This window comes from Pseudomonas sp. GW821-FHT12A04 (assembly GCF_058807755.1).
In genome coordinates this window covers 114,856-170,276 of sequence record NZ_JBXAQZ010000007.1, presented here as the reverse complement: position 1 = coordinate 170,276, position 55,421 = coordinate 114,856, and the positions used below count along the sequence as shown (strand labels likewise).

Below are 55,421 nucleotides of genomic sequence, written 5' to 3'. Positions count from 1 at the left end.
CCTCGTGACAGGCAGAAATCGGCCAGAAGCTGTCGTTCGAACACCAAGGTTAAACGGGCTTGTTCAAGCCACCATTGCAACCTTACGGATTACTAATCCTTGCGAGAAAGGGCTAATGACGAAGCATCTAATGATGCCTCGTCTTGAAGCTTAGGCTGGCTTGAAACAGTACGCGGCCAGCTTGTTCCCATCGAGATCCCGCGCGTAAGCCGCATAGGCGTCAGGTGCCCAGCCTCGCGGACCCGGTGCACCTTCGTCGGTGCCGCCACTGGCCAGCGCCGCGGCGTGGAAAGCGTCAATGGCGGCACGATTCGGCGCCTCGAAGCTGATGGTGACACCATTACCCACACTGGCCGGGGCGCCGTTCGCCGGTTTCAGCACGAAGAAGGATGGAGCGCTCTCACCCCAGATCGAACCATTCTCGTCCAGATCAGCGATGCGTTTTTGGCCCAGGGTACCCAGGACATTGTCATAGAAGCTGCGCGCTTTTTGCAGGTCGTTGGTACCGACGGTCACATGAGTGAAAATGGTCATCTTTGTGCTCTCTTTGGTGTAGATATGCTGGGTTGATGTTGCAGGTTTTCGCGCCTTTGACTGGCCCTGACGGGCTTCGCCAATCTGTTGAGTCAGCGATCGAAATGGATAACGGTGCGGATGCTTTCGCCTTTGTGCATCAAGTCGAAGGCTCTGTTGATCTCCTCCAACCCCATGGTGTGGGTAATGAAACTGTCCAGCGGAATGTCGCCCTTTTGCGCGTTCTCGACATAGCTGGGTAGCTCGCTACGTCCTTTCACACCGCCAAATGCCGAGCCGCGCCAGACGCGCCCGGTCACCAGCTGGAAAGGACGGGTACTGATTTCCTGACCGGCGCCAGCGACGCCAATGATCACCGACTCACCCCAGCCCTTGTGGCAGCACTCCAGGGCGGCGCGCATCAGATGGACGTTGCCAATGCATTCGAAGGAATAGTCCACACCGCCCTCGGTCATCTCGATGATCACGTCCTGGATCGGCCTGTCATAATCCTTGGGGTTGATGAAGTCGGTAGCGCCCAGTTGCCTGGCAATCTCGAACTTGGCCGGGTTGATATCAATCGCGATGATCCGGCCGGCCTTGGCCATGGTCGCACCGATAATGGCTGCCAGGCCGATGCCGCCCAGACCGAAGATCGCCACACTGGCTCCCTCCTCCACGTTCGCGGTGTTGAGCACCGCGCCAATGCCGGTGGTCACACCGCAACCGAGCAGGCAGACCTTCTCCAGTGGCGCATCCTTGGGGATTTTGGCCAGGGAAATTTCGGGAAGCACGGTGTATTCGGAGAACGTCGAGGTGCCCATGTAGTGAAAGACAGGCTGCCCTTCGTAAGAGAATCGGCTGGTGCCATCTGGCATCAAACCTTTGCCTTGAGTGGCACGGATTTTCTGACAAAGATTGGTCTTGCCGGAGGTGCAGAATTTGCACTCGCCACATTCCGGGGTGTAGAGCGGGATCACATGGTCGCCCACCGCCAGTGAAGTTACCCCCTCGCCAACCGCTTCGACGATACCGCCACCTTCGTGGCCAAGAATAACGGGGAAGATCCCTTCGGGATCGGCGCCGGATAACGTAAACGCATCGGTATGGCAGACACCTGTCGCAACAATGCGTACCAGCACCTCACCGGCTTGCGGCGGCGCTACATCGACTTCGACAATTTGCAGAGGCTGGTTCGCCGCGAAGGCGACGGCCGCTCGTGATTTGATCATGTTCGTGATTTCCCGGACGCAAAGAGGCGCCGTTCCTGTGTAGAAACAGTCAAGAGATTGTGTTCAGAGGGGTGTTACAGAGGACGGGCGTCCTTGCCCTTGAGACAGATTAGAGCGATGCCTCGATCTTCTTTGCTGCGGCTTCGTCGACCCAGGCATGCCAGATTTCCGGGTGTTCCTTGAGGAACATCCTGGCCAGCTTCGGCGATTCGATGCGTTCCCGGGTCATCCTCGCCAGGTTCTGATTCAACAAGTCGATCGGAATGTTGACCTTCTCCAGTACTGCGACCAGTTCAGGAGCCTGTTCATGAAATGCCTTGGAGAGTCCCACCATGGTGATGACGTCTTTGTTGGCGCCGGTCTTTTCCTCCAGCCTTATCGCATCGATCTGCCCCATCAGCGGCGTCGGTGACCAGTAGTAGAACAGCACCGGCTCACCGCGTTTGTAACTGGACAGGACAGCCGCATCCAATGCCGCACCGGTACCTGGACGAAAGTTTGTGAACGTGTTTTCAAGACCATACTCTTTCAACATCTCGGTATTGTCCTGCTCACAGATCCAACCCGCAGGACAGTTGTAGAAACGGCCTTTGGACGGTTCTTCCGAATCGCGAAAAACACTCGCGTACTTGCTCAGGTCCGCGACTGTCCTGAGGTCGGGCGCCTGCGCTGGCCGGTTACGTTTAGCGTCCCCTTCAACGACGTAACGCGGCACATACCAGCCCTGAGTCGCACCAATGATCGGAGCGCCAACCCCGACAACCTTTCCGGCCGCCACCGCCTTTTTCCAGACTTCGCTGCGCTCCATCCACTCTTCGCCAAACACCTGAATGTCGTTGCCGGCCAGTGCGGTCTCGAGAATGATGGTGTTACCCACCAACTGATCCGTTGTACAGCCATAACCATCCTTGAGCACGATCATCATGATGTCGGTGAGGAGCATCCCGCTCTCCCAGTTCAATCCGGCAAATTTCACCGACTTGCCCGATTCACACCACCCTGAGGCCTGGCTTGAAGCACTACCGACAAGCAAGCCAAGGGTGAGCAAAGAGGCCAACAAACTCTTCCTGTTTTTCATGATCAGACGCTCCGAATCATTATTATTGGGGGCAGCGAACTGTTGTGTGCGACACAGGAGCAAACGAGTCCATCAGATTTAGCATGGACAAGTGCGTGCGCAAACACGTGAAACAAAGGCGTGAATCAATTGCATTTATTGTTATTGGCGAAGCTCAAGCTAATGGATCAACAGAAGTACGCCCGTAGAACAACTGGCGCGCATAGGCACTGAACTCGACATCGGGCTGGTCCACGTACGCAAACACCGCGTTGAGCCTCAGCCTGTCCCCTTCCACCGGCGTGACCCGGTGCAATGAATAGCGGCCGCGGAACAATGTCAGGGTGCCTGGCACTTGAGGCAGAACCTCTACCTGCTGTGTTTGCGAGTCATCGAGGAATTGCCTGACCGCGTCATAGCAATCGTCGCTTTCATTGCGCAGCATCCGCACATACTCGAAATCCCCACCGGCGCTTGCAGCCTGAAGCGACAGCGTGACGCTGAAGTCGGAACGATCAAAGTGCCACCCCAACTCCTGCCCTGCCGTGAAGCCCTGCAAGTTAAGGGCGGCCAATGGATCGGCATGACGATAGAGCGTGTCCAGAGCCAAAACATCTTTGATGAAAGCAAGGACTTCGTCCGATCCATAGATCTGCCGGATCAAATGGTCGGCAGGAATATCGGCATAGGCAACAGTGTCTTTTGCCGTGTTCATCAAGCGTCGTAGCGGGTGTTCCGGATCAACGCTTTCGTCCTGAGGTTTGAAATAAACCGTGTGGCTTTCCCGAAAATGAAACATGCGCGAGTGCAGTGCAAGTGTCTGCTGCGCCATCGCGACAACCGATGGATTGCGAACAAAACCCGGAAAGATCGCAACGCCCTCTTGTGCCAGCAACGACTGACTGTGAGTGACCAGTGCGAGATAAGCGGGGCTGGTGCGATCGGTGATTGGGTAACGCTCGAGATCGACGAGATCGCCCAGGGTTAGCGCAGGTGTGAAAGGCAGGGTAGTCATTGTTGTTGGTCTCCGTTGGCTCTGCTGGATTCAGATTGCATCGGCACCAAAAACAAGTCACGCTCATAATTTTACGCAATTTTGTGAATTATTTTCAGGTCGTATACCCATGAGACTGACGCTGGATCACTTGGTGATGTTGCAAACCTTATCGGAAGTCGATTCGATCACCGCGGTGGCCGAACGTTTATGGCTGACACCTTCAGCCGTCAGTCACCGCATACGCGAAGCGGAGCGGCGGCTAGGCGTGAGCCTGACGGAAAGATCAGGAGGAAAGCTCAGACTCAGCCCTGCCGGCGTGCGCCTGGAACGGGCCGCCAAAGACATCATCGCCATACTCAATGAGGCTGAGTCCGAGGCCCGGTCCATGGCTGGTGGCGTCACAGCGTTTGTCCGTATGGGTGTCACCTCCTACGGCCCATTTCGCTGGATTCCAAAATTCATCAAGCACTACTCAAGTCTTCGGCCGGACATCGAAATCACACTGGTGACCGTGCCCCGTAACGACGTTTACGCGAGCCTGATGCAAGGCAGACTGGATGTGTCCATTATCGATGACGGCATGGTGCCTAGCGGTGTCGCGAAGTTGCCACTTTTTCGGGACGATTTGATTGCAATCATGGCAACCGATCATCCCCTTGCGGGAAGGAAAAATATCTATGCGGAAGACTTCAAGACTTACAACCTGGTGACGTATTCGACCGATCGCGCCAGTGGCTGGGAGTATGACCGCTTCTTCGCCCCCGCCAGCATCTTGCCGCGCCGCATGATCACGGTGGAGTTGATCGAAGCCATCGTTGAACTGGTCCGCTCAGGATACGGAATCAGCATATTGCAACGGGATTTGGTAACCCCCAGCCTGGAGCGTGGGGAGCTTGCGTGGGCGGCCCTGAATGACGGCCTGGATATCGCCTGGAACGCAATCGTTCGCCCCTCGGAACGGGAAGATAGCGAGGTCAGTAAAATGGTTACGGAGCTTGATACCTGGATAAAAAACGCAGGAAAACCTGAACGCAGCTAATCGCTGGTTGATGCGTAAAAATGGTTTTTTGGTCGATGGCAGCCCTTCGCGACGGGCAGCAATCGGCCAGAAGCAGCCCTTCATGATCGGCTGCTAATCGCTTGGTGGCTTGGGGTGTACTCTGCCCCTCGTGATAGGCATCAATTGGCCAAAAGTTGACGATTGAGAACCGGGCGTGCTCGACCAGAAGCTATTACGACGAGGCGAAAATTTTTAGCCTTCATGCTCCTTTATGGACATCTTCCACCGAATGGGCATATCGCTTCGTGGCCTCCATACCCAAGCCCTTTCGCTCGTCACGATTGATGAAACCTTTGATTGAATAGTCCTCGGCAAGCCGAAGTAATTCTTCGTATTGCTCTTGAGCAGTCGCTCGAATTTCGGGCATAGCCAGCATTGATTGCCATGTCTCAAGCGCTTGCGCTTTTCGGTCTTCGTACATGATTACGACTCCCAAAGCCCTTGTTGCGATAGAGCCATGCGAGCAGCGGAATGTTCACCAAGGAAGACGTGTGGCATTTCCCAGTCAGAAGGATTGATGATGACACCCACGAACAACATACAGACCGGCGTGCCACAGCCAGGTCTTTCGGTTGCGCAAATGGGACCTAAGACGGGACGCCCATTCATCAACGGAAAGCATAATGAGGTGAACGTCCACGACAAAAAATGGACATAACGTTGAGGGATTAACGCACAAGTTATGCAAATCCCAGGAACGACAGGACAACCGCGACCACCACTACTAATCCGACAATGTAGATGATGCTGTTCATGATTTTCACCTCTCAACCTGAATGAAATTGCGCGGCGAAGGTGTGCTTTTGTTATCACTAAACCTTGCCCGCTGTTCAATCGACAACAACGAAGCTCAATTTGCTCCTGTGCAAACTTCTCTGAGTGACGAGGTGGCAAAAGATACGACAGGTGGGTAAATGCTCGAAGCAAAGACGCTGAGCTTGCCCACTACACCGTCCTGAGCGAAACGTTCAGAGAATCCGACATTCAAATTCCGGTTTACCCGCACCTTGAGCTTTTGCCTGAACCTGGGCTTCGACCGGTTGAATCCACAGCAAAAAGCAGCCACTCACGAACGACTACTTCCGACCCAATAAAGCCTGTCAGTAGTCTTGGAGGTTCCTTCCTTTAACAGGTTCATCTGCCCACCCCGGCTGCCGCTCGAACGCCTCGAACAGCTCGAAAATGGTCGACTTGACCTTCTGCACGGCATTGCTCTCTACAACCGTGTCATGCCAGCACAGCGAAAGATCCCGCTTGAACAGTCGATGATCGATCCTGGCCAGCTTGAGCCTGTGTTGCACAAGCTCAACATGGGCCGCGGCCCACGGCAGGATCGTGACACCGAGCTGCGCCTTGACGGCTGAGAACAACAGGTCGGTGGAATTGGCTTCGAATTCAACCTCGCATTTCAGGCCGGCCTCCTGCAGTGCAAATTCGACCCGACTGCGAATGGTGTTCGGAGCACAGGGCAGCACCAGCGGCATCTTCGCCAATGCCTCAATCGACACCGGTTCATCCGGTAATGAAAACTCCGGCCACGCCACCAAGTACAGCGTTTCGGTTAACAGCCGCCGGAAAGCCATGCCCCGGGTTTCGACCACATCGACATTCACCGCCAGTGCCACTCGCCCTACCGTGATCAGACGTCCGAGTTCGGCGCTCGGAGAATCAATCAATTCCAACTTGATACCCGGATAACGGCTGCGAATCGTGCGTGCGAGCGGAATTGCCAGCATGCGCGCCGTACTCGACGGCATGCCGACCGAGACTTTGCCTTGCGGGAATTCGGCGTCCTGGCGCAGCAGTTCGTGGGTGCCGTCGGCCTGGCGCAGCAGTTCGATGGCATGCCGATAAAGCGTTTGCCCAGCCGCCGTGGGAACAACGCCATGCACGCTGCGCTCGAGCAGTTGCATGCCCATGTCCTGTTCCAGGTTGCGCATCTGCTGGCTGATGGCTGGCTGCGCGATATGTAGCGTTTCACTGGCGCGGGTGATGTTCCCGCACTCGACCACCTTGATGAAATACCGCAACTGGCGCAGGTCCATGTGTACCTCCCAAGCCATATGATTTTCCGATGAGTTTAGAGGAATATCATATTTGAAGGTTATGAGATACGGCGCCTAGACTCGTCTCACAACACGAAGCGCTAACGGTCGTCACAGGCGAATGGCGCTTCAAAGGCCTTGGTGCAATGGCCGGTATTCAACCCTTCAATGGAGAATCCTATGCAAGCTTTGCAAGGCGTGAAAATCGTCGACCTGAGTCGCGCACTGTCCGGGCCGTTCTGCACCATGGTGCTGGCAGACCTCGGTGCCGATGTGATCAAGATCGAGCCCGGCCCGACTGGCGATATGAGCCGCACCTGGGGCCCCTTCGACCGGGGCGTGAGCACCTACTATTTATCGTGTAACCGCAACAAGCGCGGCATGTGCATTGACTTGCGCACCCCCGAAGGGTTGACCACCATCGAGCAGTTGATCGATGACGCCGACGTCGTCATCGAGAACTTCAAACCTGGCACGCTGGAAAGCATGGGCCTCGGTTATGAGGTGCTCAGCGCCCGCAATCCGCGACTGGTATTGGGCAGCATTAACGCCTTTGGCGCCGACGGGCCGATGAGCAGTTGGCCGGGCTTCGACCAGATCGCCCAAGGCTACTCGGGGCTGATGAGCCTGACCGGTTTCGTCGATGGCGACCCGACACGCACCGGCACCGCCATCGGCGATTTGACTTCGGGCATGTGGCTGGTGACAGCGGTGCTGGCCGCGCTGCTCGAGCGCGAGCGCACCGGGCGTGGCCAACATGTCAGCACGTCGCTGCTGGCCAGTCTGGTCGGGTTGCTGAGTGTGCACGGCCAACGCTACCTCAGCCTGGGGGATGTACCGCGCCGCACCGGTAACGCCCATTCGGTGATTGCACCTTACGGCGTGTTCCAGACAAAGGATGGCCCGCTCAATCTGGCGCCGATCACCTCGGCCATGTGGGGGCGTTTGTGCATACTGCTCGATTTGCCCGAGCTGCCGGACGATTCGCGCTTCGCCACCAATGAAGCGAGGGTCGAACGTCGTGACGAATTGAGAGAGATTCTGGAAAGTCGTTTGAAAACCCGCAGCAAACGCGAGTGGACCTCGCTGTTCGTCGACGCAGGATTGCCCGCCGGCCCGATCAACACACTCGATGAGGTCTTCGACGACCCGCAGGTACTGCACAGCCAACTGACCGAGACACTCACGCACCCGACCCTTGGTGCACTGCGTCAGGTAGTGACCCCGGTGTTCTGCGCCAATGACAGCGTTGTCAGCCGCCCACCGCCGCTGCTTGGCGAACACACCGTCGAAGTATTGCGCGAAGCCGGTTTCGACGCTGCATCAATCAACGCACTGCTCGCCGCTAAAATAGTGTTCCAGAACTCCGATGACATGACCGGCGCGCAATCGACAGGAGCCGCACAATGAATTCAGCCTCTTCCACAACAGTGACCGTCAACCGGGTCGATGAACGCATCGCGCGGCTGGTCTTCAGCAACCCCACACACCGCAATGCACTCAGCGCGCAACTGCTGACGGCGCTCGACGAAAGTCTCATCGCACTGGCGTCACAACGCATCCCGGTGGTGATCCTCGGCAGCGAAGTCGGCCAATCCGTGTGGAGTGCCGGCCACGATATCCGCGAACTGCAACACGACCGCGACCCGATTGCCTATGGCAAACCGCTCGAACAGGTATTGCGCCGCATCCGCGCCTATCCCGGCGTGGTGGTTGCCCTGGTGTCCGGCTCGGTGTGGGGCGGCGCGGTGGATCTGGTAATGAGCTGCGACATGGTCGTCGCGGACCGCAGCGCAAGCTTTGCCATGACTCCGGTGAACATTGGATTGCCCTACACCACCAGTGGATTGCTGCGCTTCTTCAACAATTTGCCGATTCACGTGTTGAAGGAAATGTTTTTCACTGCACAAAAGCTCGATGCGGTGCGGGCGGAACGGTTTGGTCTGGTCAACCGACTGGTCGACACTGATGTGCTGGAAGCGACCGCGCTGGAACTGGCACACGGCATCGCCTGCAAAGCGCCGCTAGCCGTTGCGGCGGTCAAGGAACAGCTGCGTATCCTCGAAGACTTGCAACCGATTCCGGTGCAGGCGATGGAGCAGATTGCCGAACTGCGCCGACAAGCCTGCGAAAGCGCTGACTTTGGCGAAGGACTGGCAGCCTTTGCCGAGCGCCGGCCAGCAGCATTTAATGGCAATTAGCACGACATCGTTGAAAGCTTCTGTGTTTGTACGATCGACTTCGCAGGCAAGCCACGCTTCCTCGTTTCGTCACGCTCGGCCCGACGCGAGTCGATTGCTAAACATCCCGAGACAATAACAACAAGGACGGTACCTGCGGGACCGTCCGAATGCGGGGAGTCAGATTGAAATGAATAATGAAATTCTGTCGATTTTAGTGCTAGTGGTCATTTTCGGCATCGCCAGCGTGTTGCCCATCAATATGGGCGCGCTGGCGTTCGCGGCGGTCTTTATCGTCGGTTCGGTGATAATGGACATGACACCGGCGACCATCTTCGCCGGCTTTCCCAGTGACCTGTTCCTGACTTTGGTCGGTGTCACCTATTTATTCGGCATCGCCCAGAACAACGGCACCATCGACTGGCTGATCGAACGGGCAGTGTTGATGGTGCGTGGCCATGTCGCCTGGATACCCTGGGTGATGTTCGTGGTGGCGGCGCTGCTCACCGGTTTCGGTGCGCTGAGCCCTGCGGTGGCAGCCATCCTCGCGCCTATTGCTCTCAACTTCGCCGTGCAGTACCGCATCAACCCCGTGCTCATGGGACTGATGGTGATTCACGGCGCTCAAGGCGGCAGTTTTTCCCCTGTGAGTATTTTCGGTGGCATAACCAATCAGATCGTTGCGTCCTCCGGGCTGCCTTATGCACCGTTCACTCTGTTCATCGCCAGCCTGCTGTTCAACCTGGGGATTGCCATGGTGGTATTCGTAGTCTTCGGTGGTTTACGTAGCGCTCGCCTGTCATTGGTGGTGGTCCCGTCCGGTCCCGAATTGCATGCTGCCGGCGCATCGCTGGCCATTCTTGGCCACGGTGGTACGCCGGCGTCCCCTGCTTATCATCGTACTGACCTGACGGGTGCCGGTGCGCCGCTACATACCCTCAGCGGCTTGGACGGGGCCAAGCTGTCGACGCTGGTCGGGCTGTTGGCCCTGGCGATCTCGGCATTAGTGTTCAAGTTCAATATCGGGTTGGTGGCCATGACGGTCGCGGTAGTCCTGGCCATGTTCGCACCTAAGGCGCAGAAGGCGGCCATTGACAAGGTCAGTTGGTCGACTGTTCTGCTGATCACCGGGATCATCACCTACATCGGAGTGATGCAGACCATCGGTACCATCGACTATGTCGCCCATGGCATCTCCGGCTTGGGTGAACCGCTGCTGGTCGCTTTGCTGCTGTGCTTCACTGCCGCAATTATCTCGTCCTTCGCTTCGTCCACGGCGTTGCTAGGGGTGATCATTCCCCTGGCCGTGCCATTCTTGAGCCAGGGCCACATCAGTGCGGTCGGCGTGGTCGCGGCTATCGCCATTTCCACCACCATCGTCGACACCAGCCCGTTCTCCACCAATGGTGCGCTGGTGGTTGCCAATACCCCCCCGCTGGAGCGAGAAAAAGTGTTGCGCAGTCTGCTGATCTATAGCGCGGTGGTTGCCCTGGTGGGACCCTGTGTTGCCTGGTTGACCCTGGTGGTGCCCGGGGTGCTCTGAGCTTTCGGGTCAGGCCCTGATCAGCCTGATGGACTCAATTTTTCCGTCACCTGCCACAAGGGGTAAATTCCTGCACGATTTTCGGAAAGGAAGAATCGAAGCCATAAGTGCAGAACCTGCCCGCCCGCAAAAATGAGCCTTTTGAAATGGAAGTCATCTCATGTTCGAACGTAACAAACTGGTTCCGGAGTTAATGGTGAGCAACCTGGATAGCAGCCTGGCTTTTTGGGTTTCTTGCCTGGAGTTCAAAGTAGCTTATCAACGCCCGGAGGATGGATTTGCATACCTTGATTTGAATGGTGCTCAAGTAATGCTTGAACAGATTGATTCGGACGCGGGTCAATGGCTGACTGCGCCGTTGACTAAGCCGTTTGGAAGAGGCATCAACCTGCAGATTGATGTTGAGGCTGTCGCACCCATCATCCAAAAACTTGATCAGGTTGGATTCCCTCTCTATCGAGAATGCAAAGACACCTGGTATCGGGCGGACAATGTAGAAGTAGGCCAGCGCGAATTCATCGTCCAGGATCCCGACGGTTATCTCGTAAGGTTGGTAGAGCGGTTGGGTGAGAGACCGGCTTGCTCAATCTGAATCTGAGCCAAGCCGACCGTCAGCTTTGGGTTGTGGATTCAACCGGTCGGTAGCTGCCCATCGCGTCAGGCAGCTATCGGCCAGTCGGCGCCCCTCCCCCTGCTGCGTACCCTTCACACTCACGCCTGATCCATAGCCTCTTCTTCTACCACGCCCTTATCCTCCCCCAGGAACCCGCCGCTTTGATGCTGCCAAAGCCGCGCATAGACGCCATTCTTCCCGAGCAATTCGGTGTGGGTGCCCTGTTCGATGATGCGTCCGTCATCCATGACGATGAGCCGATCCATGGCTGCAATCGTGGACAGCCGATGGGCGATGGCGATCACCGTCTTGCCCTGCATCATTTCATCGAGGCTTTCCTGAATGGCCACTTCGACTTCCGAGTCCAGCGCGCTGGTGGCCTCGTCAAGAAGCAGGATCGGGGCGTTCTTGAGCATCACCCGGGCAATCGCGACGCGTTGGCGCTGGCCGCCCGACAGCTTGATGCCCCGCTCCCCCACAAGGGTGTCGTAGCCGGTATGGCCTTGCCGGTCGCTCAATTGGCTTATGAATTCATCGGCCTGGGCATTGGCCGCGGCGCTGCGGATTTGCGCATCGGTCGCATCGGGACGGCCGTAGGCGATGTTGTCGCGAATGGAACGGTGCAGCAGGGAGGTATCCTGCGTGACCATACCGATGCAGCCGCGCAGGCTGTCTTGCGTCACTTGCGCGATGTTTTGGCCGTCGATGCGAATCTCCCCGCTGTCGACGTCATAGAAACGCAGCAGCAAGTTGATAAGCGTGGACTTGCCGGCGCCAGAGCGGCCAACCAAGCCGATTTTTTCGCCCGGGCGGATGCTCAGGCTCAGGCCATCGAGCACCTGGCGTTCACCATTGTAATTGAAGCTCACCTTATCGAAGGTTACCGCGCCGCCGGAGGTCACCAGCACGCCGGCACCCGGCGCGTCCTGCACCTTGGTGCCCTGGGTCAGCGTTGCCATGCCATCCTGCACGGTGCCGATGCTCTCGAACAGCGAGGTCATTTGCCACATGATCCAGTTCGACATGCCATTGATACGCAACGCCATGGCGGTGATTGCCGCCACGGCACCTGCGCCGACCTCACCCTGGTGCCATAGCCACAGGGCATAACCACCCGCTGCCATGATCAACGCCACCACCAATGCCTGGTTGACGATTTCGAACTGGCTTACCAGGCGCATCTGGCGAAAGCCGGTGTGCTTGAAGTCCTCCATTGCTGCGCGCGCGAAGTGCGCTTCACGATTGGAGTGGGAGAACAGCTTCACCGTAGTGATGTTCGTGTAGGCGTCAGAGATACGCCCGGTCATCATCGACCGCGCATTAGCCTGTTCCTGCCCGACTTTCCCCAGACGGGGCACGAAGTACAGCATGGCCAGGCCGAACAACACGACCCAGGCAACGAAAGGCAGCATCAGTTTCAAAGCGAAGCCACCGGCCAGTGCGATGATCGCAATGAAATACACCCCGATCCCGGGTGCGATCTCGATAAGGGTGAATAGCACGTCGCGCACCGCTAGCGCAGTCTGCATCACCTTGGTAGTGACTCGGCCGGAAAACTCATCGGAAAAAAAAGAAAGGCTTTGTCGCAGCATCAGGCGATGGAAGTCCCAGCGCAGCCGCAACGGCAAGTTAATCGCCAATATCTGGTGCTGCACCATGGTGCGCAACGCCACCAGCCCGACACTGGTCACCATTACGATGCCCATGCCCCACAACACGCGACTTTCCTGCGCAGCCGCTTCACCGCCTGCCTGCCAGGTCGAGAGCAGGTCCACGACCTGCCCGAGGAAGGAAAACAGCCAGGCTTCGTAAATCGACACACCGGCACTTAGTAGCGCAAGTGCAAGGATGTAACCGCGGGCGCCCCGCGTACAGGCCCACAGAAAGCGAGCCAGGCCATCGGGTGGCGGTGGTACCTCGTCAGGAGGAAAGGGGTCGAGCCTTCGTTCAAACGCACGAAGCATGGTGTTCTCCAAAACGATCAAGTTGAGGGGATTCTGCCATTGAACGGTTGCTTTGAGGGTTTTGCGAAGTTGAGGTGTGGCGCTGTTGGCAGGTCGCTCCCAGGATTGGGTTGCCGGGTGCGGGCTATCAAACGTTGCCAGAGACCCGGTCGGCAGGGATAGATCGGCCGGTATCGAAGGGAACCGGCCAAGACCGGACGTTCATCCAAGGACCGCTTTCGGCCGACTCGGTTGAAAACAGTCGACCATGGTTTCCGCAGCAGAAAACAACCGGGCCTCGCGCTCAGGACAATTCAATGGGACCGAACATATTCTGCAGATGACGTGACGAACTGGATCAAAACTCGGGTTGAAGCTATACCGAAAGGGTTCAGAGTGGGGATGGACCACACGCTCGATTAGCGACTGAGGAGAACTTCGCGGTGTCGAATCAGCTGGCCATACGCAACATGGCCCGTCCCGAGCTGGACGAGCTCGTCGATTGGGCTGCCCGTGAGGGTTGGAATCCCGGTCTTCACGATGCCGAGCTGTTCTGGGCGACGGACCCTGCCGCCTTCATCGCGGCGTCCCGGGGCGGCGAATTGATCGGCGGCGGTGCCATCACCTCCTACGATGGCGAATTCGGTTTCATGGGCTTTTTCATCGTCCGGCCTGAATATCGCGGTCAAGGTCTGGGCAATACCCTCTGGCACGCACGCCGCGAGCGACTCCTCGCCCGCCTGCGCCCAGGCGCGAGCATCGGCATGGACGGCGTCTTCGCGATGCAGGACTACTACGCCAAGGGTGGTTTCGTCTTCTCCCATCGCAACATGCGTTTTCGTGCCGAGATCACCGAACGCCCGGCGACCTCGCAAATAGACGACCAGGACATCGTCCCGCTGGCCACTTTCCCGCTCGATCAGGTTGTCGATTACGACCGCACCTGCTTCCCCGCCGCGCGCGCAACCTTCCTGAGCGGGTGGATAGCCCAAGCCGATGCACTCGCCGTGGGTTGCCGGCGCGACGGCAGGCTAAGCGGCTATGGCGTAGTCAGGCGCTGCCGGGAAGGCTGCAAGATCGGCCCCTTGTTCGCCGATGACGCCCTGGCAGCCAATGCCCTCTACGCGCGCCTGGCGGAATTTGCGCAAGGTGGCCCGCTGTTTCTCGATGCCCCGCAGAATAACCCCGCCGCGATGGCGCTCGTGCACCAACAGGGCATGATCGAAGTTTTCGGCTGCGCACGCATGTACCTCGGCCCTCCTCCGGCGATCGCGCACGAACGTGTGTTCGGCGTCACGACTTTCGAGCTGGGCTGATGTCCGCTCGCGACCTCATCGGTTATGGCGGCTGCCCACCCCACCCGCGCTGGCCCGGTGAGGCGCGCGTCGCGGTCCAGTTCGTACTCAACATCGAAGAGGGCGCGGAGTCATGCATCCTCAATGGCGATGCACAGTCGGAGGCCTGGCTTCACGAGCTACCGGGCCGTCCGCCGCGTGTGGGGGAACCGGACTTGAGCGTAGAGGGCATGTACGAATACGGATCGCGCGCAGGTGTGTGGCGCATTCTGGAGCTGTTCAGCGCCCGAGGCTTGCCGCTGACCGCGTTCGCCGTCGGCCGGGCACTGGAACTCACCCCGGCGATTGGCCATGCGCTCTGCGCTGCCGGACATGAGATTGCCGGGCATGGCTACCGTTGGCTGGACTATCGCGACATGCCTGAAGACCAGGAGCGGCGCCATATCCGCCTCACCCTCGACGTGATCGAGCAGATCTGCGGTAAACGCCCCACAGGTTGGTACACAGGAAGGGTCAGCCAGAACACCCGCCGCCTGTTGCGTGAGGAAGGTGGGTTTCTCTATAGCTCGGACGCTTACAACGATGACCTGCCCTATTGGCTCCCGGGCTCGCCCGCCCACCTGGTGATCCCTTACACGCTGGTCAACAACGACGCCCGCTATCTGCTGGCGAATGGTTTCGCCTGCGGTGAAGACTTCTTCCGGCTGCTCAAGGATGCTTTCGACCTGCTGTGGCAGGAGGGCGCGCACCACCCGAAGATGATGAGCGTCGGCCTGCATGGGCGGATCAGTGGCCATCCTGGTCGTGCGATGGCGCTGGCGCGTTTTCTGGATTACGTGCAAGGCCACGACGCGGTGTGGATCTGTAGGCGTGAAGAGATTGCCAGGCACTGGATTGCCCAATTCCCCGCCTGAGTGATAAGTGGCTCGGGACGGCCTGAGCCACGCTCAATGATGCGGCAATATGTTTCGACCCCCAGTACGCGACCGTGCTGGCTACAAACAAATCGGGTGGGCGCGCTATGCGGTTCAACACCTCAATCCGCTAATCCACAATGAACAACTTCGCTGCGGTGGTGGCGGGATCCACCGGCTGAATCCAGAAGAGATGACTGCTCATGCGAGCTTTATGGTGCCGCCCTGGATATCGTCGCGCGCCATCCGCAAGTCATTGGCATCGCGGTTGAGCTGGTGAATCATGTTGAGCAACCGCTGACGAAGCACCTCGTCCTGGAGCTGTTCTGCTGCGCGCATCACATCAAGCGCCGCTACCTCATTATTGGTTGCGACGGAGTCGAGCAGTTTGCGCATGCTTCTTGATGGCCGATTCATCTCCAACCCCCCAGGTTTCAGTGACGCGAATCATAAGGCTGGAATGTTTCGCCAGTGTTTCAGCTGCACGAACGGGTTCTGAATCGCCGACTCCGGCTGAGTCGACGCTAGCCGGGGGGCGATTACGCTTCAATCCATCAGTGATGAAGCTAAGCGGCCCGCTCCAGGGCATCCAGCAAGCCAACAAACTCCAGCGAAAGCCTGTGGCGAGGAGCCAAATGGACGAGAGGGACTGAAACTTCGTGAGATTCACGCATCTTGACGGAGCTGCTCAGGTAAACCGGTAGCAGAGGTAACCCCTCTGCCAACAGCTCATCAATGAGACCTTGGTGCATGCCAGTGCGCTCAGTGAACTGGTTAACCACCACCCCTTCCACTTCCAGTGATTCGTTGTGATCACAACGTAGATCTTCTACCTGCGCGAGAACGCGATACAGCGCCTGACGAGAAAAGCTGTCGCAATCGAATGGAATCAGTATTCGATCGGCAGCCACCAGTGCACTGAATGTGTAGAAATTCAGCGACGCAGGTGTGTCGATATAGATGCGTTCATAATCCCCGGACAGCTCAACCAATAACTTGCGTAGCTTGTTGATCTTGAACTTGCTCTCAAGTTTTGCCTGAATGTCTGAGAGTTCAGGGCTGGCAGCCACCAGGTGAAGGTTGTCGTAAAGGGTCTCGGTTATGGCCACTCGATTCCTTCTGCCTTCGAAGCCGCTGGACAGTGTCTGTTTGAAGAAATCGGCTATGCCTGCGGGAATGCGCTCGTTGAGTAGTCCCGTGAGGTAGTGAGTCGAGTTTGCCTGGGGATCGAGGTCAACCAGCAGCGTTCGGTAACCTTCGGCAGCACTTACAGCGGCAAGATTGCAGGCAATGCTGGATTTTCCAACACCACCTTTCTGATTGAATACGACACGACGCATCGGGCTTGCTCATCCATGAAAGTGGCCTAAGGCCAACTGAAGGAAAATCTAAGTAGTCATTTCAATTCTATGACCGCAACATTACAGTTTTACGACAGCCCGTCCATCAGGCCAGCTTCAATCACTCGGAGTGCTGATGCACATCAATGACTAATCAGTACAAGGGGGACCGTTAAGCAACTTGCGCAGATACTTCGCCGATGCAGGGCACAAATGCTTGAATTGAACTGTCTGGGTGATAGCCGCAGGCGCCTCGTCCCTGCCAAGCAGTTCGTATCCATTGGCAGAGAAAAAACCAGCAGCGCCTTGAGTCAACAGGTGCAATCGGACTGCGCCTTGAGAGACCGCATAGCGTTCCAGTTCAGACAACACCGCTTTACCCAGCCCCTCTCCACGATGCGTCTCACAAACGACTATTGAGCGAAGCAACAGATCGGAACCCGCACCCTCGAGCCCCCCATAAGCCACCCACTCCCCATCCACTTCGAACCGGTAAAACTGTCGATCTGGTTCACTGACATCACTGAAGGGCAGCCCTGCCTGGCTTAATGACTTACACAAATGATCCAGATCACTCGGCCCTACTTTTCTTGCCTGCATTGTCACCCACCCTTGCTTCTGACTCACTGAGTTTCACGGTAGTAATTACCGGTGTCGACAAGATCACTGCAACGCAAGAGAGCGGTTAATGGCATGCTGACCTCGGTCTGTGATTGAGCACTCTCAAGATCGGTACCCATTTCTCATCCAAGGTCAATAGGACGCAGGGTCGGCAGGAGGCATGCAATGGAACTGAAGTTCAGTCACATCGATGTATTGGTCAAGAATCTCGACGAAGCCTGTGCTTACTACGTACAGATACTGAACGCCAGGATCTCCAAAACGCTCGTCTGGGAGCGAGGTGGTCTGCACGTGCGCTACGCGATTGCGCTGATCGGTCAAGAGCGTTTCATGTTAGTACAGCCGTTGGCCGGGAACCTGAGGGAGCTATTGGACTCCTCGGGTGAAGGGATGATTTATCGCCACTGCTATTCGACGCCGGACATCGAGAAGGCCTATGACGAACTGATGGTCGCCGGTGTTCAGCCAGAAGACGAAAACGGAAAGCCATTGGCCCGCGCGAACCTGCAATCCCCGTCCGGGACACGCATTATCTGGTTGCCCAAGCGCTTCGGGCACTTCTCTATCGAAATCCTGGAAGACAAGGCGCTAGAGGCATTTGTAGAAGCTGCATTTGCCTGAGTGATGCGGCGATAAACGTCTGCTTGCTGTGGATTCAACGGTCATACCCATTTTTCGCATGCCCGAGAAGCACCTGTACTGACAGACAGGGGAACCACTTTTTCAACAGAACCGGTCAGAAGCAGCCTCCCCTCCCACAAAATCCTGAAATAAACAGAAGATGTGCCGCGCCGATCACAAAGGTAGCGGTCTGTCTTGAATGACCCGCTTCATGACCAGGGTCGAGGTGAGCCGTTGCACATTAGGCAATGTCGAGAGGCTCTCATCGTAAAGCCTTTGAAAGGCGGGCAAGTCCTGGGCAATGACGTGCAGCAGGTAGTCCGGCTCCCCAAACAACCTTTGGGCATCGACCACCTGAGGTATTTCAATGAGCGCCGCCTCGAACGCCTCGACGGCTTGCCGGTCACCCTCGCGGAGCGTGGCAAATACCATCGCGGAAAAATTCAGGCCCAGTGCACCGGGATCAAGCTGCGCACGGTAGCCCAGCAATACACCGGAGTCCTCCAGTGCCCGCACTCGCCGATGACAGGGTGAAAGGCTCAAGCCGACGCGTTCGGCAAGTTCAGTGACCGAAAGACGGCCATCCTTTTGCAGCTCGGCAAGAATCTTCCGGTCAGTTCTGTCCACGTAGAATAATCTCCCTCATTGCGACGAAAATACGACCACCTTTGAAAGTTAATTCTAACAATATTTCATTAATCTTCCCCCATCCATTAACAGCCGTACTCCTCTTCAGGAAACAAGAGGGGCGGCCTATGAGAGGCGGGATGATGAATAACGCGATGATTGATAAACGGGCGTGGGTGACGCCATGACCTTCAGTGTCTTTGTTGCCTTCTGGGCGGTGTCGTTTCTGTTCGTCGTTACGCCCGGAGCGGATTGGGCCTACGCGATATCCGCTGGCCTGAAGCATCGCGTCGTCATACCGGCTGTGGGCGGACTGCTGTCCGGCCACCTGATTGCCACATTGGTGGTAGCCGCTGGTGTCGGCACCCTGGTCGCCAACCATCCTGGGGTCATGTCAGTGCTGACGATGGCCGGGGCGGGTTACCTGCTTTGGTTGGGCATCAACATGCTCACCCGTCCCTCCACACCCCACACCGATGAAGTTCAGGCGTCAGGCTCATGGTTGCGCTGGGCGCTCAAGGGGCTTTGCGTCAGCGGCTTGAATCCGAAAGTGTTCCTGCTGTTCCTGGCGCTCTTGCCCCAGTTTGCCGATGCCACTGCCCCCTGGCCTGTACCGACGCAGATGATTGCGCTCGGGCTTGTCCACACCGTCAGTTGTGGCGTTATTTATCTCCTGGTCGGTTTTGGCTCACAGGTTGTTCTAAAGGCACGCCCAGCCGCCGCTCAGTGGGTCAGTCGTTTCTCCGGAGCGATCATGATCATCATCGCCGTGACGCTGTTTACCGAACAGATGCCGGCTTGATTGCCTCATCAGGACAGGTCGTCGCTCTCATCCAGAGGTGATGATTGATGTGCGCATTCTCGTAGCCAGTTCATGAAAACCAGCAATCGCTTGGGGATAGTGCCGAGCGACGGGTGAACCAGATAGTAATCGTAGTGGCCTGAGCGGCTGAACTCAGCGAGCGGCAGGACGAGCTCGCCGCGATCAACCCGCTTCTGCACAAGCTGCTGACGGCCAATCGCAATGCCGGCGTGGTTCATGGATGCGGTCACACATAAATCAGAGCGATCGAAGGTCAAGCTACGTTTGGGAAGTGCCGCGAGCATGTTGTGTTGCTCTGCCCAAAGCGTCCACTCGGCATCATAGGCCGCATGATCCCACGCCAGGGAGTCATGCAAGATTGTGCAGTTCCTTAAGTTGTCCGGGTTCTCCTCCAGGCGGTGGCGTCGCGCATACTCGGGACTACACACCGGGGCCAGCCGCTCGCGCATCAACCGATGGCTCGTCAACCCGGGAAACTCGCCATTGGCGTAGTACAGGGCCAAGTCGATTTTACGGGTTCGAAAGTCGACATTGTCATTGCCTACCCGCAGGTCCAATGACACCAAGGGATATCGCTCGATAAAATCCGCCAGCCTGGGAACCAGCCAGCATTGGGCAATGGAAGGCCTGACATAGAGCGCGATCGAGCCGGCAATTTCCGCCTGTGTCGATTGCTCGAGTGCCTCGGATAATTCTCCCATCGCATTCTGGAGTATTTCGAAGATACGCTCGCCTTCGTCGGTCAGGCTGACCTGCCGGGTCAGGCGCTGGAACAGCTTCATGGATAAGGCGGTTTCCAGACGACTTATACGGTGGCTCACGGCGCTTGCGGTCAAACACAGCTCCTCTGCCGCACGGGCGAAGCTCAGATGACGAGCGGCAACCAAAAAGGTGTGAAGGTTCGCGAACTGGCTGCTGTTGAGCCTGGAGCTGATACGTGGAGGAAGGTTGAGCACGACAGTTTTCCCTCAAACCCAAAAGCCGCCTTGCGTTGTACGCATTTCCAGCGGGCAAACGTAACGGATGTGGCAAGACGTTGATCTTGCCACATTCGGTTTAGGCTTAAATCAGCGAGAACTCTGTCGAGTCCAGGCAATTCGGGTCCATTCAGACCAGATTAACCTTTGGCGAGCAATTCACGGCCCTTGGCCAGATAAGCTTCCATCTCGTCGCAAGGCACCATATTGCCGCCCGTTGCCCAAACCAGATGGGTGGCTTGCACCATGGCCTGACGGTCCAGGCGCGCGCGAGCCAGGTAGCCCTGCTGGTCGGCCTGGACTCTGGCAATGCCGGGCACGCCGGCGAGCGCGGATGGCTCGAGGCGCACACCTTCGCTGCGCTCCATCAGTGCCAGCAAACTGTACATTTCCTCGTCGCTGACCGTGTAGAAACCATCAAGCAAGCGCTGCATGGCCTTGCCGACAAAACCTGAAGCGCGTCCGACGGCCAGGCCGTCCGCAGCCGTCACGTTGTCAATGCCGAAGTCTTGCACGCTCACTTCGTCGTGCAGGCCGGTATAGACGCCCAGCATCATGCATGGCGAGTGTGTGGGCTCGGCGAAGATGCAATGGACAGCGTCGCCGAAGGCTAGCTTCAGGCCGAAGGCCACACCGCCAGGCGCGCCACCCACCCCACAGGGCAGATAAACAAACAATGGATGTTGCGCATCCACGGTGATGCCAGCCGCTGCCAATTGCTTTTTCAGGCGCTCGGCAGCCACCGAGTAGCCCAGGAACAGGTTGACCGAGTTTTCATCGTCCACAAAATGGCAGGCAGGATCGGACTCCGCTTGTTGACGGCCTTGCGAGACGGCCACGCTGTAATCGGAGGAGTACTCAATAACGGTAACGCCGTGTGAACGTAACTTGTCTTTCTTCCATTGCCGCGCATCCGCCGACATATGCACGGTAACCTGGAAACCCAATGCCGCCCCCATGATGCCGATGGACATGCCAAGGTTGCCGGTCGAGCCAACGGCTATTTTGTATTGGCCGAAAAAGGCACGCGCCTTATCGCTGTCCAGCACCGCGTAGTCGTCATCAAGCGTCAGCAGATTCGCGGCCAACGCCAGGTCTTCGGCATGCTTGAGCACTTCATAGATACCACCACGCGCCTTGATGGAGCCCGAAATCGGCAGATGGCTGTCCCGCTTGAGCCACAGCGCCCCTTGCAACGCCTGACCGTAGCGCTCGCCGAGCAATTGCTGCAGGTGTGGTACGGGCAGAGTGTCCGATTCGATAATGCCGCCACTGCACTCCGTCTCCGGAAACGCGCGCCGCAGGTAAGAAGCAAAACGCGTCAGTCGCGCGCTGGCATCGGCGACGTCTGCGGCCGTCAACCCCACATCGCCAATCGATTCCGCGACCGGGGCCACGGCAGAGTTGAACCAAGTGGTTTCTTGCAGCGCGACCAGATCGCGAATCAAAGGATAACTGGCGTACCAGCTTTCAAGTGTCTTGCCCAAAATCATGGCGTGTTCCCTTTAAACAATCAGGCGGAAAATACGGGTTGAATCAAACGAATTGCGACAGCAGCAGGGTCAGCCCCAGCGCGATCAATGAAGCCAGTACGGTGGCCGAGGTGAATTTCTTCAACGCTTCGGCGAGCGAGACTCCCAGGTACTCCTTGACCACCCAGAAGGCCGAGTCCGTCACATGGGTCCAGCCAATGGCGCCGGCACCGATGGCAATGCAGATAATTTCCTTACTCACGGTGGGATGAGCGCTCAGCATCGGCATCACCATGCCGGCGGCGCTGATCATTGCCACCGTCGCTGAACCGACGGCGAAGTGCATCAGCCCTGCCACCAACCACGCCAGGACGATGGGATTCATATTCAATTGCGTCAACGAACCGGACAGCGCGTTACCCACGCCGCTGTCGACCAGGATGCCGTTGAATGCCCCACCGGCACCGATGATCAGCAGAATGCTGGCCAGCGGAGGAAAGCTCTTCTGAGTGTGCGCGAGCAAGTCAGGCATTGATAAGCCGCGGCGCAAACCCAGCGCCCAGTAAGCGAACACCACAGCAATGGACAGTGCTATCAGCGGCGTGCCCAGGAACGAAACGATGCTGAAGAGCCCGGAGTCATGGGGCAGTCCGGCCGCAAAACTTTTACCGACCATCAGCAGCAGTGGCAGCAGGATGGTCAGCAGTGTCAAGCCAAGGCCTGGCAAGTCCCGGGTCGCGCTGTCAACGCAATGTTCGTCCAGAAAAGCTTCTTGAGTGTCGGGCGCTTCACTCTTGCAGACCAGCTTGATCCACAGCGGCCCGGCGATGATGGCGGTAGGCAGCGCGATAATGAGGCCATACACAATGACCTTGCCGACATCGGCGCCCAGCAGCCCGGTGATGGCCATCGCGGCAGGGTGCGGGGGCAACATGCAATGAACCGCCATCAGCGACACGGCCAAGGGCACGCCCAGGTATAGAAGGTTGATCCGGGTCTCTTTGGCGACCACATAGATCAGGGGAATCAGCAGAACGAATCCAACCTCGAAGAACACCGGGATGCCCGCGATAAACCCTACTAGCATCATGGCCCATGAGGCACGCTCTTTACCCAGGGTGCTCAATAGCGTCTGGGCAATGCGCTCCGCGCCACCGGATTCTTCCAGCATCTTGCCGAGTATGCCGCCAAGGCCAATGATCGTTGCCAGGAATCCGAGTGTTCCACCGACACCTTTTTCATAGGAAGAGGCCATTTGCGCCAGTGGCATGCCGGAACCGATGCCCACCACAAAGCTCGCTGCGGTCAAGGCCAGGAATGCGTGGACACGCACTTTGACGATTAGAAAAACGATCAGAATGATGGCGGAAAACAACACCACCAATAGAGTGGGACCACTGTGCATACAATCTCCTGAAAGAGCTTTTATTGTTGAAACAAGTGATCTTGGTCACTCAGCTTTTCGGCATTAGAGAGCGCAACACAGGGACCTGACAAAGGATGGATTTTCAAGGGATGGATGACATGAGGTCATCTATGGTGAGTGCATGGCGTGAAGTGATGAAAGTTCGAGCCATATCTACAAGGGACTGGAGGCTATCAAAGCCTGGAAGCAAGCCTCGCAGGCCAAGTGAACCTGAAGCACGGGGCCAATGAGTTTTTTTATCATGTCAAGGAGCGCAAAATGAGCTGGCTGGCGTTCGAATGATGTGTCGCAGTCGGCTGGAGTGCAGACATCTCGGGCACCATGGGTAAGGACTTTCTCGAGTACGATGAGCGCGCGCTTGCTGTCGACTGCAGGGGCCGGAGGAGGCGTTTTGAAACCATTCGCGCTCAGACCTGGCGCCTCGACGCTGAACATGTTCCTGCAAGGGGGCTTGCCACGCCGTGATGCTGTGCCGCAAACGTTAACGGAAAAAGCGGTCATCCCTGGCATTCCCAATGCTCGCTATTGGTTGGACCACGACCTGACTCTGTTCATTCAGGATGCAACTGAGGGCAACAAACGCGAGAGCGAGGCTCTCGCCAAGGCAGGGAAACCGAACAACATCCTGCCGCTGGCAAATATGCTGGCAGTTTCGGGAGGCGGTGACGCAGGCACATTCGCAGCAGGACTCATTACGGGGTGGACCACGCATGGGACTCGACCCATGTTCAAGGTCGTCACGGGCATTAGCGCGGGCGCCCTGGTCGCCCCGTTCGCTTACCTGGGATCCGGGTACGACGAAGTCATTCGGTATATCGCCAACGCCATCGGTCCAAAAGACGTTTTTCATTCGCGAAACGTGCTGACCCGTCTTGCCAGCGACGGTATAGCGGACAGCAAACCACTGTCGCGGCTCATCACAAAGTACATCACCGCGGAAATTCTTGCGGCGATTGCGTCGGAATACGCCAAAGGGCGAATCCTGCTGATCGGCACAACCGACCTTGATTCAGGGCGGCCAGTCACTTGGAACATGGGCACTATTGCCGCAAGCGAAGCACCGGGAGCGCTCGACCTCTTCCGCAACATCATGATCGCGTCGATGAGTATTCCCGGCGCCGTCTCACCCGTCATGATCGATGTAGACGTTGACGGCAAACAGTTTCAGGAAATGCACGTGGACGGTGGGGTAATCACTCAGGTGTTCCTTTACCCACCTGGCACAAAGATGGCGCTGAACAGAGCCACCGGAGCACCTTTGCGACTCGAACGGCATTTCTATGTCATTCGTAATGGGACACTGGAGCCGCAGTGGTCCGGGACGAAACGCCGTACATTGAGCATCGGCGGTCGAGCCATCAGTGCATTGATTCAAACTCAGGGGATCAGCGACCTGGAGCGAATTTACCGTATGGCGCAGCAGGATGGAGCGGATTTCAATCTTGCGTACATTGGCTCCGACTTTTACTTTCCGCGCAATCAGAAATTCGATGGCGAGTACATGAAGCGTTTATTCGATTACGCCTTTCAACTCAGCGCGAAGGGCTATCCGTGGCATAAATCACCGCCCTCGGAAAACTCTGAACTACGAAACACCCGCTGAAAGATTGAGCCAATCTGTTGCGTCGATCGGTTGAGTCCACAGCCAATGGCCAGAAACCAAAACTCCACCTGGCAGCGCGAATGCCCCTACCGCCGATCTATTCCTTATAGACCCCGACCTTCACATTACAGCCCGCCTTCGTGACCTTTGAATAACAAGGGAATCGACCGGCATTTTCTCAGGAGCCGAGTGGGATGCAAGGTGATTGACCATGGCTTGAAATACCCGTATAGCTCATGTCAGGCCACAGAGGTTTGTCCTATGATCACGATTGGCTTTGTTTTGCCGCACGGCTTCCAAATCATGGGATTGGCAGCAGTTTCCGCGTTCGAACTCGCTAACGGCACGGCGAATGAGCCGTTGTATGGCATCCGACTCCTCTCGGAGAGCGGTGGCGCTGTTCCCAACTCGTTTGGTGCCCCTGTTGAAACGAGTCCGCTGTCGAGCAGCAAGGTTGATACGCTGATCGTCACTGGCTCGATGCATCCGGCACCCTCTCCGTCTGACTTGATAACGCAACTGCGTAAGGCATCCGAGTCCACACGGCGCACTGCATCGGTCTGCACGGGGGCCTTTATACTTGGTGAAGCAGGATTGCTCGATGGTCGACGAGTCACCACGCACTGGTTTCATGCGCGCGATCTTCAGAAACAGTTTCCGAAAGCACATGTAGAGGACGATCGAATTTTCATCATCGACGGACCTATCTGGACCTCCGCCGGGATGAGCGCCAGCATAGACTTGGCGCTTGGCATGATCGAGAAGGATTTTGGCCCGGAACTGTCCCGTAGGGTTGCCCAAGACTTGGTCGTCTATCATCGACGTGCCGGCGGACAGTCTCAGCACTCGGCGCTGTTGGAGTTAGACGCCAAGTCCGATCGCATCCAACGTGCATTGGCACACGCCCGCCAGAACCTGCGCGCCCCACTTACAGTAGAAGAACTGGCAATGGCAGCCCATCTGAGCCCAAGGCAGTTCAGTCGAGCGTTTCGAGCCGAAACCGGACAATCGCCCGCCAAAGCAGTCCAACACCTTCGTTTAGAGGCAGCGAGGGTAATGGTAGAGCAAAGCCGTCATTCAATAGACGAAGTCGCCTCCGAAACCGGTTTTATCGATACAGAGCGAATGCGCCGAGCATTCTTGCGTGCATTCGGGCAGCCCCCGCAGGTTCTGCGACGCAATGCGCGATTGGCGGAAGTTTAGGAATGCTGATCACTATGGGATTGAATTAAATTTTGCGACCCGGACCAGTTAAGTCCGGGCCATGACTAGACGTATCTCCGTTAACCACGGTTACACAATTGATACATGCCCTATCGTTCAGACGGAGCGCGCTACCGCTCCTACTGCCGCCTCCACGCGACGAGCAAGTTCAAGGAGCTTTCGGTCGTCACCATTCTTGCCGTCTATTTCCAGACCGATAGGAAGTCCGTTGCTGGACATTCCCATCGGAATGCTAATGCCCGGCAACCCTGCGATGCTCCCAGCGACGGTATGCCTCGCGAGAGCCAGGTCGTCGACCTCCTGCCCTGCGATGGTGAACTTCGTCTGTTGCTCAATCGTTGGTGCAGGACAGGGTGTAGTTGGCATGATGAGCGCCTGAGCCCCACTGCTGGAAAATGCCATGTTAAATCGGCGCTGGATTTCCGGACGATCATGATCAAGCGCGGTTTGATATGTCTCATGGGAAATGAATCCAGCGCCACTCGGCAATACAAGATGGCCCCAAGCATCTTTCAAGCCAGGCTTCAATTCATTGTAAATATCTTCAAATGAGCTCGGTATCCGATTCTTGCGAAGGAAGCCTGCGACCGACTCCATCGTCTCATGGAAGAAAATACTCCACGTCGACCTTTCGGTCATGGCGAAAAAATCTTCACCAAGGTCTACTTCGACAACTTCCGCACCAGCGTCACACAGCCGACGAATCGTCTCTTTGAAGTGCTCCTCAACTTCATGATTGATACGCTCAAGATGTTGCCGAGGAGCATAGGCTAGCCGGATTCCTCTAAGACCCGTCCAGTCACCATGAACGGTAGATGTGGTCTTCGTGACGACCTGGTCGATCAGTGCGCAATCCTCGACGGTGCGCGCGAATACACCCGCTGTATCGAGCGTATGGGAGATGGGAGCAATCCCATCACCAGACCACCGCCCCGGGCTGGGCTTGAACCCCACTACACCACAGAACGACGCTGGCACGCGGATAGAACCCACGGTGTCACCGCCGAGAGCCGCGGGCACGATCTGAGCGCCTACCGATGCTCCCGCGCCACTCGAAGAGCCTCCGGTCACGTGTTCAGGATTGTGCGGATTTTTCGCCTGGCCGAAGTGGCTGTTATGTCCGGTCAAACCATATGACATTTCCACAAGATTGTTCTTGCCGAACACTATGCCCCCGGCATCCTTGATCGCTCTAACGACCTCTGCATCTCGAGCTGGCACAAAGTTCTCCAAACTGCGGATGCCGAGTGTTGTCCGTAAACCTTGCGTTAGATAACTGTCCTTGACCGCAACCGGAACGCCCAACAACGGGGCGGTAGAACCAGTAGCGCGAGCGGTATCACAGGCTCTCGCCGCGGCAAGTACTGCGGCTTCGTCGATCGTGATAAAGGCGCCCAGGTCAGAGAAAGTGTGAGCTCGCCGAAGTAGCGCCGCAGTATAGGATTCTGATGAAATGTCGCCTCTACGTATGGCGGCAGCCGCAGCAGCAACACCAAGTTCGCTGAACCTGTCAGGTGATATTCCAGTGTCATCGCCCTTAAGCATATAAACCTCACGGTAGGTTGGGTTGAGACGAGGGATGCTCCCGTCATGACTTGAATCTACCCACACCGCGCAAAGTCCGAAATGTCGAATATACCTCGTTTAGGGACATTGCCCGTCCGCCAATGGATCAGAGCGACCTAACGAAGATCCACATCGCGTTGAGATAAGGTCAACATCGTCGGCAGAAACTTGCGGCGGCTGAATTAAATGCAGGCACGGCTGTACACATAAAAAAACGCCCCCGCGTAAAGCGGAGGCGCATGACGATGAAGTGAATGGTTCACTCCTTGGTAGAGAACAGACCATTGGGCAGTTCCTTGCCGTTCTCGTTATAGGCCGCCTTGACGCTCAGGTACGACTCCATTTCATCAATGTAGCCGTCTGTGTTGGTGTCCTTCTTCGCGAATACGGCTTGCCCCTTCGGCTCAACCACGAGGAACTCGGCGCGCGAGATTCGCGCATCATCATCAGTATCGATCGCGTTGAAGATCGCATCACCGCACTGGCCCTCACCGCACTTCCCTTCGGTGGTCTTTGCCTGTGTCTTGGTCTCCGTGCCACCGCACTTACCTTCACCGCACTTCCCTTCAGCTCCGGTGTGCGACGCGGCAAGCATGTAGCCTTGCGGCAATTGTTGTACGGCAAAAGCCGATCCACTCAGTACGATCCCGGCCAGCGCGACACTCATCAGACCAATACTCTTGTTACGGATGGTTTTATCAGACATTACATTTTCTCCAGGTGGGGTGCGGCGAAGCCGCTGGGTAGCACTGCGAAATGCAGTAGCAAGTCAAGATTTGGAAAGCGGCATGTGAACGGAGCCAGGTCTGCGGGAAAAAACCAGCAGGATCGCTGCGATGCCCGCCAACGTTCCTCCCACCCACGGCAACAATAGCGAAACCGTCACCCCCAACGTCAGGAGCACAAGTCCCCAAACGCTCGGACCAGCAGAGCTCTTACTTGCTGAGTCTCGGAGGACTTCGATGAGATGATCGAGGCTTAGTCGACCGGATCCGTTGAGGATGAGAGGCAAAAGCATCACCAGGTAGATCAACGGCAGCTTGTAGTTGCCGTAGCCATCGTTGCTGATTGCGTAGCCTTGCCACAGCTCGCTCAAGCTCGACCAATCTGACGGCCAGTGAATGGTGTAGGTGGCCACTATTGTCAGCACCCACAGTGACAATGCGACAAAACGGGTGCCCAAGCCGAGCAGCAAAGCGAAGCTGCCGACCAGTTCGAACCAAGTTGCCATGGTCCAATTCGTACTCGAGCTCAGCAAAGAGAAGGGCATCGGGAACTTGTCGCCAAGGTCGGCGAACCAGTTCGCCCCTTGCAGCTTCTCAAGTCCGGATTCGAAGAATTCCCATGCGAGCAAAATGCGGAGCCCAAAGGGCGCCAACCAAAGCCCGACAACATCTATACGGGATGTCAGCGACTGCTCGACTTGTTGGTTTCGGTTCGACATCTGGTTTTCCTCGGGCAACGTGTGCCCTATTTCGAAGGGCCGGTCGCGCCGATACCCACATTGTTGACGAGCACGGTGATGTAGGAATCGGTTTGAAGTACGCGCTCAACACGGGCCAGATCGTCAGCGCCAGTGAGATCAGCTGCGATAGTCTCAACTGAGCGGCTAGTGCACGTGGTAATCGCCCGCGCCAGTTCGCGAAGCTTTTCGACGCGGTGCGCAACCAGGATCAGATCGTAGCCAGCACGGGGAAGCCGGTCAGCGTAAACAGCGCCAATACCAGAAGATGCGCCAGTTGCCAGCGCAGTACCTTGGTGGATGCGGGTGTTCATGGCAGTTTCCTTTAACCGGCGGGGTACCGGGTTCAGGAACAAATCTACGCCAACAGGCTTTTGACCTAAATGACGCAGATACCTCCTTTTGCGCCGTCACGTTAGCGAAGCTCACGTCTTTGAGTCTGCCCGTTCGGGCTCGGAATGAAGCTCGCACCCGCAAGCTGAGCTATCCCGCGCCAGACGCTGGCGCGCTGGGTGATTCGGTGCGGTGAACAGCTACTGCCCCTGTTCAACCTCATTCGAGATGAGTTGCTGGATTAGAAGTAGCTTGTTTCTACGGACAAAAAAATTGTCGAACAGCAAGCGGCCTGACTGATCTGACCGGTTTCTGCCGGCTCTCACCGGCAGCTATTGGCTGAAGCGCACTTCTGCTACACGAGTTATGGCTCAAGCCTTTTTCTCCGAGCGCCGTCTATCAAGCTCGTCTCGAATGTCTATCCACTGCCGAGGCCTACGCCGAATCAAGAGTGCAATCTGGATTTCGGTTCCCCGCGAACAACATAGCCAACTCATTCGCGCCCATGAGCAGGGCTGTTGCTTGCATGGCAAATCATTCCGTCCTCCAGCGAGACGTCGGCGAAAGGCTCACCCTACTCCCTCGATCGGCGTGACACACATAAACAATTTTGTGCCATTATGCTTGGCGCATAATTTGATTTTTGTGCCATAACCACCACTGGCGTCACAGAGCCCAACCCCGGGCTGAACCTTCGTCAGTAGCCTTTTCCCAATGACATCACTCCCAAGGAGGCGTCATGAGCAGTGCATTGCTTGGTCCGATCAGCCAGATCGGTTATCTGGTCGAGAGCCTGGAACAGAGCATGGAACGCTGGCGACAGCATCTCGGTGTCGGGCCCTGGACGCTCTTTCGCAACGTCAGCCTCGAAGGCCAGTATCGAGGTGAGCCGGTCACGGTCACGATCGATGTCGGGCTTGCCTACCAAGGGGATATCCAGATCGAACTGATCCAGGTGACCAACGATGCGAAGTCGCCCTATCGCGATGCTGAAGGCCATCCAATCCGGGGCATGCACCATATCGCCTGGGTCGTCGACGACTTCGACCAGACCCTTGTGCGATTGACTGCGACCGGGTTGCAGATGGTTTTTGAAGCCAGCAATCCGACGACCCGCGTGGCCTATCTGGAAAACCATTCGGAGCCTGGAGTGCTTTACGAAATCATCCATGGGATTGGAATGCGCGAGTTGATCCAGCAGGGCATTGAAGCCGCCAGGCACTGGGATGGCACGGATCCGGTTCACATTATTGATGTGGGGGCGTAAGGGACAGCATGTCGAAACGACTTGAAGGTAAAGCGGCATTGGTGCTGGGTGTGGCACCTGGCAACGTCGGCGAAGCCGTGGCTCGACGTTATGTCGAACAAGGGGCGCGCGTGCTGGTTTCAGGGCGCCGCGCTGATGCAGTGGCGGCGGTTGCACAGTCACTTGGGGTGCCTTGGCTGGCGTGCGATATCACCTCGCAGGCCGAGGTCGACGATCTGGTGGCGCAGAGCAAGCAGTGCCTGAACGGCCTGGACATCGGCGTCAATGCCACGGGCTGGGGGCTCTTGAAGCCGTTCCTGGAACACAGCCGCGAAGACCTGGAGAAAATGAACGCGGTGCAATTCACCGGCCCGTTCCAGTACTTTCAGGCGCTGCTGCGTCATATGCCGACGGGGGGATCAATCATCCAGATCTCGTCGGTCACGGCCAGCATCATGTTCGACAACCACGCCGCGTACATGGGCACCAAGGCCGGCATCGACCACGTCATCCGTTGCATCGCTCACGAATTCGGTCAGCACGGGATCCGGGCCAACTCCATTGCCCCCGGTGGTGTTGCCGATGCGCCGATGTCGGGTGGCGGGCTGCTGAGCCCGTCTATCGCTGCCCTCTATCACCGCGAAATCCCCCTCGGGCGCAGTGGTGTATCCGCCGACGTGGCCGATGCGGCACTCTGGCTGGCCAGCAACGAGTCCAGCTTCGTGACCGGTCAGGTCATTCATGTCAGCGGTGGACAGACGCTTCGGCGCAATCCCTCTATTTCCGAGATCTATGCGGCGGCCACTGCACCCGCAGGCCCGGCCCGGCACCTCTGATAAACAGCACGGCCGGCATTGCCGGCCGTGCGACGGTTCAGGGCTTGATGATGACTTTGGCCGACCGCTGTGGGTCAGCCGCCGTTTTATAAGCCTGCGCGACGTCATCGAGCGAGAAACGGTGGCTGATCATGGACTCCGGATCGAATGCGCCGGATGCCAGCAGTTCCAGTGCCTGCGCGAACTCCGTCGGATAACACAGGGTGCCGATCAGTTCGAGTTCCTTGACCTGCAGGATCGAGAAGTCAAAAGCCTGCGGTTGCTTGTAGACACTTGCCACGGTGATGCGGGCGGCATCCCGGGCCCTGGCGATGGCCTCGTGCAGCACGCCACTCACCCCTGAACACTCGAAGATCACCTGGGTCGCGGGCGCTTGCGTCCCCAGGAAAGTCGGCACGCGGCCATGGGCCCGTGCGAGTTCGCTCCACAGGTCGTCTCGTGTCGGATCGAGCGTCAGGTTCGCCCCCAGCCCGGCAGCAATCTCCAGGCGCCCGGCAGACAGGTCAGCCACAGCGATCTGGCTGATGCCCCGGGCCTTCAGGCACGCGACGATTCCCAGGCCAATGGCCCCGGCACCAAGGACCAGCACGGACTCACCGACCGTCACCCGTGAGCGATTGACCGCGTGCAAGGCCACCGCCAGCGGTTCGACGAGGGCGGCCACCTCCAGGGGAAGGTTCGCGGGCAGTTGATGCAGAATCGGGCCGCTGTTTACGTTGCGCACCCGGACCAGGTTCGCCAGCGCCCCCTCATCGCTGCCCACGCCGATCATCGCGCCGTTGGCCATGGGATTGACCACGACCCGCATGCCGGGCCGGTAGTGGACGACCGCCGTGCCCACCTCGCGGATGACCCCGGAGAACTCATGCCCTAATGGCATCGGTGCCCCATCGCGGCGAATGCCCCCGCTCTCATAGAAGCCCAGGTCACTCCCGCAAACACCGCACGCGGCGACTTCGACCAGCACATCTGTCTCACCCGGGGATGGTAAAGGGACTTCGTCTACCCGCAGGTCTCGAGGGCCGTGGAGTCGTACCTGTTTCATCACATGGTTCATTGTTGAGTCCTGTTGGTGGCTGATGCCGATTCGGCGGCGATGTGATCGGCGGCGATGAAGGCGAAGGTCATCGCCGGGCCAATGGTCGAACCGGGGCCGGGATAGGTCTTGCCCATCAGTGCAGCCGAGGTGTTGCCCACCGCATAGCAACCGGCAATGGCCGAGCCGTCCGGGCGCAGCACGCGCGCGCAGGCGTCGGTGCGCAGTCCGCCTTTGGTACCCAGCTCGCCCGGATCGATGCGCAAGGCATAGAACGGCGCGCGATCGATCGGGCCAAGGCAGGGGTTGGGTTTGCAGGTGGTGTCACCGTAGTAGCGGTCGAACAGGTTGCCACCCTTGCCGAACTGCGGATCAACGCCAGCGGCGGCGTATTGGTTCATCTGCACGAGGGTGGCTTCGAGCCCGGCGACGTCGACGCCGATCTTGGTTGCCAGCTCGGCCGGTGTTTCGGCGCGGTAGATCACGTTGTCGAGCCAGCCGGCGGGGATCTTGCTGTCCGGCTGCACACTGCCCGGCAGCAACACACCGCAGGGATAGCGCTTGCGGTACTCGGCATCGAATACCAGCCAGGCCGGTGCATTGGCCTGGGTGCGTTGATGGTCGGCATACATTGCATAGATGATGTCCGTGTAGGGCGCGGCTTCATTGACGAAGCGCTGGCCCAGTCGATTGACCATCACGCAACGGGGCGCCGCACGCTCAACGAACAGGGCGCGCTGGCTCGACTCCCCTGGCACCTTCACTGTCGGAGCGCCCCAGGTGTGTTCCATCAGCGCCACCGCACCGCCGGCCTCCAGCCCGGCGCGAATGCCGTCGCCATGGTTTATCGGCGGCGCCGCCGTCCATTGGGCCTGTGTGGGCCGGGGCAGATACAGTTCGCGCATCGCCTGGTTCGACTCGAAACCGCCGCAGGCAAGCACCACACCGTGCCGCGCCCGCAGGCGTTGAATGCGACCCTCGCGCAGCACATCGATGCCAACCACCCGGCCCTCATCCAGTTGCAATGATTGCATCGAGGTTTGCAGCCACAAGGGAATGCCTCGCTCGGCCAAGGCTGCGCGCAGGCTCGCCACCAAGGCGTTACCTAGGGTCAGGCGGCGATCTCGCCGGCTGCGGCGACGCCAGCGAAAATCACTCAGGTAGCGCAACGCCAGCCCGGCGGTCAGCAGCAACCAGCCGCGCTCCTTGGCAAGGATGGTGTGGGCCTCGACCTGGGTCATGGCGATACGTCCGCCAATCAGGGTCGCCGGCGAAGCTGCCCGCAACAGCTCGAAGTGTTCACCCAGGCGTGCCCCGTCGAACGGGGCCGGCTCCATGGTGCGGTAGCCGGGCTTGCCACCTTTACGGTCCGGGTAGTAGTCGGGGTAGCGCGGCACTGCGCGAAAATTCGTGCGCGCCTGGCGTGCCAGGTACTCAACCATTTTCGGGCCATTGTCGAGATAGGCGTCGATGCGCTGCTGATCAAAATCTTCGCCAACCACCTCGCGCAGATAGCTGATCGCTTCGTCGTATGAATCGCTGCCCCCCAGTGCGGCAATCTGGTCGTTACACGGAATCCAGATCCCTCCCCCGGATACCGCCGTGGTACCGCCATAGACATCGCTCTTTTCAATCGCGAGTACCGACAAGCCGTTGTCGTGCGCTCGCAGTGCTGCAGTCAAGGCGCCGGCGCCCGAACCGACAATCACCACATCAAACTCATCGTCCCGGTTCGAGTCCTGCTGATTACTGGTCATGGCTATGCCTCCTTTTAAATGGCCGACCCTATGTCACACTTATTATTATCTGTGCCAGAGATTGGCACGAAATGGCTTTTTGTGCCATGCCATGTGAAAATCGGACTCAATTGCTTTTCCCAAGGGCCGGGCACGAATGCCCGCCCCGCCCCCCGAGCGTGTGAAGGTGCAAATGAGTCGACAATTACGCTGGGGTGATGCCAGCAGGATGGAAAACGCCAGTGATGGCCGGTCGCTGATCCTGCGTGCCGCCCTCGATGCGATGATTGCCGAGGGCGCCGAAGGTTTTTCGATCGATGACGTGGCCCGCGGTGCCAACATCTCGCGACGCACCCTGTACCGGTATTTTGGTTCCAAGAAGGAGCTGATTCAGGCTGTCGTCAGTGCAGAGAACGCTGCCTTTTTTGAGGAAATGCAACGCTCCCTGAATGAGTTCGAAGATGACTTCGAGGCCTATCTCATAGAGTGCGTGTGTTTCTCCGTACGCTACCTGGATCGTCATAACGGCGGCTTCCACCACAGCTATCTGACGAAGAACTCAACCTTGGAGGTGTTCACCTACATCCTCGAAAACATCGCACCAATGTGGCGTGATTTGCTGGAAGAGCCCTATCGTCGTTATGTCGAACGCAACAACAGGTCTGTCGCGTCGCTTGAGAACATCATCGCGCTGATCAGTCGAATCGGGCTTGCGTACTGTCTTGTTCCTGCCGATGAACATGCAATTCGTGAGCAACTGGCAATGCTTCAGCCGACACTTGTTTGCAGGACTCTTGAGTAAGCGATTAATCCGGTTTTCTGGCCGAAAATTCAGCGAGTCCTGATTGTCTCGATGAAAAATTCGTGACAGGCAACTATCAGCGGTCACTCAAACACAGTCACCCTCGCCCACCGCCCTATCGATTAACGCAGTCTAAAGAGTTCGCCGATCCGCCTTAGCCAACGCCGATACTTCTTGCGAAGGCCCACGATTTTTTCAGAAAACGGAGTCACCTACATGGACGTCATCAATCAGTTGCAGCCCGAAGAGTGTGCAGGAATGGAGGATATTCGACGTGAAATCGATGCCCTTGATCAGGTTGTTATCAAACTGTTGGGCAAGCGTTTTCACTACGTACTGGCTGCCTCGAAGTACAAGACCTCAGTGACTTCGGTGCGTGCTCCGGAGCGATTCAAGGCCATGTTGGCGACAAGACGCGAGTGGGCCGAGGCTGAGGGCCTGAGTCCGGATGCAATCGAGAGGATGTACAGTGACCTGGTGAACCACTTCATTGCAGAAGAGATGAAACACTGGGCGGCTCATCAATCCAACACCGGACTCTAGTGTCCGGACTGTCCGCCATGGGGTGACAGGAATGGGATACCTTGTTGACCCAGTTACTCACCGCTCAGGGAGAGCACCATGTCTGTAGAAATCCAACTTTCTGAAAATGCTACTGAAGCAGAGCGGCTGGGAATTTTGACCCCGTTGCTGGCCCATAACCAGGTCAACGGTGGAGACGACGCACATGAAACATTTGCTCTGTTGCTACGAGACCCAGACAGTAACGAAGTCATTGGCGGACTGTACGGCAAGGTCTCTTATCGATGGCTGCTCATCGATCTTGTCAGCGTTCCCGAGTCGATGCGTGGCCAGGGTATCGGAGAACGGCTAATGCGCATGGCTGAAGAAGTCGCGCAGAAAAAGCACTGTATTGGTATCTGGCTGGAGACTTTCAGCTTTCAGGCACCCGGGTTTTATCGAAAACTTGGTTACTCCGAATTCGGCCGCCTGGCAGACTATCCACCGGGACATACCCGGTTCTATTACCAGAAGTCGTTGTGCTGATCGCGTTTTGGATCTTGGGCCGATAGCTGCGCCTTGTAGCAGGCAGCAATCGGCCAAGAGCGGCCTTTCGGCAGGCTACGGGACAAGACAATGACGGCTACCACTAAAGCCTTCAATTGATCTAAAGTACTTCCATGAATACACTTATTGAATTAACTAAATCTCTGCACTTAACTGATATTGCCATCAATGCCGTCGGCGGGTTCCTCGGCGGCGCTATACTGCTGTGGCTAGCAATGGGATGGCAAGGTATAAGAACCTTGAGATCCAGATTTGCACGGCCCACCGTTATGTTGAAGGCCCGAAAAACACCAGAAAATATCTTTACGGGGATCGAATTGGGAGCCCCTGCGGAATGGATCAAGGAACAACTAGGGCCTCCGAATAGGATCGCCGAAAATTGGTGGGGCTACCGATTTTCCGACTCCCTGGTTTCTCTTACATTCAACGCAAGCCATTCTCTATTAACGCTTGCTGTAGCACTCACAGATAAAACAACGACCTTCGAGTTTCCCGCAATTCATTTCGATTGCCCGCCACTGGGGAAGATGGTCCTGTCTGACCTTGAGATGGATCATCTTTCATTAGAGTTCAATGATTCGACCCGACACAGTGAGCTACTCATCAGCGGCCGCGAGGGTCCGCGAGGGGCTTGGCACTACATTGCTTTCGGAGTGCTAAGTCCGCACATCCCGGGGCCTCTGTTGGAAAGTGATTTTCACTGGGACAAGGACGAAGCCGTGCTTATAAGCCCCACCGATCAAGTGAAGATCAATTGGGCTGCGGTGTCGGCAACTTCAGAAATTAGCACATTCCCCTGGGATTTTGGTCTGAGGTTGGAATGAACTGCCCAGTCTTCCGTAGACATTGACTGTCCGCAACGGGTCGGTTTCTGCCTGTCGTGACGGGCACCAATCGGCCAGAAGCGACCCTTCGAGGGTGTCTACGGTATTGGGGGTAGTCCAACCAAAGCACCTATCTTCCTTAGCTTTTCTTCGTTGCTGGTGCCTGCGTCTTTTACCAAGCCTTTTACCTCATGTAGTGCCTTCTGCTGTTCCTCAAGATTAACAAGTAACCCACGAATTATTGGGATGATGTCAGCTTTATCAAAGCACACCGTACAAACGGCTTTGCGCTCCGTGCCATCCTTGTTGATATCAAACCCAATACCGGTGCCATTGGCTATGGAAGCTTCTAGCTCCTCAGAGTCGATGGTGGAGACCAACTCGTGGGTGCTGTGCCAGAACGGCTTGCTGCTAGGCCCGCGATAAATCCTCATGAGTGTGTTCTCCGCAATATAGCAACGACGTGGCTAGATCAGCATGCAGCCAATGTGGAAAGCAATGGGCGGATCGAGGTGCAACCTTCGACATGGCCCGGAGCTTCATGTGCGCTCAACTACTATTAGGCGACATGCCATGTCGCATTTCTTGTCGCGATGGCGGGTCGTATAACATTACTAGTCGCCCTATAAGTCTTCGTCTAGCTTAGACGTAGTCGAGGCAAATGCGACATTGCTCAGGGAGAAGCACAACATGGATGACGGCAAGCCCAGCGGTCCTCTTGAGACGAAAGCAGCATCAGTGACGCTACCCATTTGCCATCTCCATGTTCACCGTCCCCTGTTGGCTGATGGCTGCCCTTGGTGAGAGGCAGCTTCTGGCCGTTTTCTGCCTGTCGCGAAGGGCAGTTACCGACCCGAAGCGGACGGTGAAATTTTCCGGAGGAACGTACTGCAAAAAAGAAAGGGCCTGATCACATGTAAATAGCTAACAAGAGCTAGTCCCAGTCCATTTTGATGTTTTCTTGTTTTCGGAACTCATCCAGCACGCTGTGATAATTCGACCTTTCAAAAATCACGCTGGGCATCGCGTCGAACCAGTCAACATCGGTGTTTTCCAACGCAATTGAATCCTTTAGCAAGCCAAATCGGCCCCACTGAACTTGATGCTCATGGGCGCACTGCTCTGCGACAATAACTGTGCAGGTCAAGTCTAGGTCATCAGAGCAGACAAGCAGGGGAACCAGAGTCTTCCAACCAGGCGCAGTGGAATATATCCGATCCCATATCAACAAGTTATCTTCATCGCTGTACAAGCCTGAGTGAGCAGCTACGAGGTCGAACTCAGCAGCCGGGTTCTGCCTAGGCAGCCAAACCTCCAGAGGCACTCCGTCAATGGCAAAGGTCGGGTAGAAGCCGCTGCTGTATTTGGATTTATGGCTGGCAATTGATAGCAGGTTGATCATTCCATTCCTCGCTTTTCCTGAAATCTGTACAGACTAATTCTCCCAGCTGTAAATGTCTGCTTCTGGCCGATCTCTGTCAGTCGCGACGGGCCGCAATCGGCCAAAAACAGACGAACAGCCCTAACGTCGTTAGTGATGGACGTCCCTTCCACCAGCGAAAAGTATGCCAAGGATCCGGTCTATTACTTGCCATATAAGCGATTCACGAGCGCCCCTAGCCCCTGAGCCAAAAAGAATCTGGTGCGAGTGGACAGAATGGTGGCTATTTACTAGTGTCTCTATTGTTACCCAGAGGGAACATGAAAATGGCCATCGAAAAAGTTCTTTGGGTTGTAAATTACAATAGTATTTCCGATTTCCTAAGAAGCGCCATAGAAATCAATGCAACAGCGGTAGCTATTAGAACCGATAACGATGTAGAAAAGGCATTGACTGAGTTTCACAAGGAAGGAATAAAGGTTTACGGTTGGCGCTGGCCTTCAGCTAGTCGCGATCCGGCTATAAAAGAAGCGAACAATGCAGCTGATTTGATTCTGAAAGGGATGGATGGATATTACATCGATCCTGAGGGTGACTTTGGGAAGGCTTGGGATTGGAATAAAAGTGGATTAGATACGCTTGCTGATGATTTCTGCAAGATAATTAAAAAAGCTATCGCCAAATCTGAAGCGCCTAAAGTACTCGGAATAACGTCACATTACCAAGGAAAAAAAGCTTACGGAAAATTGCCTTGGAAATCTTTTTTTACCCACTCAGATGTATTTCTTCCTCAAGCCTATTGGCGAACTAGCAAGGGATCCGTTGGGCATGGAATACCAGCAGACAACTATAGAGTATCTCTCGATTTCTGGAAATCCACGGGAGCCACGCTTGGTAAAATTGTACCCATGGCAGGAGAAATCCGCTATGCCACCTCCGCAGAGATAGCTCAGTATGGAAATGCTGCCAAAAAATGCGGCATCAATGAACTCCACTTTTATACACATGAGGCTAAAGTCAGTCTATCCGTAAGGAAGGCGATAGCTATGATTAAATAAGCAAACCTTCAATTCGAATCGGGCAGAGTGACTTCTAATATTCTTAGATAGCTGCCCAAGGAGGCCGTATGATGCCACATGGTTTAGGATTGTTTTATCGCTCTCTGCTATTGACATTTTTAGCACTATTTATCGGCGGTTGCCAATCGACAAAAAAGCTGGAGTTGGAAGGGCAATTAAACGTCCTCAGAACTGCATCGCTAGCTACAACTAATACATTGGACGGCATTCGCTCCGGAAAACTCCCACCACAAAGTGACATTTATTTATTCTTTTCGTACTCTGCGATTAACCAAGCTTTGGCGCGAATAGACAATTACTCATTCCCAGCGCCAGGTAAGCCCGACATACAAATCAATATCAAGAGCGTTCGTGTGTCTGCTATTGGATCTTCTCCTGTATTAAACGCAGAGGCCTCAGCAACGAATGGAACCCTAAGTGCAGATATTACTTTAGGGATGATTTTGATTCCTGAGAGCACATCTTCAGGAAAACCCGCGCTGCGCATGAAGGTTTTGAGTTTTTCTCCAAAAGTACGCTGGTGGATATTTGAGTTTACCAAGGCAAAATTCGTCCAATCTCTTCTCGCCGTAGAGGCCAATAAGCTAACAGACAAAATGCCCGTCATTGAACTTCCCGTATCTCAGGAATTAAAACTTGGCGCTCCAGAATCAAAAAACAGAAAGAGCATAATATTAATCGGTGAAGAACCGGAGGAGCGAGCCACGCTAACTCTTGACATTACCACCCCCTCCACGCTGCGCCAGCGAGAGTTAACCGTAGTAAACTATTTATTCATGGATAAAGGCTTGCATGTTTACGGAGATTTGAAATGAGTACCTCCCTAAAGCTATTGATCATTTTTATTTTATCCGTCACATCCACTGGCTGTACAATAAATAGTGAAATTCGAGAGTTAAAGAGCAAGATTGATAATGAGAGAGCTACTATCGACTCACTATCTAGGCAACTTAAAAATGAAACCCCTATAACACTTGCCACCTCTCACGATCTGCATGGTCGACTTAAGTATTTAATTCCTGCCAAATGGCTTAAAGAAACCAGCACGCCACAATTGAAAATTAGCATCATCGGTTACTCAGCGGATGGCCTTATCAAATATAAGCGCCGAGTAGGAAAGGCCTGGATCGAGCCTGCCGACGACACACAGGGTCAGATTTATTTACGAAATATTTTGCTTGATGGAAAAACTGGAGAAATCAATCTGTCATTAAATATCTCTGCTGATGCGCGATCAAGAATTTATGCAGAGATTTTCGGAAGAAGGTTCAATATTCAATGTAAGTTAAAGTTAGATCCAACCACCATTACAGCTACTTTCAGGCCACTTGCAATGCAAGAAACTGAACTTCCGTACTCCATAAGTCTGAGCGCCCCTGATGACGTAAAGGCCAAGGGGGAATGTATGCTTGGGGCGCTTGGTGATATTGGCTTTGAGCTTCCTCTAGGCGATGTTACGGCTTCTGCGATTCCCGGAAAAATTGAGTTAGGATTTAAGTCCTCCGGAGTAATCAACCTTCCTAATACTATCGGAAAGGATGTTTCTTATCATCTCAAGGTTACAGACCCCGCAGTAGAAGCGGCAGTTAACTCCATAGATTTTCGTGCAAACCTAAGTATTTCTGGTGAATAATGAAGAACAACGTTCGCATATGAACATGACGATGATCTAACCTATTGTTCTTGGTTGTTCAAAAGTTTACTAATCGTGCTTATTAAGACGTAGGCGAGGCAACGGACAGACATCCAAGATTTTTCCACTCGGGAAACTCTGCATTTAAAGGAAACACAGGGGGATAACCAGATCCAACTGCTAAAATATCTCTATGAATGAGTTCAAATAAAACGTCACTTACAAACAAAGCGCACTGCAATCCAAGACTTCATTGTTATCAAAATAACACCCCCTAAAAAGCCATTTTAGATAAAAGCAATAGAGGCATACTTTTTCTTCGAACAAGAAACTTCAGATATAACCACTGAACTGATCGTTTTCAAACTAATTGATGAATCAAAATTAACGAAACCAGAAGTATAATCAATGATATCAGTAGTCCAAGTAGGCATGTGCACGGAACCATTATAGCCACACGAGCAATTTACAATCCAAAGTGGTCACTACACCTTGATTCGGAGACTATCGGATTTCTTGACTTGCAGGTGTGCGACTCAAATGTAACGTATGTAGAGAAATATTTCGGTGAAATCGGGGGTAACATGCTGCAAAATATGTGTTGGTGTCCCTGGTCATCAACAATAAAACGAGAAATACAAACAATTGAATAGAAAAGCCCGATTAACAAAATTATTTAGACGCCAAACTCAGGTACCTCAGCGCCTTCGCCATTTGCTACGTTCAGTGTAGGAAGCCAGTAAATATGAGATTAACGGAATCAAGGACGGCGAAGGGTTTTTTGGCCGTTTTTGAGTACCATCAGCATCCATAAGGATCAGAAGAGGTACTTATTGTTAGCCCTCGGTGTGTACCAGTCCCTGAGACGCAGTTGATTGTTTTACCAATACCATAATTACGTTCACTAAACGAACACGAATCAGTAGCTTTGCATAACTTACTGTTGGTGCCTTGTCCGCTATAACGCCAAACCACTCCAATAGAATCAATGTTGCGCCTCTTACCCTCGGGGCTACATGCTCCATCTGTTATCCAAGCCTCCGCGTAATTTTCGCTATAAAAATAAAAATAGTTATTACTATATTTGATATGAAGGCAAAACGGCTTGGGGAACGGAGTGTCCTCAGGCGGTAGTGTTGGATCCCTAGCAGCTTGGCTACTGTCGATTTTAATATATTTTGTAGTGTTGCTTGCGGGACCAACACAGCCATTCAGGGCTGCACTGGCGATTATTAAAAATGCCATTAGCTGCTTCATAACGTTCCTCTTTTCCTGAGTTGATTACTCGCATTAAAATAGTGCCCCATTGACTTCACCACCCTCAAATGTGCTGACGGATTTAGAAATTTTGTTTGACGCACAAGGTTTATTGAATCTCTTTAGATTTTAGACCAGTACTAGTTGCTGTCCACTACCATAACGCTTCTTTACACATTGGGAAATGTTGAGCGATGCAGCTCAGTTCCGACTCGTTTTGTAAGCTGGGCAGTTTTGGTAAAGAACGTTCGCTGAACGATTTAGTCAATCTGTTGCATCCACCGGTTGAATCCATATATAAAAGCAGTCATTCGTCCAAGGTACCTTGTACTGGCTTTCAAAGCGCATATCTTTACGGTAATGTGACCGTGCAGAAACAAGGCTTCATTCCGCTAAGCCGGATAAACTTTTAGCAGCATGCTTAATTTGTAATTTACCGGCGCTACCTGGTTCTAGAATGTTATTGATAAAACCATCGGGTAGCTTATGCCAAGTTTCACTTCCGAATGACTCCTTTTGGCCGTTTGCAGCCTGCCACGACCGGCTGAAACCGACCCATAGCTGCCCTTCGTGACTGACAGAAATCGGCCCATGGCGGTCAGTCCGGAAAGGTAAAAAGCGGCCATGGCTGCTGTCGTGAATCACGATGGCAAATTAGTGGCTATGCTTGGTCAGTTACCTGTACGCAGTGCCGGGGATCGCAATCCAGCAGGCTCGTGAAAACGTGATCACCTCTCTTCAGGCGTCATCACAATTTGCCCTTGTGCCACGGAGTCGTCACTTATATGAAAACAAAAGAAGCTAAAGCCAAAGTAAAAGACCTGCTCTCGTCCGGAGTACCCAGATCGGAAGTGTTCGCTCAGCTATCAGGCCAAGGGGTCAAGGACAGGTTGCTTGCCCGCTTGATCGCTTCAACAGCTGACCCCTACCTCTGCGATATACATGATCGCAAGGTTAATGCCCTTATTACACTAATGTTTATCCAAGCTGCACTCGCTCTTCTAGTTGGCTTTATTATAGGGTCAACTATTGGACCTAACGCCAGATGGGTAATTGGCGGTTTGGGCGCACTCGTCCCACTCTTGTTTGTCTGGGGGTTCTACAACCATCTGGCAGGCGCTTACAACACATACATTATTCTATCATTGGGTTCGGCAGGGAGGCAGGTGGAAGGGTTGATTTCAGGCTCGATTATAATGTTTGTCGGCTCGGTCATAGGTCTCGGAATGTTTGCTTATGTATTTTACGTCCGCCAGAAATTATTTCCGGATTTGGCTTTTTTTACACCGAGAAAAGTCAAGGGGCGATATGTGTTTTCCAGTTGAAGAATCCGTTAAAGATAAGTGGGTTAAGTGGCATGAAATTAATAATTGGAGGAAATGAGCTCGGCGCGACTCTTCCTCTAGAGCTTGGCCCACTGCTTGATGTGTCCAGCGTATTCACCAGTCGCACCCAGCGCATCGCGGTCGTTGTTATCAAATAATCAGCGGGGCTTGAGTCTATGAAGGTTGTTGTGCAAAGAGGTGTAATAAAAATAACGGGTGGTAATTTTTTGTATCTCCTATTTTTCGTGATTGTGTTGATACCGTTAACCCTGATCGGACTTTTTTTGTCTTGGGCGCTTTTTATGAGCAAGGATGGTGTTTTCGTTAGATCTATTGCTTGTTTGATGATGGCCATGCTGCCGTTTGTTATGGTTATTATGGTGCGCGAAGCTATTTTGGCTCGAACAGCATGCACGATGATTGATAAGGGTAGGCAGTCAGTAATAGTTAAGAATAGAGTTCGCAAGGATATTTACAATGTTGGAGATTTTAAAGCGATAATTGTACAGTTGGTTAGTATTCCGAAAGCTTCGCATTATCAAGCCTATTTAGTGGGTGTGAACGGTAAATGTCCCTTAGGCATACAGTCAATGTCACGCAGCAAGTTAGCCAGAATTTTTAAACCGATTTCTGAAAAATTAGGTATCCCTCTTGAGTACGCCGAACAATCAATTGGATTTTCAGAGGCCATGGCCATCAGGGAAAGTAGCGTAAAATCGTAACTGCGACTCAACTTTGACATAGTGACTACCTCTGGACGATTGCTGCTTGCCACGACCGACTGAAGCCGACCCATAGCTGTCCGTCAGACATCTTCCTATGTCTAGGGAGACAGGGGCAATTAACTTCCTGGTGGCCTAACTTTAAGGCTTGGAGGCGTCTACAAAACCAAGCAGATAATCGTCATGGAAGCGATAGCTCTCCAAGCCACGTGCAACTTTTCCCTACGTTACTGTCCGGCCTCGAACCAAAAATCCAGATCGCCCCATTCTTCCTTTGCGTCAGGAAGAGCGCAGCCGGCCGGCCTTCATGGCATTCGGGTAATGGTACGGACATGACTGTCACGTCACCATTTTTTGCGTCGAGCCGAAAAACCAGAATCTGCGCTTCGATAGAACACACGACTAAGAGGTCGTCATTTTCAAGAGCCATCTGCCCTTGATTGCAGGATCTCCAGGTTTTATTCCTCTCCTGCGATATTGAGCGCGAAAGCTCCTTGCGCCAGGAGATAGAACCGTCGAGGGAGAGTTTTGTGATTTCCAGCGGCTTCGCGCTCTGAGTATCGTGCCAACTCGATAGTACATAAAACGCAGTACGTGACTTTACCATCGCAACCGTTCCTGAACGGTTTCCAGAATGGCTGTTGATGTTTGCTCTAACCGTTTGCCAGCCAATTACCTGTCCTGCGCGGTCAACACTTAGGACATTCACATCGTTCCAGTATTTTTTGTTGTTGTCCTCGCGCCTACCTGCAATGGTGGCCGCTACGATTTGGTCACCTACTGCTGAAACAGCCACCTCTATTCCGAGTCCTAATCTTCGTTGCCACAAGAGCATGCCCTGAGTCGATACAGCCGCCAGCCAATTTTCAGCACCGTCACGGCCGGCGACGACCAATTCGCCTGAGTCGAGCGAGGTCACGCTTTTGATGACGCGAAATCGGATCGAGCTAAAAGAGTATTCCGCAACGATTCGCCCCTGTGGATCGAGCCTTCCGAGATAGGCATCTGCCATCGTTCCGCCGGGGACGTACATTCGCCTGTTTGTTAGACCGGCAAGCCAAAGAGTCTCAGCGGGGCCCTGCACAATTTGTAAGGCCTGCCCTTGAGTTGCTAGTTCAATGATAGATCCAGGACCTGCTTCGCTGGGCCGCAACAGAATCGATTGCGATACCCCTTTATTTCCTAACGCCACTATTGAACCGCTGGCGTCGAGCGAGATTCCTCGAATAGCAAGAGCGTCTTGCGTGTCTCTCCCCCCAGGAATGGTTTCTGACCAGAATATTCTCAGCGCTGCACTTCCGGCGGCGGCTTGTTCGAGAGGAATCCCCAGCAGTAGAAACGCTGTGAAGGCTATTAGCTTCGCCATGAGATGAAAGGACTCCTGCAAGGCTTGGGTCCAAAGTCGCAAGGATTATCCGCGCGTCTTCTAGATCCCTTAATGTGCGGTACCGTGCATTGGGCGCCGGCCGCTCCAGGTCCTCGGGCAAACGGTGGTAAGGGCTGTGCTCTGAATCGCGGTGATGAATGTTGATCCGAGCGGAACTGAATGCTGTTTTGAGGTGCTCCAGAAACGCGGGCTATGCGGCGTTTTTTGTGTAGTTGTGCAGTGAAAATGAACGCTTCGTTATTTAGCGTTTGTGACCGTAACTCGAATTCACTTCGCTAAACCTAGCTATCACTTAAGTATCAGCTCGTATTCGGGAAAAGATAATTTAGCGTACTCAACATGAATAATGTTGTTCTCTAACCTTTTGGCATCTATATCGAGAGTAATAACCTTGTACATATTGTCGCCAAACGAAAAAGTATCTATGTGGTAAAGGTGATCCCACTGCCCGTCGCTTTTTTTATCTAGTGTTCTGCAACTGTAGTCCCTCCTGCCTGTTCTATTTTGCTTGCATATTTCAAGCTCGGCTTTTCCTGATTGATCAACTATAGAGGCAATGCGATACCATGGCTTATGAGGTGACTCCTTACCTGAGTATTCAGGGGCTCGAAACCAACTTCTTTGCCCGGGAGTCAAGCTGAATGTGGTTGAATACTTTTCGGACCCATTTTTTGCTGTTATATCAACATATTTTTCAGAGATGCTTTCCTCCATCCATTTAGTTACGTTTCTAAAGTAGGCAGAAACATAGGCGAGACAAACATTTGGATTGTCCACGGAGACCGTTAGCTTGTCTGGGTTGTCGGGATTAGAGGTAAAGCCAATATTAGCCTCATCTACGCCAAATATTTTAGCCAACGGACCGGCATCAAGAGTCGCATTGGCACCGCTTTTATTTGTAAGCTCAAAGTTGTATTTCGACGCCGTCAGGCACTGATAGATAAAGCGCTGTTCCACTGGTAAATAGTAGGCAAAGTCCTTTATTTGTAGGATTTTCCACTCATTCGACTCCACTTTTTTAGCAGATTCATAATCATACCCTAAACTAGCAGAGGCACCCTTTGCAATAAGTTCCAGCTGAGCATTTGACTTTGAATATACCTCGTTGCTAGCTGTACCAAGTGCGGGGCTCATTTCTATGTTAGAGGGAGTGAGGTCTATCACCGGATCGCCCACCTTGCCTCCTGCAAACAACTGTCGTCCCAAAGCATTTTCTCTAGGAGGTTTTAAGGCGTTCCACCCATACATCTCTCCTGGCGTTTCGGCCTTCCACCAGAGCGAGCATCCAGACAGAGTTGTGCTTCCCACTAAAAACACTCCTAAGGCCTTCCACATATTATCTTCCTTGGCCAACCAGGCCGTACAATCCTGCGTTAGTAGAGTTAGCTCGGCTCACCCGGGCGCTAGCTGTAACCTCTCCAGACGAAGAGAAGCATAGATCAAACTCTAGAAAAAGCGGCTAAGGGCCACCCGCTTAAGTCTAGATCCTGCGCTAACGATTCCAGAAACTCGCTGTTCCGACATCCATATTGCTGTCCTTTGGCTTAACTCGAATACGCCTCGGCTGAATAAGGGAGGGAGCCCCTCTAAGGGGGCGTTTCGAAGCGCTTGTTGAATGCCCGCTTGTGGCCGTTCTCTGCCGGTCGCTTCTTCGGCGGGTATTGGTCAATGCCTGATGCAAACGGTGGTCAGCACCAATGCAATTGGCTGGTCGGTGGGAACGAATACGGATGGTCACGTGGGATGCAATTTCGCAAACAGGATTTTGGGTGGGTCACATTCACTGGAATTGGATGTCAGCATCACCGGAATACACACCCGCCGTCAGGCACGGGTTAGCGGGTAGCCAGGCAGGATGCACCGACCGCTGTCGCCCGGCGTAACTGCGACATGACGTTCCCCGCCGTAATCACCGCTGTAGGCGACATTGGGCAGTTGCTCGCGGCCAGCGCCTCTGCGACCCAGGTATTGCAGGTATAAAACAGCGAATAGCTACCCTCGGCCTGGTAGAACCGGCTCTCTCCATACAGGCCAGGCCCGAGCACCACCAAGGTGCCCGTCGCTGAGTGGGTGAAGGTCCCGGTCACGAACGCGAGCAGTCGTCGGTAGCCGTCCTCCGTCACCCGCACCTCGATGACCTCGCTTGCGGCGAAACGTCGCCTGGGGTCCCCGTCAATCTTGACCGCATGCAGCACGGTTGCCGTCGACCCGAACAAGGCTCGCAGGGCGAGGCTCAAGGTGGCCTGTGGGACTCGGTAAAAGTCCTCGTCACCCCAGCCGAACTCAACGAAGTCGCCGTCGCCGAACTCTTCGGCCAGTGCGGGAAGCACCTGAAGTAGATCGGGGCGCGCAATTGCCAACCCGGTATGCAGGCCATGATTTACTACATAGAAGGACCGCCAATCGCCACCCTTGCCCCTCGGCGGGTCCGACGCGGTAGCGCAGCCGAACAGCGTGAGGACCAGGGCCAGCACTACAATGCGCATACACAAGGGCTTGGAGGCTCGCTAACGAAACGTGGGAAAACCCCAGCGGGGGGTTGGCGCTGTATACAAGCATAGAAGCTGGCTCACGCCCTCAAGCAGGCATTCGTGGGCCGCACGGCCGGTTGGTCGTCGAGGCGTTCAGGAAGTAAGGTGCTTTGACCTTGTTCACCTTGAATAAAGCGCTACATGGGCGATCCTTGCGATGAAATCCTCAGAAATCATAGCAAGTGTTCGCATAGGCGTTTTTACACACTCTCGACCCAGAGCGGTCATCAGTAAGCGTCGTTCTGTAGTAGACGGTATACGGATGCACCTTGCTGCCTCAACTGCGTGCACTAGCCTAAACACTGGCCGCCAGGAGTTTCATCACTAAGGTGTTTCACCTAGCCCACATACTCGCCCACGCTGCGGGGCACTGGGGGGCGGCTGCACAATACCTGCTGCGAACCGTCACCATGCTTCAAGAGCACGGAATTCATGATCGCAATATGTGGCGCCTCCAATCCCTCGTCGCAAACGAGATCGAACGAGCCTTCGCAGTGTGCGGATGATTGTCTTCCTGCTATCCCGCATGCAGTGACTGTAATTGACCAGCGCGCATTTTCCAGGCGCGGTTGATCGGGCTCTCAGGCTTTAATGCAAGGCGCTCGGCAACCAGTGCCTCGGCAAGTGCGCGGTTGCCAAGGCGAATAGCTGCTTCGGTCAGCGTCCATGAGAAGACATCACGCTGCGCGTGACTACCGCCGAAGCGGTTAGCTTTGGCGCGTAGCGGCATCAACGACGCTATAGCTTGGGCGTAATCCCCACGACCAAACGCCACCAACCCTTCGCACGCTGGCACACCAATCTCTCTACTCATCATGGCGTTGGTACCACTGCCAGCAGCGGCCCGCTTCAGGGCATCCAACTGCTGAGCTTGTGCGCGACTGTTTCCAGAACCCACGAATGACATCATCGCGTTCACGTCGTTAAAGGCGTAGAAGCCGTCTTCACAACGAGACTCCCATTTTGTGGCCAGTCCTTTCCACCGATCTCCAACGTCATGACCAAGCAGGGAGAGTCTCCAGAGCAGCGCTGATCCATCAAGTAGCTCAAGCGCTTGACCAAATCCACCCGCTGAAATGTCCTCATCAAAGAGACGAAGCGCGCCAGCCACGTCATTAGCCTCAAGGAGGAATAGTGCTTTGTGCCACCACAAATGGAAGGCAAACATGCTATTGGGAGCCCAAGCATTGGCGCTGGATGAAAGGTACTTAGCCCCCTCTTCGCTACGGCCCTGCATTTCCATGACATGAGTGACGGCATGCACTGCCCAACCATCCTGCGGGTTCAAGGCAACAGCCTCGCGACCCTGCTCTTCGGCCTGCCGGTAATCCCCTGCCTCTTCCATGCCAAAGGCATACATCCCTTTCACAAAGCCAAAGCCAGGAACGTCGTTATCCCAGCGCGGCATCACTCGAGCCACGCGATCACGTAGCATGTGGGAGTAACCTAGATAGAAGTCGCCCAAATGGGCGTATTGCAGTGCCAGCAGGTCGCGGGGGTGCTCGATCGAAACTCGCCCCCAGATTTCGATTGCTTGCTCCCAGTCGCCGCCGAACCAAGCGCGTACTGCATGGATATGCTGTCGCTCGCGATCATTCGCTTTCGGTGCCAACCGCTCTGCCGCGTCCAAGCTCTTGAACAGCTCTGAGTCAAACGCTTTGTCGGTCGCAGTCGTAATCGCGCCAGCACGAAAGGCGTAGGCCAGCGCAAAATCCGGGTGCTCCGCGATAATTTTGTCAGCCGCAGCCAGAGGATCGGCTTGGTAGGCATGCAGCAAGTCGCAAGCTCTATCCAGAGCATCGATTGCCTCCTGCGAGCCATAGGAAACAGGATTGCCACGCTTGTCGCGTTTGCTCATGGTTTCCTCCTGACCACGCCCTAAGGGCATACATGATCGAGATGTGTAGATCGCTCTCGATTGTCCCCCCGAATTTGGCACAGAGACACTTTTCCGACGAAACGTGAATGGCTGCTCCTGGCCGGTTTCTGCCCCTCATGGAGGGCCGCTATGGGTCGGTTTCAGCCCTTCCCGACATGCAGCAATCGGCCAAAAATGGCCGGTGGTCGTTGCATTACGATTGTCGCCGACGTTTGGCTAAGCTTAATAAATCAAGGCGAGCTGAAGCCTTGAGTAATAGCGGCCATCAACGGATCTGGATTGGCATCAAGGCGACACTCCCAAGGGAGACGACTATGTATGCGGTTATAAGAACCTACCTGGGTACTGGAGCAAAGCAGCTTTTCGAGTTGTTGGAAGAGCGCAATGCCGACGTCGAAGCGACCCTGCGGACAGTGCCTGGCCTCGTCAGCTACACACTGTTGAATACGGGTGATGGTGGTACAGCGGTGACTGTTTGCACGGACAAGGCCGGCAGCGATGCGAGCCTGAAAGTCGCGCGTGACTGGATTCAGAAAAATGCATCGAATATCCGCGCGAACCCGCCGATCGTGACGGAAGGTCCGGTCATTGTGCAGATCAGCCAGTGACCGGTCCGCAGGATGGTGAGTGCTATACTTTTTTCAAATTGCACCGGGTGTGCAACGTTCCCCACAGTACAGCTGCCAAGTGCTGCCGGACAGAGGAGGTCTGCAGCAAACCCGAGATGGGAGGTGTGGCATGAACCGACACTATTACATCAGTGACAATCTCAACGATCTTGAAAACGTTGAATATGAATTGGAAGCCAGCGGCATCAATTCCGAACAGATTCATGTACTCAGTGAAAAAGTTGCTGATGTAGAAGAACATCACCTCCACGAGATCAGCTCGCTGATGGAACAGGATGCTGTTCACTCTGGTGAGATTGGTGCGGTGATCGGCGTGCCACTCGCAGCGCTGGTCCTGGGTGGCGCCTATTGGATGGGCTGGACCGAATCCGCCGCAGGCTGGATGCCCTTTATCTTCCTTGCCATTGTTGTATTGGGCTTCTGCATCTGGGAAGGCGGTTTTTTTGGGTTCCAGGTGCCGAACACTCACTTCCGCAATTTCAAACAGGCAGTAAAAGAAGGCAAACATATCTTCTTCGTGGATGTTGAACCGAATCAGGAATCGGTACTGGACCAGGTCATCAAACAGCATCCGAAGCTGAAGATCGCCGGCACGGGAACGGCAGCCCCCCACTGGACAGTGGCCTGGCAGCACAAATGGCATCAGTTCAAGCGAGTGATATCGGGTTAGCGCCTGGGGACTCAAGGCCATCCGAAAGCTGCTTGCCTACTGGCCAAAGAAAATGCCCCTGCTGAGGAAAATATAGTCTGCCTCGGAGGCCATCAGCCCGATAAGCACCAGTAAACACAACGGTGGCACCAGTATGGCGTAGACCAATGCCAGGCGCTCCCATGCCATATGCATGAAGATGGAGACAATCAAACCTGCCTTCAACAACATGAAAGTGATGATCAAGGACCACCGAAGGTAGCCATGGAAGTGGAAATAGTCGACAAGGTACGACAGCGTGCTGAGGACGAATAACAGTCCCCAGATTTTAAGGTACAAACTGATTGGATGTTGCTGACCCTGAGCATGTGCCATCACCCGTGCTCCTCTACCATAAATAGAAGAATGCAAAAATAAATACCCACACCAGATCCACGAAGTGCCAGTAAAGCCCGGCTATCTCGACGTTCTGATAGTTGCCGGAGCGCTCATAATCTCCGCGCCATACCTTCAGCGCCACAATGCTGAGGTAGAGGGCGCCGATTGATACATGCAGTCCGTGAAAACCGGTAATCATGAAAAAGCTGGCGCCAAATTGCGCCGCTCCCATGGGGTTCCCCCAGGGACGCACCCCTTCTGCGATGAGCTTGCTCCATTCAAATGCCTGCATGCTGACGAAAGTCACACCCAAGGCAGCGGTCGCCAGCATCAGGGCCGCGGTTTTCGCGCGATTACGGCGATAGGCGAAATTGACGGCCATGGCCATGGTGCCGCTGCTACTGATCAGCACAAAGGTCATGATGGCGATCAGAATAAGCGGGATTTCCTTGCCGCCGATCGTCAATGCGAACACTTCACTGGGGTTCGGCCAGGCGCTGGTGATGGTCATGCGTACCGACATGTATCCGGTCAGAAAACAGGTGAATATAAACGTGTCGCTGAGCAGGAATATCCACATCATCGCCTTGCCCCAGGGCACCTGCTTGAAGGCCTCTTTATCCGAGGACCAATCGCTGGCGATGCCCTGCCATCCCGGTGCAGGCGGCGAACCTGGTGGATTGGATGAACTGGATTCGACTTGGGCTTGTGGGTGCAATGCCATGACTGTTCACCTCAGGCCGCAGAATCTGGCGATGGCTTCATAGGTTTGCGGCGTGCTGGCCAGCAGCGCGAAAAGCACGAACCAAAGGCCCAGCAAGTAATGCCAATAGATGGCACAGAGCTCTACGCTGGCACCAAGCTGCGCCAGTGGCACATGACGCAGAAATCTGGCGACGATCCAGCACCAGGCGATCAGCCCGCCCAGCAGGTGGAGCCCATGCAGGCCGGTCAACAGGTAGAAGAAACTGTTGGCCGGATTGCTGGCGACAAAGTAGCCCCAGGCGACAAACTGCTGCCAGACCCAGAGTTGCCCCGCCAGAAAGGCAATGGCAAACACACCCCCCAATGCAAAACCAATGACCGTTGCGCCCAGCCGAGCCTTTCGGGCGGCCATACGCGACCATTGCAGTGCGATGCAACTCAATACCAGAAAAGCCGAATTCAGCCAGAGCGGCCGGAGATTGCCTAACGGCGCCAAAGGCTCTGTCAGGGGTAGCCAGTCGGCCATTTGAGAACGGGCAATAAAGGCGATCAGGAAGAGGAAGAATAACGAACTCACCACCACCAGAAACAAGCGCAGGCCTACCCTTGCGGTTTGCCTTCTATCGGCATCCTCGGCGGCCGGAATACCCTCAGGGTCGCGACTCCAGCTACCGCCGGGATCAGCGCCGTCGGCGTTTCTCAATAGCAGCCTGTTCATGTCTTGATGTCCGCCTTGGTTCCGGCACTGAGTTGCCGCATCTGCTCCAGCTCCTCAGCGGAGACCGTTTGCGGCACGAAATCCTGCTCTATCCCCGGCACACTGTAGTCATAGGCCCAGCGATGCACGACCGGCAACTTCTCTCCCCAGTTACCGTGTTTCGGCGGGGTGTCCGGCGTTTGCCATTCCAGGCTGGCCGCACCCCAGGGATTACTGCCTGCGGGCTTGCCCTTGAATGCACTCCAGGCCAGGTTGAACAAGAACAGCAACTGGGAAACGCCGACAGTCAATGCGATCACCGTAATGAAGGCATTCAAGTCTTGCGCGGACTGCGGGATGAACGCGTAGTTTTCATAGGCGTAGTAGCGACGTGGCATGCCCTGGAAACCCAAGTAGTGCATGGGGAAGAAAATGGCGTAGGTGCCCAGAAAGGTTATCCAGAAATGCAACTTGCCCAGGGTGTCGTTCAACATGCGCCCGGTGACTTTCGGGTACCAGTGATAAATGCCGCCGAACACCACCAGTACCGGGGCTACCCCCATGACCATATGAAAATGGGCCACGACGAAATAGGTGTCCGAGAGCGGGATGTCCACGATCACATTGCCGAGAAACAACCCGGTCAGACCGCCGACCAGGAAGGTGACGATAAAGGCCAGGGCAAACAGCATCGGCACAGTCAGGTGGATGTCGCCGCGCCACAGGGTCAGTACCCAGTTATAGACTTTCAGCGCCGTCGGCACCGCGATGATCAAGGTGGTGACTGCGAAGAAAAAGCCGAAGTATGGGTTCATTCCACTGACATACATGTGGTGCGCCCAGACCACAAAACTGAGTACGCCAATCGCAATAATGGCCCACACCATCATTCGGTAGCCGAAGATATTTTTACGCGCATGGGTACTGATCAAGTCGGAGACCAGACCAAACGCAGGGAGAGCGACGATGTAGACCTCCGGGTGGCCGAAGAACCAGAACAGGTGCTGGAACAATATCGGGCTGCCACCCTGGTGATCGAGCTGCTGCCCCAGCGAGATCATCGCCGGCATGAAGAAGCTGGTGCCCAACAGCTTGTCGAACAGCATCATGACCGCACTGACAAACAACGCCGGGAAGGCCAGCAAGGCCATGATCGAGGCCATGAAGATGCCCCATACCGAGAGCGGCATGCGAAACAAGGTCATGCCGTGCGTGCGCGCCTGCAACACCGTGGTGACGTAGTTCAACCCGCCCATGGTGGCGGCGACGATAAAAATCGCCAGTGAGACGAGCATCAGGACAATGCCCCACTCGACCCCCGGTGTCCCCTGGGTAATGGACTGTGGCGGATAGAGCGTCCAGCCCGAACCTGTGGGGCCGCCAGGGACAAAAAAACTGCTGAGCAACACCAGTACCGCCACCAGGTAGAACCAGTAGCTGAGCATGTTGACATAGGGGAAGACCATGTCGCGGGCGCCCACCATCAGCGGGATCAGATAGTTGCCGAAACCACCCAGAAACAAGGCTGTGAGCAAGTAAATGACCATGATCATGCCGTGCATGGTCATCGCCTGATAGTAAGTACTGGCGTCCATGAACGCCAAACTGCCGGGGAAACCTATCTGCATGCGCATCAAGCTGGACAACACCAGAGCGATAAGACCCACGAAGATGGCCGTCAAGGAATATTGAATGGCTATGACCTTGTGGTCCTGACTCCAGATATATCTGGTCAGGAAACTCTTGGGCTCGTGCAGTGCTTCTGTCTCGGCTTGCTCCGCATAGGCCATCACGTCATCCTCCTGCCGAAGTTTCAGTGCATTCCTGGCTGTTTTACGGCTACTTCCCTGGCTCCGCCTTGCTCGCATCTGCGTCAGCATTCGCTTTGGATTTGATAAAAGCGATCAGTGCATTGAGCTCCTCGTCACTCGGAGCCAGGGCCGGCATGACGGCTGCATAGCCCTTGACGATTTTGGCATTGGGATGCAGAACCGATTCTTTGATATAGCCCTCGTCGACCTTTACGCTCGTATCGTCGGCAAGGGTTTGCGTCTTGCCATACAGGCCCTGCCAGCTGGGGCCGACGCCCTTGTTGCCATCGACACTGTGGCAGGCCAGACAGCCGAGCGAGCCG

General features: G+C 55.1%; 54 protein-coding genes and 3 pseudogenes (1 of these 57 running past the window's edge). 26 read left to right on the top strand and 31 right to left on the bottom strand.

The window, feature by feature from the left end; translation table 11 throughout:
• Positions 1 to 150: 150 nt before the first annotated feature.
• From AC1RS8_RS13225 to AC1RS8_RS13210, 4 genes are all read right to left on the bottom strand, one after another.
• A complete protein-coding gene (locus AC1RS8_RS13225; RefSeq protein ID WP_102669643.1) occupies positions 151 to 534 on the bottom strand; it encodes a VOC family protein in 384 nt (127 codons plus the stop codon).
• 92 nt (positions 535 to 626) lie between these two features.
• Positions 627 to 1,745 (bottom strand): S-(hydroxymethyl)glutathione dehydrogenase/class III alcohol dehydrogenase, encoded by a 1,119-nt coding sequence (locus AC1RS8_RS13220; RefSeq protein WP_489340425.1) that lies wholly within the window; start codon positions 1,743 to 1,745, stop codon positions 627 to 629.
• 109 nt (positions 1,746 to 1,854) lie between these two features.
• Positions 1,855 to 2,823 (bottom strand): ABC transporter substrate-binding protein, encoded by a 969-nt coding sequence (locus AC1RS8_RS13215; protein WP_090454905.1) that lies wholly within the window; start codon positions 2,821 to 2,823, stop codon positions 1,855 to 1,857.
• A gap of 154 nt (positions 2,824 to 2,977) precedes the next feature.
• The gene (locus AC1RS8_RS13210; protein WP_090454904.1) at positions 2,978 to 3,817 is read right to left on the bottom strand and encodes a HalD/BesD family halogenase; all 840 of its coding nucleotides are present in this window, start codon (positions 3,815 to 3,817) and stop codon (positions 2,978 to 2,980) included.
• A 109-nt stretch (positions 3,818 to 3,926) separates the two neighbouring features.
• Between AC1RS8_RS13210 and AC1RS8_RS13205 the strand changes: the two genes are divergently transcribed.
• A complete protein-coding gene (locus AC1RS8_RS13205) occupies positions 3,927 to 4,838 on the top strand; it encodes a LysR family transcriptional regulator (RefSeq protein ID WP_057715293.1) in 912 nt (303 codons plus the stop codon).
• Between the two features lie 220 nt (positions 4,839 to 5,058).
• Here the strand turns inward: AC1RS8_RS13205 and AC1RS8_RS13200 are convergent, their stop codons facing one another.
• Positions 5,059 to 5,280 carry a hypothetical protein gene (locus tag AC1RS8_RS13200; protein ID WP_489340424.1) on the bottom strand — a complete coding sequence of 74 codons (222 nt, stop codon included), beginning with the start codon at positions 5,278 to 5,280 and terminating at the stop codon, positions 5,059 to 5,061.
• Positions 5,281 to 5,959: 679 nt separating this feature from the next.
• A complete protein-coding gene (locus AC1RS8_RS13195; protein ID WP_429521976.1) occupies positions 5,960 to 6,904 on the bottom strand; it encodes a LysR substrate-binding domain-containing protein in 945 nt (314 codons plus the stop codon).
• 180 nt (positions 6,905 to 7,084) lie between these two features.
• On the opposite strand from AC1RS8_RS13195, the gene AC1RS8_RS13190 reads away from it, so the two are divergent.
• The 4 genes from AC1RS8_RS13190 (at position 7,085) to AC1RS8_RS13175 (ending at position 11,219) form a co-directional block, all read left to right on the top strand.
• Positions 7,085 to 8,314 (top strand): CaiB/BaiF CoA transferase family protein, encoded by a 1,230-nt coding sequence (locus tag AC1RS8_RS13190; protein ID WP_489340423.1) that lies wholly within the window; start codon positions 7,085 to 7,087, stop codon positions 8,312 to 8,314.
• Positions 8,311 to 9,105 (top strand): methylmalonyl-CoA decarboxylase, encoded by a 795-nt coding sequence (scpB, locus tag AC1RS8_RS13185; protein WP_090454900.1) that lies wholly within the window; start codon positions 8,311 to 8,313, stop codon positions 9,103 to 9,105. The genes AC1RS8_RS13190 and scpB overlap by 4 nt, the downstream gene beginning before the upstream one ends.
• A gap of 169 nt (positions 9,106 to 9,274) precedes the next feature.
• Positions 9,275 to 10,627, top strand: coding sequence for an SLC13 family permease (locus AC1RS8_RS13180; protein ID WP_057715298.1), 1,353 nt, complete (start codon positions 9,275 to 9,277; stop codon positions 10,625 to 10,627).
• A gap of 160 nt (positions 10,628 to 10,787) precedes the next feature.
• Positions 10,788 to 11,219, top strand: coding sequence for a bleomycin resistance protein (locus tag AC1RS8_RS13175; RefSeq protein WP_489340422.1), 432 nt, complete (start codon positions 10,788 to 10,790; stop codon positions 11,217 to 11,219).
• A gap of 119 nt (positions 11,220 to 11,338) precedes the next feature.
• On the opposite strand, the gene AC1RS8_RS13170 is transcribed toward AC1RS8_RS13175, so the two are convergent.
• Positions 11,339 to 13,204 (bottom strand): ABC transporter ATP-binding protein, encoded by a 1,866-nt coding sequence (locus tag AC1RS8_RS13170; protein WP_489340421.1) that lies wholly within the window; start codon positions 13,202 to 13,204, stop codon positions 11,339 to 11,341.
• 422 nt (positions 13,205 to 13,626) lie between these two features.
• Between AC1RS8_RS13170 and AC1RS8_RS13165 the strand changes: the two genes are divergently transcribed.
• The gene (locus AC1RS8_RS13165) at positions 13,627 to 14,499 is read left to right on the top strand and encodes a GNAT family N-acetyltransferase (RefSeq protein WP_090454897.1); all 873 of its coding nucleotides are present in this window, start codon (positions 13,627 to 13,629) and stop codon (positions 14,497 to 14,499) included.
• Positions 14,499 to 15,392, top strand: a complete 894-nt coding sequence (gene puuE, locus AC1RS8_RS13160) for an allantoinase PuuE (protein WP_057715302.1) — start codon at positions 14,499 to 14,501, stop codon at positions 15,390 to 15,392. The genes AC1RS8_RS13165 and puuE overlap by 1 nt, the downstream gene beginning before the upstream one ends.
• A 201-nt stretch (positions 15,393 to 15,593) precedes the next feature.
• On the opposite strand, the gene AC1RS8_RS13155 is transcribed toward puuE, so the two are convergent.
• The 3 genes from AC1RS8_RS13155 to arsN2 form a co-directional block, all read right to left on the bottom strand.
• The gene (locus AC1RS8_RS13155) at positions 15,594 to 15,809 is read right to left on the bottom strand and encodes a hypothetical protein (protein WP_057715303.1); all 216 of its coding nucleotides are present in this window, start codon (positions 15,807 to 15,809) and stop codon (positions 15,594 to 15,596) included.
• Between the two features lie 149 nt (positions 15,810 to 15,958).
• A complete protein-coding gene (locus AC1RS8_RS13150; protein ID WP_090454896.1) occupies positions 15,959 to 16,732 on the bottom strand; it encodes a ParA family protein in 774 nt (257 codons plus the stop codon).
• Between the two features lie 150 nt (positions 16,733 to 16,882).
• Entirely contained in the window at positions 16,883 to 17,332 is a 450-nt protein-coding gene (gene arsN2, locus AC1RS8_RS13145) for an arsenic resistance N-acetyltransferase ArsN2 (protein WP_090454895.1), read from the bottom strand.
• A 186-nt stretch (positions 17,333 to 17,518) separates the two neighbouring features.
• Between arsN2 and AC1RS8_RS13140 the strand changes: the two genes are divergently transcribed.
• Positions 17,519 to 17,974, top strand: a complete 456-nt coding sequence (locus AC1RS8_RS13140) for a VOC family protein (protein WP_057715305.1) — start codon at positions 17,519 to 17,521, stop codon at positions 17,972 to 17,974.
• Between the two features lie 174 nt (positions 17,975 to 18,148).
• On the opposite strand, the gene AC1RS8_RS13135 is transcribed toward AC1RS8_RS13140, so the two are convergent.
• On the bottom strand, positions 18,149 to 18,601 hold the full coding sequence (locus tag AC1RS8_RS13135; protein WP_090457843.1) for an Lrp/AsnC family transcriptional regulator: 453 nt from the start codon (positions 18,599 to 18,601) through the stop codon (positions 18,149 to 18,151).
• Positions 18,602 to 18,785: 184 nt separating this feature from the next.
• On the opposite strand from AC1RS8_RS13135, the gene AC1RS8_RS13130 reads away from it, so the two are divergent.
• A complete protein-coding gene (locus tag AC1RS8_RS13130) occupies positions 18,786 to 19,403 on the top strand; it encodes a LysE family translocator (protein ID WP_218498425.1) in 618 nt (205 codons plus the stop codon).
• 8 nt (positions 19,404 to 19,411) lie between these two features.
• Here AC1RS8_RS13130 and dsdC read toward each other — a convergent pair whose 3' ends face one another.
• From dsdC to AC1RS8_RS13115, 3 genes are all read right to left on the bottom strand, one after another.
• Positions 19,412 to 20,380: a DNA-binding transcriptional regulator DsdC gene (gene dsdC, locus AC1RS8_RS13125; RefSeq protein WP_489340420.1), complete on the bottom strand. Its 969-nt coding sequence runs from the start codon at positions 20,378 to 20,380 to the stop codon at positions 19,412 to 19,414.
• A gap of 161 nt (positions 20,381 to 20,541) precedes the next feature.
• On the bottom strand, positions 20,542 to 21,894 hold the full coding sequence (gene dsdA / locus AC1RS8_RS13120) for a D-serine ammonia-lyase (RefSeq protein ID WP_489340419.1): 1,353 nt from the start codon (positions 21,892 to 21,894) through the stop codon (positions 20,542 to 20,544).
• A gap of 43 nt (positions 21,895 to 21,937) precedes the next feature.
• Complete coding sequence (locus tag AC1RS8_RS13115) at positions 21,938 to 23,278, bottom strand: GntT/GntP/DsdX family permease (RefSeq protein ID WP_057715308.1); 1,341 nt, start codon at positions 23,276 to 23,278, stop codon at positions 21,938 to 21,940.
• Between the two features lie 367 nt (positions 23,279 to 23,645).
• Between AC1RS8_RS13115 and AC1RS8_RS13110 the strand changes: the two are divergent.
• The 3 genes and pseudogenes from AC1RS8_RS13110 to AC1RS8_RS13100 form a co-directional block, all read left to right on the top strand.
• Positions 23,646 to 24,482, top strand: a pseudogene (locus AC1RS8_RS13110) (patatin-like phospholipase family protein); the annotation flags it as partial.
• Between the two features lie 322 nt (positions 24,483 to 24,804).
• Positions 24,805 to 24,936, top strand: a pseudogene (locus tag AC1RS8_RS13105) (IS30 family transposase); the annotation flags it as partial.
• 227 nt (positions 24,937 to 25,163) lie between these two features.
• A complete protein-coding gene (locus AC1RS8_RS13100) occupies positions 25,164 to 26,105 on the top strand; it encodes a GlxA family transcriptional regulator (protein ID WP_057715310.1) in 942 nt (313 codons plus the stop codon).
• Between the two features lie 117 nt (positions 26,106 to 26,222).
• On the opposite strand, the gene AC1RS8_RS13095 is transcribed toward AC1RS8_RS13100, so the two are convergent.
• The 4 genes and pseudogenes from AC1RS8_RS13095 to AC1RS8_RS13080 all read right to left on the bottom strand — a co-directional run bounded on the left by AC1RS8_RS13095 (position 26,223) and on the right by AC1RS8_RS13080 (position 29,468).
• Positions 26,223 to 27,671 carry an amidase family protein gene (locus AC1RS8_RS13095; RefSeq protein WP_057715311.1) on the bottom strand — a complete coding sequence of 483 codons (1,449 nt, stop codon included), beginning with the start codon at positions 27,669 to 27,671 and terminating at the stop codon, positions 26,223 to 26,225.
• Positions 27,672 to 27,951: 280 nt separating this feature from the next.
• Entirely contained in the window at positions 27,952 to 28,398 is a 447-nt protein-coding gene (locus AC1RS8_RS13090) for an HvfA family oxazolone/thioamide-modified RiPP metallophore (RefSeq protein ID WP_057715312.1), read from the bottom strand.
• A gap of 255 nt (positions 28,399 to 28,653) precedes the next feature.
• A pseudogene (locus AC1RS8_RS13085) lies at positions 28,654 to 29,136 on the bottom strand (HvfX family Cu-binding RiPP maturation protein); the annotation flags it as partial.
• A 26-nt stretch (positions 29,137 to 29,162) separates the two neighbouring features.
• Positions 29,163 to 29,468, bottom strand: a complete 306-nt coding sequence (locus AC1RS8_RS13080) for an SDR family NAD(P)-dependent oxidoreductase (RefSeq protein ID WP_429521988.1) — start codon at positions 29,466 to 29,468, stop codon at positions 29,163 to 29,165.
• Between the two features lie 758 nt (positions 29,469 to 30,226).
• Here AC1RS8_RS13080 and AC1RS8_RS13075 point away from each other — a divergent pair.
• Entirely contained in the window at positions 30,227 to 30,754 is a 528-nt protein-coding gene (locus tag AC1RS8_RS13075) for a VOC family protein (protein WP_489340418.1), read from the top strand.
• A gap of 8 nt (positions 30,755 to 30,762) precedes the next feature.
• On the top strand, positions 30,763 to 31,569 hold the full coding sequence (locus AC1RS8_RS13070; RefSeq protein ID WP_154862250.1) for an SDR family oxidoreductase: 807 nt from the start codon (positions 30,763 to 30,765) through the stop codon (positions 31,567 to 31,569).
• Between the two features lie 37 nt (positions 31,570 to 31,606).
• On the opposite strand, the gene AC1RS8_RS13065 is transcribed toward AC1RS8_RS13070, so the two are convergent.
• Complete coding sequence (locus tag AC1RS8_RS13065; protein WP_407516015.1) at positions 31,607 to 32,626, bottom strand: zinc-dependent alcohol dehydrogenase; 1,020 nt, start codon at positions 32,624 to 32,626, stop codon at positions 31,607 to 31,609.
• Positions 32,623 to 34,362, bottom strand: a complete 1,740-nt coding sequence (locus AC1RS8_RS13060; protein ID WP_489340417.1) for an FAD-binding protein — start codon at positions 34,360 to 34,362, stop codon at positions 32,623 to 32,625. Before AC1RS8_RS13060 ends, AC1RS8_RS13065 begins: the two co-directional genes overlap by 4 nt.
• 172 nt (positions 34,363 to 34,534) lie before the next feature.
• On the opposite strand from AC1RS8_RS13060, the gene AC1RS8_RS13055 reads away from it, so the two are divergent.
• The 4 genes from AC1RS8_RS13055 to AC1RS8_RS13040 all read left to right on the top strand — a co-directional run bounded on the left by AC1RS8_RS13055 (position 34,535) and on the right by AC1RS8_RS13040 (position 37,035).
• Positions 34,535 to 35,143 carry a TetR/AcrR family transcriptional regulator gene (locus tag AC1RS8_RS13055; protein WP_157858928.1) on the top strand — a complete coding sequence of 203 codons (609 nt, stop codon included), beginning with the start codon at positions 34,535 to 34,537 and terminating at the stop codon, positions 35,141 to 35,143.
• Positions 35,144 to 35,359: 216 nt separating this feature from the next.
• Positions 35,360 to 35,686, top strand: a complete 327-nt coding sequence (locus AC1RS8_RS13050; RefSeq protein ID WP_090454865.1) for an isochorismate lyase — start codon at positions 35,360 to 35,362, stop codon at positions 35,684 to 35,686.
• Positions 35,687 to 35,764: 78 nt separating this feature from the next.
• A complete protein-coding gene (locus AC1RS8_RS13045; protein WP_057715321.1) occupies positions 35,765 to 36,190 on the top strand; it encodes a GNAT family N-acetyltransferase in 426 nt (141 codons plus the stop codon).
• A 134-nt stretch (positions 36,191 to 36,324) separates the two neighbouring features.
• Entirely contained in the window at positions 36,325 to 37,035 is a 711-nt protein-coding gene (locus tag AC1RS8_RS13040) for a hypothetical protein (protein ID WP_489340416.1), read from the top strand.
• Positions 37,036 to 37,133: 98 nt separating this feature from the next.
• Here the strand turns inward: AC1RS8_RS13040 and AC1RS8_RS13035 are convergent, their stop codons facing one another.
• Positions 37,134 to 37,469, bottom strand: a complete 336-nt coding sequence (locus tag AC1RS8_RS13035) for a hypothetical protein (RefSeq protein ID WP_137805879.1) — start codon at positions 37,467 to 37,469, stop codon at positions 37,134 to 37,136.
• A 500-nt stretch (positions 37,470 to 37,969) separates the two neighbouring features.
• The gene (locus tag AC1RS8_RS13030) at positions 37,970 to 38,437 is read right to left on the bottom strand and encodes a hypothetical protein (protein ID WP_493162793.1); all 468 of its coding nucleotides are present in this window, start codon (positions 38,435 to 38,437) and stop codon (positions 37,970 to 37,972) included.
• Positions 38,438 to 38,736: 299 nt separating this feature from the next.
• Between AC1RS8_RS13030 and AC1RS8_RS13025 the strand changes: the two genes are divergently transcribed.
• From AC1RS8_RS13025 to AC1RS8_RS13000, 6 genes are all read left to right on the top strand, one after another.
• The gene (locus AC1RS8_RS13025) at positions 38,737 to 39,474 is read left to right on the top strand and encodes a hypothetical protein (RefSeq protein WP_493162791.1); all 738 of its coding nucleotides are present in this window, start codon (positions 38,737 to 38,739) and stop codon (positions 39,472 to 39,474) included.
• 68 nt (positions 39,475 to 39,542) lie between these two features.
• Complete coding sequence (locus AC1RS8_RS13020) at positions 39,543 to 40,310, top strand: hypothetical protein (RefSeq protein ID WP_493162789.1); 768 nt, start codon at positions 39,543 to 39,545, stop codon at positions 40,308 to 40,310.
• Positions 40,307 to 41,128 carry a hypothetical protein gene (locus AC1RS8_RS13015; RefSeq protein WP_493162787.1) on the top strand — a complete coding sequence of 274 codons (822 nt, stop codon included), beginning with the start codon at positions 40,307 to 40,309 and terminating at the stop codon, positions 41,126 to 41,128. The genes AC1RS8_RS13020 and AC1RS8_RS13015 overlap by 4 nt, the downstream gene beginning before the upstream one ends.
• Positions 41,129 to 41,505: 377 nt before the next feature.
• Positions 41,506 to 41,781, top strand: coding sequence for a BP74-related protein (locus tag AC1RS8_RS13010; protein WP_493162866.1), 276 nt, complete (start codon positions 41,506 to 41,508; stop codon positions 41,779 to 41,781).
• A gap of 1,389 nt (positions 41,782 to 43,170) precedes the next feature.
• Positions 43,171 to 43,710, top strand: coding sequence for a hypothetical protein (locus AC1RS8_RS13005; protein ID WP_057399584.1), 540 nt, complete (start codon positions 43,171 to 43,173; stop codon positions 43,708 to 43,710).
• Positions 43,711 to 43,886: 176 nt separating this feature from the next.
• A complete protein-coding gene (locus tag AC1RS8_RS13000; protein WP_493162784.1) occupies positions 43,887 to 44,432 on the top strand; it encodes a hypothetical protein in 546 nt (181 codons plus the stop codon).
• A 181-nt stretch (positions 44,433 to 44,613) separates the two neighbouring features.
• Here the strand turns inward: AC1RS8_RS13000 and AC1RS8_RS12995 are convergent, their stop codons facing one another.
• The 4 genes from AC1RS8_RS12995 to AC1RS8_RS12980 all read right to left on the bottom strand — a co-directional run bounded on the left by AC1RS8_RS12995 (position 44,614) and on the right by AC1RS8_RS12980 (position 50,208).
• Entirely contained in the window at positions 44,614 to 45,798 is a 1,185-nt protein-coding gene (locus tag AC1RS8_RS12995; RefSeq protein WP_493162782.1) for a hypothetical protein, read from the bottom strand.
• Positions 45,799 to 46,107: 309 nt separating this feature from the next.
• Positions 46,108 to 47,154 carry a hypothetical protein gene (locus AC1RS8_RS12990; RefSeq protein ID WP_493162780.1) on the bottom strand — a complete coding sequence of 349 codons (1,047 nt, stop codon included), beginning with the start codon at positions 47,152 to 47,154 and terminating at the stop codon, positions 46,108 to 46,110.
• A 500-nt stretch (positions 47,155 to 47,654) separates the two neighbouring features.
• Entirely contained in the window at positions 47,655 to 48,305 is a 651-nt protein-coding gene (locus AC1RS8_RS12985; RefSeq protein ID WP_489340415.1) for a DUF2459 domain-containing protein, read from the bottom strand.
• A 562-nt stretch (positions 48,306 to 48,867) separates the two neighbouring features.
• Positions 48,868 to 50,208 carry a tetratricopeptide repeat protein gene (locus tag AC1RS8_RS12980; RefSeq protein WP_489340414.1) on the bottom strand — a complete coding sequence of 447 codons (1,341 nt, stop codon included), beginning with the start codon at positions 50,206 to 50,208 and terminating at the stop codon, positions 48,868 to 48,870.
• Positions 50,209 to 50,543: 335 nt separating this feature from the next.
• Between AC1RS8_RS12980 and AC1RS8_RS12975 the strand changes: the two genes are divergently transcribed.
• Together AC1RS8_RS12975 and AC1RS8_RS12970 are read left to right on the top strand one after the other, a co-directional pair.
• Entirely contained in the window at positions 50,544 to 50,837 is a 294-nt protein-coding gene (locus AC1RS8_RS12975; RefSeq protein WP_057715330.1) for a hypothetical protein, read from the top strand.
• Between the two features lie 130 nt (positions 50,838 to 50,967).
• Positions 50,968 to 51,528, top strand: coding sequence for a hypothetical protein (locus AC1RS8_RS12970; protein WP_057715331.1), 561 nt, complete (start codon positions 50,968 to 50,970; stop codon positions 51,526 to 51,528).
• Positions 51,529 to 51,564: 36 nt separating this feature from the next.
• Here AC1RS8_RS12970 and AC1RS8_RS12965 read toward each other — a convergent pair whose 3' ends face one another.
• The 5 genes in view from AC1RS8_RS12965 to AC1RS8_RS12945 are tightly spaced (at most 49 nt apart) and all read right to left on the bottom strand, a layout consistent with a single transcriptional unit that may run on beyond the window.
• The gene (locus tag AC1RS8_RS12965; RefSeq protein WP_057715332.1) at positions 51,565 to 51,882 is read right to left on the bottom strand and encodes a cytochrome C oxidase subunit IV family protein; all 318 of its coding nucleotides are present in this window, start codon (positions 51,880 to 51,882) and stop codon (positions 51,565 to 51,567) included.
• 13 nt (positions 51,883 to 51,895) lie between these two features.
• Positions 51,896 to 52,609: a heme-copper oxidase subunit III family protein gene (locus tag AC1RS8_RS12960; RefSeq protein ID WP_057715333.1), complete on the bottom strand. Its 714-nt coding sequence runs from the start codon at positions 52,607 to 52,609 to the stop codon at positions 51,896 to 51,898.
• Between the two features lie 6 nt (positions 52,610 to 52,615).
• Entirely contained in the window at positions 52,616 to 53,308 is a 693-nt protein-coding gene (locus AC1RS8_RS12955; protein ID WP_223503598.1) for a cytochrome c oxidase subunit 3, read from the bottom strand.
• Positions 53,305 to 55,077, bottom strand: a complete 1,773-nt coding sequence (gene ctaD, locus AC1RS8_RS12950; protein WP_489340615.1) for a cytochrome c oxidase subunit I — start codon at positions 55,075 to 55,077, stop codon at positions 53,305 to 53,307. The genes AC1RS8_RS12955 and ctaD overlap by 4 nt, the downstream gene beginning before the upstream one ends.
• Before the next feature lie 49 nt (positions 55,078 to 55,126).
• Positions 55,127 to 55,421, bottom strand: partial view of a c-type cytochrome gene (locus AC1RS8_RS12945; protein ID WP_489340413.1) — the 3' portion only. It continues 1,178 nt past the right edge of the window; only the last 295 of its 1,473 coding nucleotides appear in the window; its start codon lies off the right edge, out of view; it ends in the stop codon at positions 55,127 to 55,129.

What these genes read in the sequence shown, in the direction of transcription:
- arsN2 (WP_090454895.1), bottom strand. Translation starts at nt 17,332, where the DNA reads ATGCAGGCAAGAAAAGTAGGGCCGAGTGATCTGGATCATTTGTGTAAG.
- AC1RS8_RS13180 (WP_057715298.1), top strand. Translation starts at nt 9,275, where the DNA reads ATGAATAATGAAATTCTGTCGATTTTAGTGCTAGTGGTCATTTTCGGC.
- AC1RS8_RS12995 (WP_493162782.1), bottom strand. Translation starts at nt 45,798, where the DNA reads ATGGCGAAGCTAATAGCCTTCACAGCGTTTCTACTGCTGGGGATTCCT.
- AC1RS8_RS13100 (WP_057715310.1), top strand. Translation starts at nt 25,164, where the DNA reads ATGATCACGATTGGCTTTGTTTTGCCGCACGGCTTCCAAATCATGGGA.
- AC1RS8_RS13210 (WP_090454904.1), bottom strand. Translation starts at nt 3,817, where the DNA reads ATGACTACCCTGCCTTTCACACCTGCGCTAACCCTGGGCGATCTCGTC.
- AC1RS8_RS13025 (WP_493162791.1), top strand. Translation starts at nt 38,737, where the DNA reads ATGAAAATGGCCATCGAAAAAGTTCTTTGGGTTGTAAATTACAATAGT.
- AC1RS8_RS13225 (WP_102669643.1), bottom strand. Translation starts at nt 534, where the DNA reads ATGACCATTTTCACTCATGTGACCGTCGGTACCAACGACCTGCAAAAA.
- AC1RS8_RS13030 (WP_493162793.1), bottom strand. Translation starts at nt 38,437, where the DNA reads ATGATCAACCTGCTATCAATTGCCAGCCATAAATCCAAATACAGCAGC.
- AC1RS8_RS13065 (WP_407516015.1), bottom strand. Translation starts at nt 32,626, where the DNA reads ATGAACCATGTGATGAAACAGGTACGACTCCACGGCCCTCGAGACCTG.
- AC1RS8_RS13220 (WP_489340425.1), bottom strand. Translation starts at nt 1,745, where the DNA reads ATGATCAAATCACGAGCGGCCGTCGCCTTCGCGGCGAACCAGCCTCTG.
- AC1RS8_RS12960 (WP_057715333.1), bottom strand. Translation starts at nt 52,609, where the DNA reads ATGGCATTGCACCCACAAGCCCAAGTCGAATCCAGTTCATCCAATCCA.
- AC1RS8_RS13150 (WP_090454896.1), bottom strand. Translation starts at nt 16,732, where the DNA reads ATGCGTCGTGTCGTATTCAATCAGAAAGGTGGTGTTGGAAAATCCAGC.
- AC1RS8_RS13040 (WP_489340416.1), top strand. Translation starts at nt 36,325, where the DNA reads ATGAATACACTTATTGAATTAACTAAATCTCTGCACTTAACTGATATT.
- dsdA (WP_489340419.1), bottom strand. Translation starts at nt 21,894, where the DNA reads ATGATTTTGGGCAAGACACTTGAAAGCTGGTACGCCAGTTATCCTTTG.
- AC1RS8_RS12970 (WP_057715331.1), top strand. Translation starts at nt 50,968, where the DNA reads ATGAACCGACACTATTACATCAGTGACAATCTCAACGATCTTGAAAAC.
- AC1RS8_RS13055 (WP_157858928.1), top strand. Translation starts at nt 34,535, where the DNA reads ATGAGTCGACAATTACGCTGGGGTGATGCCAGCAGGATGGAAAACGCC.
- AC1RS8_RS13015 (WP_493162787.1), top strand. Translation starts at nt 40,307, where the DNA reads ATGAGTACCTCCCTAAAGCTATTGATCATTTTTATTTTATCCGTCACA.
- ctaD (WP_489340615.1), bottom strand. Translation starts at nt 55,077, where the DNA reads ATGGCCTATGCGGAGCAAGCCGAGACAGAAGCACTGCACGAGCCCAAG.
- AC1RS8_RS13045 (WP_057715321.1), top strand. Translation starts at nt 35,765, where the DNA reads ATGTCTGTAGAAATCCAACTTTCTGAAAATGCTACTGAAGCAGAGCGG.
- scpB (WP_090454900.1), top strand. Translation starts at nt 8,311, where the DNA reads ATGAATTCAGCCTCTTCCACAACAGTGACCGTCAACCGGGTCGATGAA.
- AC1RS8_RS12985 (WP_489340415.1), bottom strand. Translation starts at nt 48,305, where the DNA reads ATGCGCATTGTAGTGCTGGCCCTGGTCCTCACGCTGTTCGGCTGCGCT.
- AC1RS8_RS13090 (WP_057715312.1), bottom strand. Translation starts at nt 28,398, where the DNA reads ATGTCTGATAAAACCATCCGTAACAAGAGTATTGGTCTGATGAGTGTC.
- AC1RS8_RS12980 (WP_489340414.1), bottom strand. Translation starts at nt 50,208, where the DNA reads ATGAGCAAACGCGACAAGCGTGGCAATCCTGTTTCCTATGGCTCGCAG.
- AC1RS8_RS13140 (WP_057715305.1), top strand. Translation starts at nt 17,519, where the DNA reads ATGGAACTGAAGTTCAGTCACATCGATGTATTGGTCAAGAATCTCGAC.
- AC1RS8_RS13060 (WP_489340417.1), bottom strand. Translation starts at nt 34,362, where the DNA reads ATGACCAGTAATCAGCAGGACTCGAACCGGGACGATGAGTTTGATGTG.
- AC1RS8_RS13095 (WP_057715311.1), bottom strand. Translation starts at nt 27,671, where the DNA reads ATGCTTAAGGGCGATGACACTGGAATATCACCTGACAGGTTCAGCGAA.
- AC1RS8_RS13070 (WP_154862250.1), top strand. Translation starts at nt 30,763, where the DNA reads ATGTCGAAACGACTTGAAGGTAAAGCGGCATTGGTGCTGGGTGTGGCA.
- AC1RS8_RS13130 (WP_218498425.1), top strand. Translation starts at nt 18,786, where the DNA reads ATGACCTTCAGTGTCTTTGTTGCCTTCTGGGCGGTGTCGTTTCTGTTC.
- AC1RS8_RS13205 (WP_057715293.1), top strand. Translation starts at nt 3,927, where the DNA reads ATGAGACTGACGCTGGATCACTTGGTGATGTTGCAAACCTTATCGGAA.
- AC1RS8_RS12965 (WP_057715332.1), bottom strand. Translation starts at nt 51,882, where the DNA reads ATGGCACATGCTCAGGGTCAGCAACATCCAATCAGTTTGTACCTTAAA.
- AC1RS8_RS13200 (WP_489340424.1), bottom strand. Translation starts at nt 5,280, where the DNA reads ATGTACGAAGACCGAAAAGCGCAAGCGCTTGAGACATGGCAATCAATG.
- AC1RS8_RS13215 (WP_090454905.1), bottom strand. Translation starts at nt 2,823, where the DNA reads ATGAAAAACAGGAAGAGTTTGTTGGCCTCTTTGCTCACCCTTGGCTTG.
- AC1RS8_RS13115 (WP_057715308.1), bottom strand. Translation starts at nt 23,278, where the DNA reads ATGCACAGTGGTCCCACTCTATTGGTGGTGTTGTTTTCCGCCATCATT.
- AC1RS8_RS13075 (WP_489340418.1), top strand. Translation starts at nt 30,227, where the DNA reads ATGAGCAGTGCATTGCTTGGTCCGATCAGCCAGATCGGTTATCTGGTC.
- AC1RS8_RS13080 (WP_429521988.1), bottom strand. Translation starts at nt 29,468, where the DNA reads ATGAACACCCGCATCCACCAAGGTACTGCGCTGGCAACTGGCGCATCT.
- AC1RS8_RS13000 (WP_493162784.1), top strand. Translation starts at nt 43,887, where the DNA reads ATGAAGGTTGTTGTGCAAAGAGGTGTAATAAAAATAACGGGTGGTAAT.
- AC1RS8_RS13190 (WP_489340423.1), top strand. Translation starts at nt 7,085, where the DNA reads ATGCAAGCTTTGCAAGGCGTGAAAATCGTCGACCTGAGTCGCGCACTG.
- AC1RS8_RS12975 (WP_057715330.1), top strand. Translation starts at nt 50,544, where the DNA reads ATGTATGCGGTTATAAGAACCTACCTGGGTACTGGAGCAAAGCAGCTT.
- AC1RS8_RS13155 (WP_057715303.1), bottom strand. Translation starts at nt 15,809, where the DNA reads ATGAATCGGCCATCAAGAAGCATGCGCAAACTGCTCGACTCCGTCGCA.
- AC1RS8_RS12955 (WP_223503598.1), bottom strand. Translation starts at nt 53,308, where the DNA reads ATGAACAGGCTGCTATTGAGAAACGCCGACGGCGCTGATCCCGGCGGT.
- AC1RS8_RS13050 (WP_090454865.1), top strand. Translation starts at nt 35,360, where the DNA reads ATGGACGTCATCAATCAGTTGCAGCCCGAAGAGTGTGCAGGAATGGAG.
- AC1RS8_RS13175 (WP_489340422.1), top strand. Translation starts at nt 10,788, where the DNA reads ATGTTCGAACGTAACAAACTGGTTCCGGAGTTAATGGTGAGCAACCTG.
- AC1RS8_RS13035 (WP_137805879.1), bottom strand. Translation starts at nt 37,469, where the DNA reads ATGAGGATTTATCGCGGGCCTAGCAGCAAGCCGTTCTGGCACAGCACC.
- AC1RS8_RS12990 (WP_493162780.1), bottom strand. Translation starts at nt 47,154, where the DNA reads ATGTGGAAGGCCTTAGGAGTGTTTTTAGTGGGAAGCACAACTCTGTCT.
- AC1RS8_RS13170 (WP_489340421.1), bottom strand. Translation starts at nt 13,204, where the DNA reads ATGCTTCGTGCGTTTGAACGAAGGCTCGACCCCTTTCCTCCTGACGAG.
- AC1RS8_RS13005 (WP_057399584.1), top strand. Translation starts at nt 43,171, where the DNA reads ATGAAAACAAAAGAAGCTAAAGCCAAAGTAAAAGACCTGCTCTCGTCC.
- AC1RS8_RS13020 (WP_493162789.1), top strand. Translation starts at nt 39,543, where the DNA reads ATGATGCCACATGGTTTAGGATTGTTTTATCGCTCTCTGCTATTGACA.
- puuE (WP_057715302.1), top strand. Translation starts at nt 14,499, where the DNA reads ATGTCCGCTCGCGACCTCATCGGTTATGGCGGCTGCCCACCCCACCCG.
- AC1RS8_RS13195 (WP_429521976.1), bottom strand. Translation starts at nt 6,904, where the DNA reads ATGGACCTGCGCCAGTTGCGGTATTTCATCAAGGTGGTCGAGTGCGGG.